The 57,671-nt window shown below is 43.1% G+C and carries 54 protein-coding genes and 1 other annotated feature (2 of these 55 running past the window's edge); of the genes, 10 read left to right on the top strand and 44 right to left on the bottom strand.

Annotated elements, in window-relative coordinates:
- On the top strand, positions 1 to 1,082 hold the 3' portion of the coding sequence (locus tag FB592_RS01490) for a methyl-accepting chemotaxis protein (RefSeq protein WP_038829369.1). Its footprint begins 619 nt before the window's first position; 1,082 of the gene's 1,701 nt are visible here — the last part of the coding sequence; its start codon lies off the left edge, out of view; it ends in the stop codon at positions 1,080 to 1,082.
- A gap of 30 nt (positions 1,083 to 1,112) precedes the next feature.
- On the opposite strand, the gene FB592_RS01495 is transcribed toward FB592_RS01490, so the two are convergent.
- From FB592_RS01495 to opuBA, 14 genes are all read right to left on the bottom strand, one after another.
- The gene (locus FB592_RS01495; RefSeq protein WP_032726857.1) at positions 1,113 to 2,495 is read right to left on the bottom strand and encodes a HAMP domain-containing histidine kinase; all 1,383 of its coding nucleotides are present in this window, start codon (positions 2,493 to 2,495) and stop codon (positions 1,113 to 1,115) included.
- Positions 2,486 to 3,148, bottom strand: coding sequence for a response regulator transcription factor (locus FB592_RS01500; protein WP_032726858.1), 663 nt, complete (start codon positions 3,146 to 3,148; stop codon positions 2,486 to 2,488). The genes FB592_RS01495 and FB592_RS01500 overlap by 10 nt, the downstream gene beginning before the upstream one ends.
- A 17-nt stretch (positions 3,149 to 3,165) precedes the next feature.
- On the bottom strand, positions 3,166 to 3,930 hold the full coding sequence (locus tag FB592_RS01505; protein ID WP_038829371.1) for a lantibiotic immunity ABC transporter MutG family permease subunit: 765 nt from the start codon (positions 3,928 to 3,930) through the stop codon (positions 3,166 to 3,168).
- Position 3,931: 1 nt separating this feature from the next.
- Positions 3,932 to 4,687: a lantibiotic immunity ABC transporter MutE/EpiE family permease subunit gene (locus FB592_RS01510; protein WP_041850531.1), complete on the bottom strand. Its 756-nt coding sequence runs from the start codon at positions 4,685 to 4,687 to the stop codon at positions 3,932 to 3,934.
- Complete coding sequence (locus tag FB592_RS01515; RefSeq protein ID WP_038829373.1) at positions 4,684 to 5,400, bottom strand: lantibiotic protection ABC transporter ATP-binding protein; 717 nt, start codon at positions 5,398 to 5,400, stop codon at positions 4,684 to 4,686. The genes FB592_RS01510 and FB592_RS01515 overlap by 4 nt, the downstream gene beginning before the upstream one ends.
- A 13-nt stretch (positions 5,401 to 5,413) precedes the next feature.
- On the bottom strand, positions 5,414 to 5,905 hold the full coding sequence (locus tag FB592_RS01520) for a NisI/SpaI family lantibiotic immunity lipoprotein (protein WP_032727099.1): 492 nt from the start codon (positions 5,903 to 5,905) through the stop codon (positions 5,414 to 5,416).
- 517 nt (positions 5,906 to 6,422) lie between these two features.
- Entirely contained in the window at positions 6,423 to 6,593 is a 171-nt protein-coding gene (locus FB592_RS01525; RefSeq protein ID WP_032726862.1) for a gallidermin/nisin family lantibiotic, read from the bottom strand.
- 73 nt (positions 6,594 to 6,666) lie between these two features.
- Positions 6,667 to 7,992, bottom strand: a complete 1,326-nt coding sequence (locus FB592_RS01530; RefSeq protein WP_141949174.1) for a lanthionine synthetase C family protein — start codon at positions 7,990 to 7,992, stop codon at positions 6,667 to 6,669.
- Positions 7,965 to 9,809: an ABC transporter ATP-binding protein gene (locus FB592_RS01535; RefSeq protein ID WP_041850530.1), complete on the bottom strand. Its 1,845-nt coding sequence runs from the start codon at positions 9,807 to 9,809 to the stop codon at positions 7,965 to 7,967. The genes FB592_RS01530 and FB592_RS01535 overlap by 28 nt, the downstream gene beginning before the upstream one ends.
- The gene (locus tag FB592_RS01540) at positions 9,800 to 12,892 is read right to left on the bottom strand and encodes a lantibiotic dehydratase (protein WP_141949175.1); all 3,093 of its coding nucleotides are present in this window, start codon (positions 12,890 to 12,892) and stop codon (positions 9,800 to 9,802) included. The genes FB592_RS01535 and FB592_RS01540 overlap by 10 nt, the downstream gene beginning before the upstream one ends.
- A 213-nt stretch (positions 12,893 to 13,105) precedes the next feature.
- Positions 13,106 to 13,783, bottom strand: coding sequence for a choline ABC transporter permease OpuBD (gene opuBD / locus FB592_RS01545; RefSeq protein WP_032726866.1), 678 nt, complete (start codon positions 13,781 to 13,783; stop codon positions 13,106 to 13,108).
- Positions 13,784 to 13,799: 16 nt separating this feature from the next.
- Positions 13,800 to 14,720, bottom strand: coding sequence for a choline ABC transporter substrate-binding lipoprotein OpuBC (gene opuBC / locus FB592_RS01550; protein ID WP_103804443.1), 921 nt, complete (start codon positions 14,718 to 14,720; stop codon positions 13,800 to 13,802).
- An 11-nt stretch (positions 14,721 to 14,731) separates the two neighbouring features.
- Entirely contained in the window at positions 14,732 to 15,385 is a 654-nt protein-coding gene (opuBB, locus tag FB592_RS01555) for a choline ABC transporter permease OpuBB (RefSeq protein WP_003228370.1), read from the bottom strand.
- 16 nt (positions 15,386 to 15,401) lie between these two features.
- The gene (opuBA, locus tag FB592_RS01560) at positions 15,402 to 16,547 is read right to left on the bottom strand and encodes a choline ABC transporter ATP-binding protein OpuBA (RefSeq protein ID WP_003228368.1); all 1,146 of its coding nucleotides are present in this window, start codon (positions 16,545 to 16,547) and stop codon (positions 15,402 to 15,404) included.
- A 283-nt stretch (positions 16,548 to 16,830) separates the two neighbouring features.
- Between opuBA and FB592_RS01565 the strand changes: the two genes are divergently transcribed.
- Positions 16,831 to 17,364 (top strand): GbsR/MarR family transcriptional regulator, encoded by a 534-nt coding sequence (locus FB592_RS01565; RefSeq protein WP_014478002.1) that lies wholly within the window; start codon positions 16,831 to 16,833, stop codon positions 17,362 to 17,364.
- Between the two features lie 31 nt (positions 17,365 to 17,395).
- On the opposite strand, the gene opuCD is transcribed toward FB592_RS01565, so the two are convergent.
- From opuCD to opuCA, 4 genes are read right to left on the bottom strand one after another with little or no spacing between them, the layout of a single operon-like run.
- Positions 17,396 to 18,070: a glycine betaine/carnitine/choline/choline sulfate ABC transporter permease OpuCD gene (gene opuCD / locus FB592_RS01570; RefSeq protein WP_015714713.1), complete on the bottom strand. Its 675-nt coding sequence runs from the start codon at positions 18,068 to 18,070 to the stop codon at positions 17,396 to 17,398.
- Between the two features lie 17 nt (positions 18,071 to 18,087).
- Positions 18,088 to 18,999: an osmoprotectant ABC transporter substrate-binding lipoprotein OpuCC gene (gene opuCC, locus FB592_RS01575; protein WP_080351427.1), complete on the bottom strand. Its 912-nt coding sequence runs from the start codon at positions 18,997 to 18,999 to the stop codon at positions 18,088 to 18,090.
- A gap of 19 nt (positions 19,000 to 19,018) precedes the next feature.
- Positions 19,019 to 19,672, bottom strand: a complete 654-nt coding sequence (gene opuCB / locus FB592_RS01580) for a glycine betaine/carnitine/choline/choline sulfate ABC transporter permease OpuCB (RefSeq protein WP_003228349.1) — start codon at positions 19,670 to 19,672, stop codon at positions 19,019 to 19,021.
- Positions 19,673 to 19,694: 22 nt separating this feature from the next.
- Entirely contained in the window at positions 19,695 to 20,837 is a 1,143-nt protein-coding gene (gene opuCA, locus FB592_RS01585) for an osmoprotectant ABC transporter ATP-binding protein OpuCA (RefSeq protein ID WP_003243370.1), read from the bottom strand.
- A gap of 263 nt (positions 20,838 to 21,100) precedes the next feature.
- On the opposite strand from opuCA, the gene opcR reads away from it, so the two are divergent.
- The gene (opcR, locus tag FB592_RS01590; RefSeq protein ID WP_069322908.1) at positions 21,101 to 21,658 is read left to right on the top strand and encodes an opuC operon transcriptional regulator OpcR; all 558 of its coding nucleotides are present in this window, start codon (positions 21,101 to 21,103) and stop codon (positions 21,656 to 21,658) included.
- Between the two features lie 17 nt (positions 21,659 to 21,675).
- Here the strand turns inward: opcR and FB592_RS01595 are convergent, their stop codons facing one another.
- Complete coding sequence (locus FB592_RS01595; RefSeq protein WP_141949176.1) at positions 21,676 to 22,311, bottom strand: NAAT family transporter; 636 nt, start codon at positions 22,309 to 22,311, stop codon at positions 21,676 to 21,678.
- A gap of 149 nt (positions 22,312 to 22,460) precedes the next feature.
- Here FB592_RS01595 and FB592_RS01600 point away from each other — a divergent pair, with 149 nt between their 5' ends.
- Both FB592_RS01600 and FB592_RS01605 read left to right on the top strand, forming a co-directional pair.
- On the top strand, positions 22,461 to 23,075 hold the full coding sequence (locus FB592_RS01600; RefSeq protein ID WP_003228342.1) for a PH domain-containing protein: 615 nt from the start codon (positions 22,461 to 22,463) through the stop codon (positions 23,073 to 23,075).
- 131 nt (positions 23,076 to 23,206) lie between these two features.
- Positions 23,207 to 23,905: a zinc ribbon domain-containing protein gene (locus FB592_RS01605; protein WP_038829386.1), complete on the top strand. Its 699-nt coding sequence runs from the start codon at positions 23,207 to 23,209 to the stop codon at positions 23,903 to 23,905.
- A 35-nt stretch (positions 23,906 to 23,940) separates the two neighbouring features.
- Here FB592_RS01605 and FB592_RS01610 read toward each other — a convergent pair whose 3' ends face one another.
- Complete coding sequence (locus FB592_RS01610; protein ID WP_141949177.1) at positions 23,941 to 25,749, bottom strand: zinc ribbon domain-containing protein; 1,809 nt, start codon at positions 25,747 to 25,749, stop codon at positions 23,941 to 23,943.
- Between the two features lie 126 nt (positions 25,750 to 25,875).
- On the opposite strand from FB592_RS01610, the gene FB592_RS01615 reads away from it, so the two are divergent.
- Positions 25,876 to 26,337, top strand: a complete 462-nt coding sequence (locus tag FB592_RS01615) for a GNAT family N-acetyltransferase (RefSeq protein ID WP_141949178.1) — start codon at positions 25,876 to 25,878, stop codon at positions 26,335 to 26,337.
- A 42-nt stretch (positions 26,338 to 26,379) separates the two neighbouring features.
- Here FB592_RS01615 and eno read toward each other — a convergent pair whose 3' ends face one another.
- The 7 genes from eno to araE form a co-directional block, all read right to left on the bottom strand.
- Positions 26,380 to 27,672, bottom strand: a complete 1,293-nt coding sequence (eno, locus tag FB592_RS01620; protein WP_003228333.1) for a phosphopyruvate hydratase — start codon at positions 27,670 to 27,672, stop codon at positions 26,380 to 26,382.
- A 29-nt stretch (positions 27,673 to 27,701) separates the two neighbouring features.
- Complete coding sequence (gene gpmI, locus FB592_RS01625; protein ID WP_003228330.1) at positions 27,702 to 29,237, bottom strand: 2,3-bisphosphoglycerate-independent phosphoglycerate mutase; 1,536 nt, start codon at positions 29,235 to 29,237, stop codon at positions 27,702 to 27,704.
- A complete protein-coding gene (gene tpiA, locus FB592_RS01630; protein ID WP_003243394.1) occupies positions 29,230 to 29,991 on the bottom strand; it encodes a triose-phosphate isomerase in 762 nt (253 codons plus the stop codon). The genes gpmI and tpiA overlap by 8 nt, the downstream gene beginning before the upstream one ends.
- 30 nt (positions 29,992 to 30,021) lie before the next feature.
- On the bottom strand, positions 30,022 to 31,206 hold the full coding sequence (locus FB592_RS01635; protein WP_003243051.1) for a phosphoglycerate kinase: 1,185 nt from the start codon (positions 31,204 to 31,206) through the stop codon (positions 30,022 to 30,024).
- Between the two features lie 316 nt (positions 31,207 to 31,522).
- On the bottom strand, positions 31,523 to 32,530 hold the full coding sequence (gene gap, locus FB592_RS01640) for a type I glyceraldehyde-3-phosphate dehydrogenase (protein WP_041054814.1): 1,008 nt from the start codon (positions 32,528 to 32,530) through the stop codon (positions 31,523 to 31,525).
- A gap of 46 nt (positions 32,531 to 32,576) precedes the next feature.
- Positions 32,577 to 33,599 carry a gapA transcriptional regulator CggR gene (gene cggR / locus FB592_RS01645; RefSeq protein WP_009968188.1) on the bottom strand — a complete coding sequence of 341 codons (1,023 nt, stop codon included), beginning with the start codon at positions 33,597 to 33,599 and terminating at the stop codon, positions 32,577 to 32,579.
- 297 nt (positions 33,600 to 33,896) lie between these two features.
- On the bottom strand, positions 33,897 to 35,291 hold the full coding sequence (gene araE, locus FB592_RS01650) for an arabinose-proton symporter AraE (protein WP_003243899.1): 1,395 nt from the start codon (positions 35,289 to 35,291) through the stop codon (positions 33,897 to 33,899).
- A gap of 203 nt (positions 35,292 to 35,494) precedes the next feature.
- Between araE and araR the strand changes: the two genes are divergently transcribed.
- Positions 35,495 to 36,583, top strand: a complete 1,089-nt coding sequence (araR, locus tag FB592_RS01655) for an arabinose utilization transcriptional regulator AraR (protein WP_003243070.1) — start codon at positions 35,495 to 35,497, stop codon at positions 36,581 to 36,583.
- A 48-nt stretch (positions 36,584 to 36,631) separates the two neighbouring features.
- Here the strand turns inward: araR and FB592_RS01660 are convergent, their stop codons facing one another.
- Positions 36,632 to 37,642, bottom strand: coding sequence for an LLM class flavin-dependent oxidoreductase (locus FB592_RS01660; protein WP_141949179.1), 1,011 nt, complete (start codon positions 37,640 to 37,642; stop codon positions 36,632 to 36,634).
- Positions 37,643 to 37,798: 156 nt separating this feature from the next.
- A complete protein-coding gene (locus tag FB592_RS01670) occupies positions 37,799 to 38,677 on the bottom strand; it encodes a LysR family transcriptional regulator (protein WP_141949180.1) in 879 nt (292 codons plus the stop codon).
- 99 nt (positions 38,678 to 38,776) lie between these two features.
- Between FB592_RS01670 and FB592_RS01675 the strand changes: the two genes are divergently transcribed.
- Entirely contained in the window at positions 38,777 to 39,694 is a 918-nt protein-coding gene (locus tag FB592_RS01675) for a DMT family transporter (protein ID WP_141949181.1), read from the top strand.
- A gap of 40 nt (positions 39,695 to 39,734) precedes the next feature.
- Here FB592_RS01675 and FB592_RS01680 read toward each other — a convergent pair whose 3' ends face one another.
- The 11 genes from FB592_RS01680 to FB592_RS01730 all read right to left on the bottom strand — a co-directional run bounded on the left by FB592_RS01680 (position 39,735) and on the right by FB592_RS01730 (position 50,149).
- The gene (locus FB592_RS01680) at positions 39,735 to 41,078 is read right to left on the bottom strand and encodes an amino acid permease (protein ID WP_003228313.1); all 1,344 of its coding nucleotides are present in this window, start codon (positions 41,076 to 41,078) and stop codon (positions 39,735 to 39,737) included.
- Positions 41,079 to 41,146: 68 nt separating this feature from the next.
- Positions 41,147 to 41,382: a binding site (T-box leader), on the bottom strand.
- 97 nt (positions 41,383 to 41,479) lie between these two features.
- Positions 41,480 to 42,514, bottom strand: a complete 1,035-nt coding sequence (locus FB592_RS01685; protein WP_141949182.1) for a glycosyl hydrolase family 18 protein — start codon at positions 42,512 to 42,514, stop codon at positions 41,480 to 41,482.
- 107 nt (positions 42,515 to 42,621) lie between these two features.
- Positions 42,622 to 43,344: a lactate utilization protein LutC gene (gene lutC / locus FB592_RS01690; RefSeq protein WP_024573285.1), complete on the bottom strand. Its 723-nt coding sequence runs from the start codon at positions 43,342 to 43,344 to the stop codon at positions 42,622 to 42,624.
- Positions 43,344 to 44,783, bottom strand: coding sequence for a lactate utilization iron-sulfur protein LutB (gene lutB, locus FB592_RS01695; RefSeq protein WP_014480926.1), 1,440 nt, complete (start codon positions 44,781 to 44,783; stop codon positions 43,344 to 43,346). The genes lutC and lutB overlap by 1 nt, the downstream gene beginning before the upstream one ends.
- A 26-nt stretch (positions 44,784 to 44,809) precedes the next feature.
- Complete coding sequence (lutA, locus tag FB592_RS01700; RefSeq protein WP_024573483.1) at positions 44,810 to 45,526, bottom strand: lactate utilization iron-sulfur protein LutA; 717 nt, start codon at positions 45,524 to 45,526, stop codon at positions 44,810 to 44,812.
- Positions 45,527 to 45,701: 175 nt separating this feature from the next.
- Positions 45,702 to 46,319, bottom strand: coding sequence for a DUF2812 domain-containing protein (locus FB592_RS01705; RefSeq protein ID WP_141949183.1), 618 nt, complete (start codon positions 46,317 to 46,319; stop codon positions 45,702 to 45,704).
- A complete protein-coding gene (locus tag FB592_RS01710) occupies positions 46,316 to 46,645 on the bottom strand; it encodes a PadR family transcriptional regulator (protein WP_041333190.1) in 330 nt (109 codons plus the stop codon). Before FB592_RS01710 ends, FB592_RS01705 begins: the two co-directional genes overlap by 4 nt.
- 122 nt (positions 46,646 to 46,767) lie before the next feature.
- A complete protein-coding gene (yvfU, locus tag FB592_RS01715; protein WP_141949184.1) occupies positions 46,768 to 47,370 on the bottom strand; it encodes a two-component system response regulator YvfU in 603 nt (200 codons plus the stop codon).
- Positions 47,371 to 47,386: 16 nt separating this feature from the next.
- A complete protein-coding gene (yvfT, locus tag FB592_RS01720) occupies positions 47,387 to 48,502 on the bottom strand; it encodes a two-component system sensor histidine kinase YvfT (protein ID WP_141949185.1) in 1,116 nt (371 codons plus the stop codon).
- Positions 48,503 to 48,505: 3 nt separating this feature from the next.
- A complete protein-coding gene (locus FB592_RS01725; protein ID WP_021480631.1) occupies positions 48,506 to 49,243 on the bottom strand; it encodes an ABC transporter permease in 738 nt (245 codons plus the stop codon).
- On the bottom strand, positions 49,244 to 50,149 hold the full coding sequence (locus FB592_RS01730; protein WP_141949186.1) for an ABC transporter ATP-binding protein: 906 nt from the start codon (positions 50,147 to 50,149) through the stop codon (positions 49,244 to 49,246).
- 285 nt (positions 50,150 to 50,434) lie between these two features.
- On the opposite strand from FB592_RS01730, the gene rsbQ reads away from it, so the two are divergent.
- Positions 50,435 to 51,244, top strand: a complete 810-nt coding sequence (rsbQ, locus tag FB592_RS01735) for a sigma factor SigB/phosphatase RsbP regulator RsbQ (RefSeq protein WP_122894724.1) — start codon at positions 50,435 to 50,437, stop codon at positions 51,242 to 51,244.
- 35 nt (positions 51,245 to 51,279) lie between these two features.
- The gene (gene rsbP, locus FB592_RS01740) at positions 51,280 to 52,491 is read left to right on the top strand and encodes a phosphoserine phosphatase RsbP (protein WP_141949187.1); all 1,212 of its coding nucleotides are present in this window, start codon (positions 51,280 to 51,282) and stop codon (positions 52,489 to 52,491) included.
- Positions 52,492 to 52,544: 53 nt separating this feature from the next.
- Here the strand turns inward: rsbP and ganB are convergent, their stop codons facing one another.
- The 4 genes from ganB to ganP form a co-directional block, all read right to left on the bottom strand.
- The gene (gene ganB, locus FB592_RS01745; protein WP_141949188.1) at positions 52,545 to 53,834 is read right to left on the bottom strand and encodes an arabinogalactan endo-beta-1,4-galactanase; all 1,290 of its coding nucleotides are present in this window, start codon (positions 53,832 to 53,834) and stop codon (positions 52,545 to 52,547) included.
- Between the two features lie 79 nt (positions 53,835 to 53,913).
- Positions 53,914 to 55,977 (bottom strand): beta-galactosidase GanA, encoded by a 2,064-nt coding sequence (ganA, locus tag FB592_RS01750; RefSeq protein WP_141949189.1) that lies wholly within the window; start codon positions 55,975 to 55,977, stop codon positions 53,914 to 53,916.
- Between the two features lie 18 nt (positions 55,978 to 55,995).
- The gene (gene ganQ / locus FB592_RS01755; protein ID WP_014478026.1) at positions 55,996 to 56,847 is read right to left on the bottom strand and encodes a galactooligosaccharide ABC transporter permease GanQ; all 852 of its coding nucleotides are present in this window, start codon (positions 56,845 to 56,847) and stop codon (positions 55,996 to 55,998) included.
- A gap of 3 nt (positions 56,848 to 56,850) precedes the next feature.
- Positions 56,851 to 57,671: the 3' portion of a galactooligosaccharide ABC transporter permease GanP gene (ganP, locus tag FB592_RS01760; RefSeq protein ID WP_141949190.1), read on the bottom strand. The gene runs 436 nt beyond the window's last position; only the last 821 of its 1,257 coding nucleotides appear in the window; its start codon lies off the right edge, out of view; it ends in the stop codon at positions 56,851 to 56,853.

Here is a 57,671-nt window from a genome sequence, read left to right on the forward strand (position 1 = left end):
CGCGAAACATTGTAAAGCCTATCATTCGCATGAAGGAATCTGCCAATCATATTGCCGAAGGCGATCTGTCGAACGATATGGAGCCGCTCAACTCAAAAGACGAGCTGGGTGATCTGAATGAAGCGCTGCAAAAAATGGTAGGGAATCTGAGAGATATTGTCGGATATTCTAAAGACATATCAAGCCGGGTTCTTTCTTCTTCACAGGTGCTTGCAACCGCAACGAATGAAACAAGATCCGGCAGCAAACATATTACCGAGACGATGAACGAAATGGCTGAGGGCTCTGAACAGCAGGCCCAAGACGCCGTGACGATTGCCGAATCGATGAATGAGTTCACTGAAAGCATTGATAAAGCCTATAATCACGGCATCACCATCAGCGATACGTCGCAAAACGTTCTCGAACTCGCGGTAAGCGGAAACGAAAATATGGCTACGTCATTACAGCAAATGAAAACCATCCATCATATTGTTGAAAAAGCCGTGCATAAAGTGAGATCACTTGAACAGCATTCTCAGGATATCAACAAGCTCGTTCAGGTCATCAACGGGATTGCCGAGCAGACGAATTTGCTGTCCCTTAACGCCGCGATTGAAGCTGCCCGCGCAGGAGAAAGCGGCAAAGGCTTCGCCGTTGTGGCAGAGGAGGTCAGAAAGCTGGCTGACGGCGTTTCTGATTCCGTGCAGGATATTACCCGGATTGTAGGCGGGACACAGCAGGAGATCCACACTGTCATTACGTACTTGGAAAGCAGCTTTACAGAAGTCGAAAAAGGAACGGAAAACCTGACAGACACCGGACAGGCTATGCGGCATATCAAGCAATCCGTCACTCATGTTGCAGACAGCATTAAGGAAGTAACGGATGGCCTGAAGCAGTTAACAAACCAATCGATTACTATCAATCAATCGATTGAAAATATCGCTTCTGTATCCGAAGAGTCGGCCGCCGGCATTGAAGAAACATTTTCAATAACCGAGCAATCCGCCCATTCGATGGATCAAGTGCTTCAAAATGCTGAAGAGCTTGAGCAGCTGGCGAAGGAGCTTAATGAGAAGATGGGGCAGTTTACGATTTAAAAATAACCCACGTCCAGATAGGGCGTGGGTTTAATGATTTCTATATAAGGGTATTTTCACTCGCACTTCTCCGCCACCCTCTATAGTGTTTCCAAGAGTAAGTTCTCCATTATGAAGATTCACAGCATTTTTTGCGAAGGTCAACCCCATTCCATAATGACCTTTAGACTGACGGGCCTTGTCATCCATGTAAAAAAGTTCTGTTGCTTTTTTTAGCCCGATTTCCGAAAATCCATTTCCTGTGTCTTTTACAAAAAAATAAAAAGTATCAGAATCGCATTCAGCATGCACCGAGACAGTACCATCCTCCGGTGTATAATCAACTGCATTTGTTAAAATATTCAATAACGCCCTATGTAACAGTTGCCAGTCTATTTCCGCCTCTTTCTTGAGATTTTCTTTTTTAAATGAAATATTTATTTTTTTATTTCCTTTATAGGCGGATATATCTTTCTGTAGAGTTTCTGTCAGCTTATCTACAAAAGCTTTCTCCAAATGAATAGTTAAGGAATCCTCCGTTCTCGAGAGATGAATCAGCTGAGAAATATATTGTTCAATTTGATTTCCTGCTCCAAGAATATATTTTGTATATTCAGCTTGTTCTTCGTTTTGAATAGACAAGCTGAGTAATTCAGCATTTCCCTTAATAATGGTAATCGGGATCTTGATATCATGTGCTAAAGCACCAATTTGCTCTTTCTTATTTTTTTCTAATCGCCACTGAGCTTCGAGTGATGACCGAAGAGCATCTCTCATTTCAATTAAGGAATCAATTACATCATCAAATTCCTTAATATGTGTAAATTCGGGAGTAAACTGCAAATTTTGCTCTTTTATATATCGAGTAATTACGTTCAGTGTCTCAAAATGTTTTCTTAATCTATTAGCAAAGTAAGTTGTTATAATAGAAATGACTACAATGAGTAAGACTATCAAAATACAAATACTCGTTAATTCATAATTAGGAAGGTATTTTCTTAATAAAGGTGAGCTAAAATCTGCACGTAATGAATATTGCAAAATACAATACTCTTCATTTCTATCTATAACCAAATATCCTTTCTGTTTATAATTGACATACGGTTTTTTTTCAATCTTCTTTTTAACCAGTTGCAGATCTTTTTCTTTAATGGTTCCAGCTGTTTTTTGTTTTGTTTCTTTATCAAGGATGGCATATGACATTGTATCTGGAATCATATCAGCAGTGACTTTATCTGTATTTTCCAGCTTTGGCGCAAGTTTTTCTGCTTCTCGTTCATTATAATTCGCGGGATGTGAGAAACCCGTATTCATTGCGATTGTATTTATAAATAAATATAGCAGAGCCAGTACAACTAAACTTATACATAACGTGACCATATACTTTATCAGTTCTCTAAGAAGTGTTTTCTGGCCCTTAAAACCTATTCCCATTTGTACCCAACACCCCATACCGTTTTGATAGGGTCTGTATTATGCTCTTTACATTTTTTTCGAATCGTTCTGATAAATTCAGTAATTGTTGAATACAAAGCATTCCCCTCTAATCCATATATCTCCTCGTAAATTTGTTCTCTTGAAAAAGTTCTCCCTTTATGTTGAGCTAAAAATTCACAGATTTTATATTCATTTTTTGTTAGGTTAAGTTTGTGGTTATTGATAAATACTTCTTTACTATCAAAATGAAATAAAAAACCGGAGATGACTCTTTTCGATTGATGTTTATCTCTCCGTTCCCTTCTTAAGTGAGCATTAACTCTAGCACTAAGCTCTCTAACACCAAATGGCTTTGTAATATAATCATCTCCGCCGGTAATAAGACCTTTTACTATCGCTTCCTCTTCTGTTTTAGCCGTGAGGAATAAAATTGGACAATCAACCAAAGGACGTATCTGTTTACATAGCTCAAAACCATCAATATCTGGCATCATAACATCCAGCAAAATTAAATCATATCCTTGAAATACGTCAGGCGGCTGTCCTTTAACACGATCTAAAATGTCAACTTGATGCTGGTCACGGCGCAAAATATTTTGTATCAGTACAAGAATATCTTTTTCATCATCGACAGCAAGGATTTTGGCCATTTCCTGTCCCCCTCATACTATTCAAACGTTTTTCTGCCTTCCCATTTACTAAACCATATTAGACTGGCAACGATTATACATATTATACCAAAAATCATAACCAATACCCCTGAATTTATTTCATGCATTAATAAAGGATTATCCCCTTTTTCTTTAAAGTGGAGTACCCCATTTAAACCTGACAATCTAATACCCCAAGCCCAAGGGTTATATTTCCATATAGCATCTCCTAATCCAGTATTCATTAGAGCGGTCATAAGCAGGCCAGCTCCGCCTATCAGGACAGAAGCACCCATTCCAAACATACAGCTGATAAAAAAGTAAATACAATATAGGGCTACACTACCCGCAACTAGCCAGGCACCACCTGTTATAAAAATATCGTAAGACAAATCCGGCACATGTAAAATAAATTTTAATCCTATTATATAAATGAAAAGCGCTATACCAATAGAGCAAAGTTCCATGAAAAGCAGCATTAACATTTTGCTGGCATAAGCAATGACTTTTGGAGACGTACTCCCTAGTAACACTTGAAATTTCCCTGCCTGTTCTTCTAAGGATGCAGTCATTCCGCATAACACCCCTATAAGCAGCGGCAATGCAACTGCAATAGCTTCCATAAAAGACTTATACAAGTGAAATTGACTCTGATCTCTCTCATAAAAATACAGAATCAATACAGTTGAAAAAGCTATAGGAATAATTAAATGGAGCCACATAAAGGAGGTGTGTTTGCTTTTCTGGAAATCAGCTTTTAAACACCTCAAAAGTAATCTCACCTTATATCGCCCCCTGCTTTTTTGTTCTGTAATCGATTGAAGGGGCAAACGAACGGCTAGTCAAAAACGCTATTATTAAAAATAATAGAATAGAAATCAATATAGCAGGAGGGACGACCATCCAACTCAACAAAGGATCATTTTTTTCAAGCAACAGACCGTTAGGATGAATACCTATTGTGGGACACATCATTCGAATTGGCCAGCTCCAAGGAATAAACCACCAAAAGGAACGAGATGCCGGCATTATACCTAGAACAAGGGTTCCTATAAGATTTAACATTACCGCTATTGTAAGCCCCCACTTTTTTGCCACAAATAAACAAAGTGGAATTTGCCAAAGGCTTGTTACCCAAAGCAATAAACTTGCGGCAATTGCAGAAAGCGTAACAATAGCAAAATCAGCTATAACAAACCCCATTAGTAACATAAACACTAAAAATACAATTTGAGATAATAGCGAATAAATCATAATAATTACAATCTTAGAGTACCATAATCTTCCTAAATCAATAGGCAATGAATACGTACCATTATAATTAGAGGCCTTTTTTTCTTTTTGATGAGATAAAGAACAAAATAAAGCTATCATCACCGGCATAAATATAATAGACCACCAGTTAAAAGTACCGGGAACAAAAAATTGAATGTTCATCAAAAAAGAAAAACCTATATTAAGCAGCGGCACTAAGATAATCATTTTTCTAGAAAAGGTCCTTTTAAACTTCAGGTTTTCGGCCTTCATATAATTCATCATCTTTTTACACCCTCTTTTTCACGGCTTGCCTTTACAACTTCCATAAACAAATGCTCTAAATCATCAGTCTTGTTTATTTCCCCCTGGTACCCAAGATGACCGCCGATGATAATCCCAATATGATCTGCTATTTGCTCGACTTCTGAAAGTATATGACTAGATAAAATCACGGTTATTCCTTCCTGAGGAAAAGAGCGAATAAGATCTCTGAGCTCCTGAATGCCGATTGGATCTAGCCCATTCGTAGGCTCATCAAGAATTAATAATTTAGGGTGATTTAATAAAGCAATAGCAATTCCCAGCCGCTGCCTCATCCCCATCGAAAACTGCCCTGCTCTTTTCTTTCCAGCATGCTGCATATCTACTGTCTTTAGCACGCTGTTTATGCGATCCTCAGATAGGCCCAGCAACGTTGCATGTACTTTTACATTTTCAAATGCTGTTAAATTATCGTAAAGGGGTGGAGCTTCTATTAAAGATCCGATATTTTGCAAATCAGAACGTTTCCATTTATGTCCGTCGAAGAAAACCTCACCAGAAGTTTTCCGTAAAATTCCTGTTAAAATTTTAAGTGTCGTCGATTTTCCAGCTCCATTTGGTCCAAGCAGACCGTAAATGCTGTTTTTTTGAACAGTTAATGAAACATCTGAAACAGCTGTTTCTTTGCCAAACTTTTTTGTAAGACTTTTGGTTTCTAATAGGACTGTACTCATGTCACACTCTCCCTTATCCCTTTTCATTCTTAATCAAAACCGCTCGATAATACTCGCGATTAAACTCCACAATGATTTCATCTTTGGCATCAGTATCCTCGTTCGCACTGTAAACCTTCCCATAGCGTAGAGGTTTTTTCTCTCTGGTTTCATCCGGATCATTAGAGATATACGGTTCTTTCAGTTCTTCTTCAGACCATCTCTTTCCCTCACTATCTACAAAGAAGGTTTGACCTATTGCCCCTATTACTTTTCCTTTTTTGTCTTCATCAACTTTATCTTTCATCTGATAAAGTTTTTCGTTATAGACCACTTGATCGAGCTTTCCCTTATCAATCAAGCTCTCCATTGTTTCAGATGTTTCGTTGTTATCCTCAGTAAAATGCACTGTTTTTTTTGTTTCTTCAACAGTTTTATCTTTAAACTTCGTTAATGCTTGACAAGCAGATAACATAAATAAAACAATAAAACAGCCTGAAATGTTTACACATCTTTTCAAAAACACGTACATCACCTCAATCTTATGAATTTTCCCCAATAGATGTTAAAGATAAAATGAATTCTTCCTCTGCGCGGTATCTATGTGGGATGTTGATCATTCTAGAATACTTTTATCAAAATTTAATCAAAATACTTTTTCTAACTGGAAACTTAAAGCATTTGGGCTTCTGGCAACACGATCAACTTGTCTAAATAAAAAAGCGTGATCAGGTCACACTGTTTACTCCAGATAGATCTATCTCATATTGATCTACCCATTAAAATATGAATTTCTGAGGAATTTCCTTAACTTGTCTGTACATGATAAAAAGACTGACTTGGGTATGTATTAGAGTGTTGTTTAAATCGACTTATCCATCATCCCCCTTGTTACTTTTTTCCACATGAAAAACGGGTGTGAAATTTAAACTCATTCACACCCGTTACTTTTTACATCATTTTTAGGCCCTAACTCTATGAAAATAGTATGTATAACGCTCAGGAATGCAAGGAGTCAGAGCAAAGTGATTCAATGGTTTTACTTATTTAGAGATTTTGCAGTTACAAGTTATTGTTTGAAGGAAGCAAGTTTGCAATACACCAGTTACACACCCAGGTGTACAAAGTGATTCACTTTTCCATTGAGGAGTGATTTTAGAGTCTTGTTTAGAGACTTTTACTACATCCAAATCGAAATCATCGAACTTTGACATATTGGTCACCTCCTTTCAATACCTATATAGTAACAGACAAATATCAAGATTTTATCATTTTTTCCTTTTTTTATTAAATAAGTAATGCTTTTGTCCAATCTGTTTTTGAGCCTAATTCCATGTTTAATAGCCCTAATCCTACACCTACAGCTCCATCCAATAGACCGACGTACTGCAAAGGTACTACTTCATTCCCTTCAATTGATTCATAATTGTGGAACCCAAAGATATAATCCTTGTCATAGTAGCTCATAATTTTTTGTTTGATCTTTTGAAGCTCTTCGTTAAAAAATTCTTGTCCAGTGAGTTGATTTACTGCAAGCAAAATCTGACTTATTCCACAATAGCCATGGCATATCGTAGGCGAAAAAATCCCCTGTATATCAGATGCTGTGCACCTTAAAATCTGTACACCTATATTCAAAAATCTAGTATTTTGAAGTGCTTTTCCCGCTTTAACAATCGCAAGACATACTCCAGGTCTCCCATAGCACCAAGCATCTCTACTAAAATTTAGAGCCTTAGGTGGAGATCCGTATTGATACTCCTCAAAGCTTATATTTCCTTTCCAAAACAAGTTGCCTTGATCTTTTTCAGAAAATTCCAGTAAGAAATCTACCATTTTTTCAATTGCACGTTCTTGCCCCTTTACTTTAATTCCCTGCATGAGTGCTGAAGATAGAATGCAAATAGGACCAGGTATCCCATGTGCTAATCCCATATTAAAGTTTCCGTTTGGATAAGCTTTTTTTTCGATATCTGTAAACTGATGTTCAGATGGAATATGCCATCCAGGAACTTTTTCTCCATTCATGGTAATGTCTTCAGTTAATCTAACCAGATACCTTAAAATATCAATTAACAAATCCTTCATTGCCTTATCTTCTTGAAATAGAAGGAGGTAACTTGCTATTCCACTGACACCTTCTATTACATCGTAGTCACTCATATACACTTCCCGCTGAGAAAATTCAGTTAACAATTGAGGTACTACTTCAGCTAAATATTCGTTAATACGGGAAATGAAACCTTTGTAATAGGTGAAATGTTGCGATAAACAGACAGCTGCCAGTCCAATGCCAGCTGCTCCGGAAAACATTGATGGAGTATGCAGCCCTTTTTCTTTTATTTCATTTACTAAAATCGATAAATATTTGTGTCCTAAATCGTCCCATCCTTCCTCAGGAAAATGAGCGTGCAATTCGCCATACAGCATACATATGCCTGGTATACCATGACTCAATGCGGTCGGCTTCCAAGGTATAAGAGGAACTTCCCCAATACTGAGGAAGTTATCTTTTTTATTCACTATTTCAAGTACTTTATCGTAATTAGAAACTTGTCGAGCGATTTCCTTCACCAGTTCAACTTCTATCCCTGATACAGCGCCTCTTCCCATTTAGTACCGTCCTCCTCTAGCGGATTCATATAGTTCTCGGATTCATCCATCTTTTTATACAGTGGACATGTTTTTAATAACTCTTCATGTGTTCCTATTCCTACTATTTCCCCTTTATCCATAACAATGATCCGATCTGCAAGTTTAGCAGCAACCAATCGATGGGAAATAAATATTCCTATTTTATCTTTTGACAAACTGAAAAAAGTATCGAAGGTTTCTTTTTCTGCAATTGGATCCAGCGCAGAACTTGGCTCATCCAAAATATACAAAGAAGCTTCCCTAAAATAAGCCCTAGCCAAAGCAATCTTTTGCCATTGTCCGCCGGATAATTGCCTTCCTTCATCAAACCATAATCCAAGCTGTGTATCGAATTGATAGGATGAATGACCTTTTAAAAAATCAGCTTTTACAATATCGAGGACCTCATGCATTTTATTTGTCTGATGTAGTTTATCAATTTGTCCAAATCCTATATTTTCCTTTAAGGTCATTTCATATTTCATGAAGTCTTGAAAGAGTGCCGCAATTTGTTCCATATAACTGTCCATATCCAATTCTTTAATATTTACTCCATTAACCAAAATGTCACCTTGCTGAACTTCATATAATCCGGTAAGGAGCTTAATGAATGTACTTTTCCCTGACCCGTTTGGCCCAACAATGGCTATTCGTTCTCCTTTATTCAATGAAACATTAATATGATTCAGTGTCTGTTCTCCTTGATTAGGATAGATAAAGCTGACATTCTGAAAGATAACAGAATGAATAGGCTCAACAATTTGCTTCTTATGACCTTGATTTTTCTCTTCTCTTAATTCCAGAAATTCATACAATTGATTCATATAGAGATTGCTGTTATAGATGGAATAAATGCTAGTCATGATAGACTGTGAGTGACTTTGCACCAGCGAAACAGATCTGATATAACTCATCACATTACCGACCATTATTTTTCCCGCAAAAGCAGACATAATAGCAATAAATATAATTACAGCTCCAACTAATTGCACTGCAATCTCATATATTAGGTTCAAATAAGTTTTCTTTCTCAATATTTTTGTATCTTGATCAATAAAGGATTTTTTAATATCCCAGTATTTGTTTAATAAATAATCTTTAAGGTTATACAATTTTAATTCTTTAAAAGAAAAATCGTGTGTAAGTATATAACTGATATACCACGATTTCCTTTCCTGTCCTGCTCGTTTCCAATGTATAAAAAATTCTTGCTGTCCAATCTTCAAAAAATAGAATAGAGAAATCACTGGAATAACCAACAAGAGCAGCGAAACTTTAGGGTTCCATGACATCAAAAATGCAATTGATGAGAGCAGAGTCACAAATGATGTGGTCATTGTAATGATGGCTTGAATGATTTGGTAAGGTTTATAGCTGATTTCCTTAGTTACCCTTTCTAATTTGTCGTATATTTCAGGATTTTCGAAATCCTTCAATGCTAGATTACTGCTCTTTTTCATGACTTTATAGTTCAGTTTATAACCAATATTTAATTGGAATTTACCATTATAATATTCAGAAACCTGAGAGATCAGCTCCGAACAAAATGATACGCCAAGATATGTTAAGAAAATGGAGATAACAACTGAAACATCTTTGCGTATAGTCACAAGGGAATTAATCAATTCTTGGGAAATATAGAGTGAAACAATTGGCAGAATACCGGTAATAATACTGAATAAAATTAACTTTAAAAACAGTGATCTTTCTAAGGTGAAAATTAATTTGATAGTCTTAGGCATTTGTTTCATGATAAACAGCAGCTCTTTTAGCTTTAGTTGTTCCTTTACTTCCATGCTAAACTACCATTCTTCTTTTGATATCTCTGCGCATATAAAGAGTGCCTGCAAAGTGTAAGTATTTTATTTTCCATTTCTCTATCAGTTCCGAATAAACGATTGCAATGTAGGTGAATTACACTACCTATGCGTGAATATACTGCTTCTTTGTTATCAAATGCCTTGTTTATTAAGCATGCATAATTAGCTGCAGCTATTTTTCTAGTTTTCAATATTTCATATAATATTCTGCCATCACTTGTTTTTCTGAGATTATCCCAATCTCTATCAGAGTTGCATATTTCAATATACATTTCTCTATCCTTCTTAAATTCAGTACGATACTCATTCTGCAGGCAATTTTTTTCTAAAAACGCTAACTGCTCTTCGAACGTAAGCTCGAACTGTTCTAAAAAAAGTATGACAGAAACCATACCTGCGATTTCCTTGCTTATCGCAATATCCTTCATGCGATGCATTCTGATCATCGTTTCAACAACCTTGCTATCTTCACAGAAAACCTGTTCTGCAGCATCCATTAGGTCTAGCCCGCCATATCGTTCTATTTCCCGCTCATATTGGGTGATAACAAACTCAGTAACCAGTCCTTTTTCTCTTAAGCTTTTCAGCCAATTCAATAATTGTGGAAATAAACTGTACAGCACCTCTGCTTTTCCATTCAATCTAAGTCTTATATGAGGCTTCGGATCTCGATACCTCATAAAGAAATGTCTGACTGGATATTGATCAGAAATCTGGTTATAAATATCCGCTATTTCAAAAGCAATTAGCTCTTCTTCTCTAGTTTGTTTACAATAAAGTTTAATAAACAGCCAATCTTCAAATGGCATTTTAATTCTTTCGGATCCATTTTCCTCTACTGAGTTAAGGACCGGTAATTTCAATGGTTTTTCTGGTTTTTTCCTGATCAGCGGAACAACGATTTCCCCCGAATAGACATTTTGGTTTCTATCCTTTAAAGCATTTGCATCAAGCTCAGCAGCCACAAGTTGTAACGGATGGTTATGATTCGTTTTTTTAAGTTCCCAGAAAAAAACATCTAAAGTACGATCATCTTCTATATCAATTAATAATCGATTGTCTGCGTTAACGATATAAAATCTTTGCGGAAGATCATAAGTACGATGAAATTCAAAAAATGCAGATTTCACCTCGTCTATCGATGAATTCGAATGAATGCTTAAATCACTTTTGTGTATCAGCCATTGTTCACATGATAAGATTATTTCTTTATATTTGATTTCAGGAATATACTTAAAATCACTATAGATGCCCATCCACGGGAAATCATTCCACTTCCTTTTGCCATCTCTTGAAATTTCCAATAAAAATCGTAAGACATTTGGCATTAATAAAGGATTAAACATATGATTTGATTCAAAAGACAGAATTTCGCCAGTACATTTATGTTTGGCATAAAAGATATGTTTTTTATCGATTCCAATTAGAACATCTTCAGCTTTAACAGAATCATTGTGATGCAAGACACTGTTTGTAAAAAGGTTCATTTCTTTTTCCCGATAACTTACATTTCTTGTTACATTTCCAGACCTGACCTGATTAGGCACAATACTCAGCTCACAAATTTTCTTATTTTTGCCCGTTAACTCTTTTTCCTTATTATGTATTTTTTTTACAACGGCATTGATTGAATCAGATAAGTGAGTAAACCTTCCAAATGTTTTCCCTGCGCGTGTAGATCCGACATTTGGCCCTAAATAAAGCATGACTCTGCCATTGCGCAATTTAACAAAGAAATTGAGTTCAAATGATACTGGAATTTCTTCATCTGCAATTTCATAATTGCAGATTCTATGGAATGTTTCGTCATGTAATTGAATGGGAGCTTTCTTTCTAACTGATTCAAAGTATTTTTTCATAAAAAATTGTTTCATTTCAGGTGAAAATTGATCCTCAAATGATATTTCTTCGAAGAATTCATTAACAGGATTCGTGTAAGTAGCAGGGGCACCAATGCCAGCGTTGGAACAAAGCATTTCTAAAAGAGGAACTTCTCTTTCATACCCATAACGCTCCAAAAACACATTTTTGTACTTTTCTAAGTGGTCTAGTCTTTCTGCGGAGGGAGCAGCCATATAAGTAAACATACTAGCCAATTCACTTATCGCAAGAGATGTTTCATTATCTAGTTGAATGGAGGAGTCACCTAAACCCGTATCCACCTGCAGAGGAGATGAAGTCTTTATGAGTTCGTTCATTGTTTCAATCAGATTTAAATACTGGTCCTCTCCCTCTCCGATAGTGATCCGGTTATATTCATCTATTTGATATTGTATTTTCCTGCAAGCCTGAAGAAGCTCATTTGGAATTCGGCTGCTTTCCGCTTGAGCAATTAAATACTGAAATTGATCTGAAACAGTCATTGGTGGCCGTAAATTTGATATCAGGAACTCTTTGTCAATAAGATCTGCTACGTACTGATTAATTTTGCTTATTGGAGTATTTTCATAGTTCTCTGTCAAACTACGAATAATATCATGATAAGCAACACATTCACCACAAAGTTCATTGATTAGATGGAAAACCGATGTTGCACGAACACTAACCTCTTCAGATTTTCCATCTGTGCTATACAACAAGTAAGCACGATCACCTTTGATGTAACAAGCGGGATTTAATGTAAAAGAAAGCCGGTCGATGTATTCGTTTTCTAGTTTTCTCGTCAATTGATAGAGCCACTCAAAATCAACACGTGCTTTTTTGTAAAATGAATGCTGATTAAAAGATAATTGATTTTTATCGGAGAATGCCCCTATACCCACTGAAGAAAAAAGGCCAAAAGGCGTTGTTCTAGTTGCTCTTCTTGTTGCATACTTCAAAATAGCTTGCTGGAAGTTCCGCTTTTTTTTTCCTTTTAATTTATCAGGCGTTTGAAGGAAAATATTCATTGTGTCATATAGTGTCCTGCTAGATACCAGTATTTGTTCACGAAATAATGAATCATTACAAAGGTCATGCAATAACTGATCTGTATCCTGAGAGTTCTCATTTTTCAAGGCCTGATGTACCAAAGGAACCCGAATCATATAATAATCTGTAGGTGTATATAAGGATTTCATCTTAGTCTTTAACCTCCCATATTTATCCACTTCAATAACAACAAGAATTCAACATCCCTTCGTAAAGTCCTCCATTTTATTCATTCCATTCTAAAATTTTCATAATATTCTATTTAAACTATACATTTGAAAAATCAAAAAAAAATCAAGATTCACCCAATAAATCCCATAAAAAAAGGACTCTTTTCCCTTTTAGAAAAGAATCCTTTTTGCTTAACTCGATACACGAATTAACTTTCTTCTATTTTTTTGTTTAACTGGGTTCAACAATCTTTCAATCCAGGCCATGAGCAAATCCGCCCCTACCGCCATCACCGCAGTTGGTATCGCTCCAGCTAGAATAATCGCAGTTCCGTTTGTCGCGTTTGAGCCGCGGACGATCATGTCCCCAAGGCCTCCGGCACCGACAAATGTGCCGATCGCAGTAATTCCAATGGCAATGACGAGAGCTGTGCGAAGGCCCGCCATAATGACAGAAAGTGCGAGCGGGAGCTCAACCATTCTGAGCACTTGGAATTTCGTCATGCCCATTGCTTTTCCCGATTCTAAGTAGGCATGCTCAATACTGATAATGCCTGTGTACGTGTTTCGAATAATCGGCAGCAGGGAATACAGAAATAATGATAGAATCACGGTATTTGCGCCGAGCCCCATAACAAGCATTAAGACGGCCAGCATAGCGAGCGCCGGGATTGTTTGAATAACGTTTGTTACTGCAAACACCCAGGCTGACAAACGGCGAAAATGCGCGATGAGGATTCCGGCCGGAACCCCGACGACAGCGGCAAATAAAACGCCGTAAGCCGACATGAGAAAGTGGCGGCCGAATTCATCCATGACGTAACTGCCATTCTGCGCGTAATACGTCATTAACTGTTCAAGCACGTTCATTGACCTCTTCCCCCTTTCACGATTCGAAGTAGTGATGTTTTTCTAAATATTCCTTGGCAACGACAGACGGTTCTTTGAGATTGCCGTCGACTTCATAGTTAAGCTCCTGCATCGTGGCTGTGTCGATTTTTCCGAGCATTTTCTTGATGATGCCTTCAAGCTCAGGATGTTCTTTGAGCACCTTTTCCGGAACAACCGGAGAACAGTCGTACGGCGGGAAAAATTGTTTATCATCCTTTAGCATTTTGAGACCATAGGACTTGATTCTTCCATCGGTTGAATACGCAAGCACAATGTCCATTTTTCCGCTTTTCACCGCGTCGTACACAAGGCCGATCTGCATCGGATACGTGCCGCCGAATGTCATGCCGTAGGTTTTCGTAAAATCCTGATAGCCGTTTCCTTTGAGCTTCATCCAATAGTTATCAACGCCCAGCTTTAATTGCGACGCCCATTTTTTAACGTCTGATACGGTCTCTAAATGGTATTGGTCGGCCAACTCCTTGCTGACTGTAAAGGCATATGTATTATCAAACCCGTAGGAGTCATACCACTTTAAATCATATCTTTTTTTAAACTCCCGCTGAGTAAGCGCCAGCGCTTTGTCCGGATCTTTTTCAGGTTCCATTCTCAGCGTGCCTGTCAGCGCGTCTCCCGTATATCTTGTGGCCGCAATGTCGATTTCCCCGTTCATTAAAGCCTGCTGCTGCACCGCGTTGGAGCCAAGGTTTTTAATCGTTGTTGTTTTGAGATCAGTATGGTGTTCGATCAACTGGCCAAGCATGCTGGCGATGATTTCTGATTCGCTCATGCTTTGCGCGCCGATTTTAATGGTCTGGTCTGCAGCAGCGCTGAGACCAGGAAGCGAACAGCCGCTCAGTGTCAGCGTTGCCGCAAGTGCTAAACCTATCATTAATTTGAGATATTTTCTTTTCATGAGCCGCCTCCTTATGACAATTCCTTCAATCTCTGCATGCCGGCAGGTGTCAGTTTTCGTTCAGCAACTGCCAGCACATAATCAATCACAATTGCCAATATCGTGACAGGTACCGCGCCCCCGATGATATATTCCGGCTGATACAAATTCAGTCCGATAAAAATGTAATCACCCAATCCGCCGCCTCCGATAAAGGAAGCAAGCGTGGCCCAGCCGATTAAGTAAATCGTCGATGTTCTGATTCCCGCCATGATCACTGGCGCGGCAAGCGGCAGCTCCACCAAGCGGACTTGTTCAGCCGGCGTCATTCCGATTCCTTTACCAGACTCGAGCAGATTTTTGTTGACGCCGCGAATGCCGGTATACGTGTTGCGAAGAATCGGCAATACGGAATAGAAAAACAAAGCCACAATGGCCGGAACCTTCCCTACACCAAGGAGCGGAATAAAAAAAGCGAGGATGGCCAGACTCGGCAGCGTCTGAATGATATTGACAATGCCGATAATGGTGCCGGCTCCTTTTTTCATTCTGGTAAGCACAACCCCGAGGGGGACGGCAACCAGCACGCCTAAGATCACAGCAATGAGCGATATCGTAATATGCTCGTATGTTTTATAAAGAAGCTCGCCCCCATTGGTTTGCAAAAATTGAACAATATGATGCATGACTTATCGCCCCTCCCTATGACAATGCTGCGAGCTGCTTTTCTTCTCCCCAGAGGGAGTCATACACGATGTCGACCAGACTTGCCCTCGTCACAATTCCGATCAGGCGTCGGTCTTCATCCACAACGGGAACATATTTGACACCCCGTTTTAAAATTTTGCGGACCGTGTCGCGCAGCAGTGTGCCGCCCAGTACTGTATATATATCTTCATGTAAAACTTCACTGACAAGATTGGCCTTTTTCCGGCATTGATCAATGATTTCAACATCGACATAGCCTTGCAGAACGCGCTCGTCATCGACGACCAGCAATGAATCGACCCGTTCCTGCCTCATCAGCTGAATGGCCTCAGAAAGCGTTTTATCCGCGGTGATCGTTACAGGCTGTGTGTTCATAATCTGGTCAACCCGTTCAACATCCGGGCTGGATGACTGAATCAGCCGCTCCTTGCCGATAAATTCCTCAACAAATTCGTCTGCCGGATTTCTTAAAATGTCATCGGGCGTTCCAACTTGAACGATTTCTCCCGCTTTTAAAATCACAATCCGGTCTGCCAGCTTAATCGCTTCATCCATATCGTGGGTAACAAATACGATGGTTTTATGTAAGGTTTTTTGCAGTTTTTTAAATTCTTCCTGGAGGGAATCCCTCGTAATCGGGTCGAGTGCCCCAAACGGTTCATCCATTAAGATAAGCGGCGGCTCCGCGGCAAGTGCCCGTAATACACCAATTCGCTGCTGCTGTCCCCCGCTTAATTCATGAGGGTAACGGTCTACATATTCTGGCCCCATATCGACCAATTTTAAAAGCTCACGCGCCCGCTCTTTCCGCTGCTGCTCCGGCCATTTCAGCAGTTTTGGGACGAGTGAGATATTCTGCTGAATGGTCATATGGGGAAACAGGCCGATCTGCTGAATCACATAGCCAATTTTGCGCCTGAGCTCTACAGGATCCTGGTCCATGATGTTTTCGCCGTCAATGAAAATCTTTCCGGCGGAAGGCTCAATTAATCGGTTAATCATTTTCATTGTTGTCGTTTTTCCGCAGCCGCTCGGCCCGATAAAGCAGATAAATTCGCCTTTTGCAATCTTAAGATTTACGTTGTTCACGGCTTTTTTGCCGCCCTTGTATGTTTTCGAGACATTTTCTAATGTCAGCAAACATCGCACCTCCAAAATTAAGTTTATTCAATTTGTTCAGTTTGAATTTAATTTTTCAGACAATTGAATGCTTTCCATTATAGAATAAAGTTTATAAAATAAAAAGTTTACAATTTGTTCATATTATTTATAAAGTATGTGTAAACGCTGATTTACCCGCATTGACGTGTATTGATCTCCTTATTGCTCCAATTTCCTGCCAAATTCTCTTTTGACAGCATTTTCGCCGTATCAAAAATGTGGTATATTGACATCGGAATTGTTAGCTGAAAGGATGAAACCGTTGGAGAAAGATCCGTTAACGATCATTGAACAAGCCGAGGACCATTTTATAGAAAGAATCGCGGAAAACATGCATGCATTTGGAATGCCCTCTACCGTCGGACGAGTGCTGGGCATTATTTATATGAATCGAAAACCGATGACGCTTACGGAATTATCTGAGGCCACCGGCATGAGCAAAACACGCATGAGCCAGGTAGTGCGGGAAATGCTTGATGCCAACATTGCCGAGAAGGTGTTCGAAAAAGGCGTGCGAAAAGATTTATATGAGGTTGAGCAGGACTACTATCAAACATTTATCACGCTGTTTTCAGCCACCTGGAGCAAAGTCGTCAGCAAAAACAAAATGATGCATAAAAAACTCAATCGGGAGCTGCTTAGCGTGTTGGATGAAGAGCTTACTCCTGAAGCGGAAGAAAAAGTGAATGAACTGCTGAAAGAATTAAAGGAATGGCTTGATTATTATAATTGGCTCAGCCGTTTGATTGAGTTTTTTGAGAGCGAAGAAATTTTTAAATATGTGCCGAAGCCGTAAAAAACGCCCTGTCATTACAAGGCGTTTTTTCTTATGCGGCACCTGCCAAGTTTTTCTTCTTTCTCTTTTTAATCGGGCTTAATGCTCGTTCAAGCCAGCCCATCACCAAATCGGCAATCACCGCCATCAGAGCTGTGGGGATCGCTCCCGCTAATATAATCGCGGTTCCGTTTGTGGCGTTTGATCCTCTGACGATGATGTCCCCGAGACCGCCAGCACCGACAAATGTCCCGATGGCCGTAATGCCGATGGCAATGACAAGTGCGGTGCGCAGGCCGGCCATTATGACAGAAAGCGCAAGCGGAAGCTCGACCATCCGCAGCACTTGAAATTTTGTCATCCCCATTGCTTTTCCGGATTCAAGATAGGCGTGCTCAATACTGATAATTCCAGTATACGTATTTCTGATAATCGGCAGAAGAGAATACAGAAATAATGACAATATCACCGTATTAGCGCCCAGCCCCATGACAAGCATCAGCACGGCGAGCATGGCGAGAGCCGGGATGGTCTGAATGACGTTCGTGACCGCAAAAACCCATCCGCTTAATCTTCTGTATCTGGCTATCAGGATGCCAAGCGGAATTCCAACAATGGCGGCAAATAAAACGCCGTACACCGACATCAGAAAATGGCGGTAAAATTCCTGCATCACGTAACCGCCGTTTTGCGAATAGTATGTGCCAAGCTGCTGTAGTACTTCCATATGATCCACCTCTTTTCTTAGTCAAAATAATGATGTTTCTCTAAAAATTCCTTTGCTACGACAGACGGCTCCTTCAGCTTGCCATCCACCTCATAATTAAGTTCCTGCATCGTTTCCGTGTCGATTTGCCCAATCAGCTTATTGATCACACCCTCAAGTTCCGGATGCGCCTTAAGCACCTTTTCCGGAATCACCGGTGAACAGTCATACGGCGGGAAGAAACGCTTATCATCTTTTAAGATTTTCAGATTATATGCTTTAATCCGTCCATCCGTTGAATAAGCCAAAACGGCGTCCATTTTCCCATTTTTGACTGCGTCATAGACAAGCCCGATCTGCATCGGATAAGTGGTGCCGAACTCAAAGCCATATGTGCTGACAAAGCCTTTATACCCGTCGCCTTTTCGTTTCAGCCAAGCATTGTCGACGCCTAATTTATATTGGGAGGCATTTTTTTTCAGGTCGGACACGGTGTTAATATGCTCCTTTTCCGCAAACTTTTTTGTTACGGTGAAGGCATATGTGTTATCAAAGCCGTAGGAATCAAACCATTTATAGGAAAAGCGTTTTTGAAACTCGTTCTGCACAATGTTCAGCGCTTTTTTCGGATCTTTCTCCGCTTCCTTGCCGAGGGTGCTTGTTAAATCTGTTCCGGAATAGCGCGTGGCTGAAATATCAATGTCACCGCCCAGCATCGCTTGGTGCTGAACATAGTTTGAGCCGAGGTTTTTCACTAAAGCAGTATTCAAATCTGTATCATGTTCAATAAGCTGCGCGATCATATTCGCTAAAATTTCTGATTCTGTCATGCTCTGCGCCCCGATTTTGATCGTATCGTCAGAAGCGCCGCCTAGACCCGGCAGAGAGCAGCCGCCTAGCAGCATGACAAAGACGAGAGCAAACGCGCCAAGCCATTTGATTTTTGTCATTTTCAACAGAGCCAACTCCTTACGAAACTTCCTTCATCCCTTGCAAGCCTTTCGGCGTCACTTTTCGTTCTGTCACGGCCAGCACATAATCAATGATAATAGCCAGAATTGTGACAGGCACGGCACCGCCAATGATATATTCAGGCTGGTATAGGTTCAGGCCGATAAAAATATAGTCCCCGAGGCCGCCTCCCCCGATAAACGACGCAAGTGTCGCCCAGCCAATTAGGTAGATCGTTGATGTGCGGATCCCCGCCATGATGATGGGAATCGCCAGCGGGATTTCAACGAGCCGAATCTGCTCCCAGCCGGTCATGCCAATTCCTTTCCCCGATTCCAGGAGGTTTTTATTTACACCTTTAATGCCGGTATACGTATTGCGCAGGATCGGCAGCACCGAATAGAAAAATAAAGCGACAATCGCAGGCACTTTTCCTACGCCGAGAAGCGGAATAAAAAAGGCTAAAATCGCCAGACTCGGCAGGGTTTGCACAATGTTTACGAAACCGATAACCGCACCTGCGCCTTTTTTCATTCTGGTAAGAGCAACGCCGAGCGGTACTGCAACGATAATGCCCAATACAACGGCTATGAGTGAAATATATAAATGCTCTCCTGTTTTATACAGCAGCTCTCCGCCGTTCGTTTGCAAAAAAGTCATCATTTGATTCATCTTAAAAGAGCTCCTCCCCTGGTCAGATCGTCATGAGCTGGTTTTCCTCGTCGCCCCAAATGGAATCGTATACGATATCAACGAGGCTCGCTCTTGTCACAATCCCTGCTAAATGGTTCTGTTCATCGACCACCGGAACATACTTGATCCCCTGCTTCAAAATTTTTCGGACTGTATCGCGAAGAAGCGCCCCTTTTTGAACGGTATATATATCTGAACGGTATACATCGCCAACGATGCTCGCTTTTTTGCGGTTTTGATCAATCATTTCCACATCAACATAGCCCTTCAGCACGTTTTGCCGGTCCACAACGAGCAGCGAGTCAACACGTTTTTCTCTCATCAGCTGAATCGCCTGAGAAAGCGTTTTGTCCGCAGATACCGTCACCGGCGTTCTGTTCATCATTTGCTCTACCCGCTCGATATCCGGTCTTGACTGAATCAGGCGCTCTTTCCCGATAAATTCTTCAACAAACTCATTTGCCGGGTTTCGAAGAATCTCATCAGGTGTGCCGACTTGAACGATTTCTCCCGCTTTTAATATCACAATCCTGTCAGCAAGCTTAATCGCTTCATCCATATCGTGGGTTACAAACACAATCGTTTTGTTTAAGGTTCTCTGCAGTTTTTTGAATTCTTCCTGAAGGGAATCACGCGTAATCGGATCAAGCGCTCCGAACGGTTCATCCATTAAAATGAGAGGGGGTTCCGCTGCCAGGGCGCGCAGCACGCCGATTCTCTGCTGCTGTCCGCCGCTGAGCTCATGCGGATAACGGTCTAAATACTCTGGGCCCATATCCACAAGCTTTAACAGCTCGCGCGCCCGTTCTTTCCGTTTTTCCTCAGGCCATTTCAGCAGCTTTGGTACGAGTGAGATGTTCTGCTGGATGGTCATATGGGGGAACAAACCAATCTGCTGAATCACATAGCCGATTTTTCTTCTCAGCTCAACCGGGTCCTGTTCCATAATATTTTCTCCGTCGATAAAAATCCTTCCAGACGATGGTTCTATCAGTCTGTTGATCATCTTCATCGTCGTCGTTTTTCCACAGCCGCTCGGGCCGATAAAACAGATAAATTCACCTTTGGCAATATCTAAATCAATGCTGTTCACAGCTTTTTTGCCGCCTTTATATACTTTTGACACTTGTTCCAATTTCAGCAATCCGTGCACCTCCGCAGGTTTCCTTTAAATTTTCTGAAAAGTATAATCCTTATTATAGTTTGAACTTTGTAAAATAAAAAGTTTACAATGTGTTGAAATTATATGTTATTTATAGATTATTTATTGTTATGACCGAGACGGAAAGGGTGTTCTTACAATTACGCCGGATACCTCCCACTTCCTCTGCATTCAGCTATTTTCAACACCAGGAAGAAATATGATATATTGACACCATCAATTTCCATTTGAAGGGATGATCAGCTGTGAAAAAAACCGCTCTCGACATCATTGAACATGCTGAAGAGCATCTCATTGAGAAGATTGCCGAAAATATGCATACGTTTGGAATGCCTTCAACTGTCGGACGTGTGCTCGGAATTATTTATATGAATCGAAAACCGATGACCTTAAGCGAGCTCTCTGAGGCAACCGGCATGAGCAAAACACGGATGAGCCAGGTTGTCCGGGAAATGATCGATGCCAATATCGCCGAAAAGGTGTTTGAAAAAGGCGTACGAAAAGACCTTTATGACGTCGAGCAGGATTATTATCAAACCTTCATTTCTTTATTTGCTGCGAATTGGACAAAGGTCGTGAGCAAAAACAAAGTGCTGTATAAAAAATTAAACCGGGAGCTGAGTGATCTTTTACAAAGGGACGGGCTTACCCCGGAAGCGGAAGAGAAAGTCAATCAGCTGCTGAGTGAATTAAAAGAATGGCTTCATTACTATGATTGGCTGAGCAGGTTGATTGAATTTTTTGAGAGTGAGGAAGTCTTTCGGTATGTGCCGAAAACAAAAGAAAGCAGCTCTCTAAAATAAGAGAGCTGCTTTTTTCATCATGAGGTTAAGACCGGAAACAGGCCTTTCAGCCCGGCACCAATCATCCCGACCGCAACCACGGCTAAGATTAATCCCATCAGTCTGGTAATCACATTCATCTCGGTTTTTCCGAGTTTGCTGCTGATAAAAGCAGAATAGTGGAAAAAGAGAAAGGTCAGGGCAATAACGGCGGCTATGCCGATTATGACAGCCACATAATGACCAATACCGCTATGCCCAGCGGAAAGGCTCATTACTGTTGCAATCGTTCCAGGCCCAGCAATGATCGGAATGGATAAAGGTGTGACAGATATATCCGCTTTTTCCTTGCTTTCCTTATGTTCATCATGGTGAAGAGATTGCACGTGTGATTCTTTCGCGTTCAATAGATTATAGGCAATGCCGAAAATGAATATGCCGCCCGCCACTCGGAGCGCGTGAATGTTGATATCAAACAGTTTAAAGATAAGATGGCCGAAAATCAAAAAAGCCGCGAGAATAAAAAAGGATAAAATAGCTGCCTTCCGGGCAATCGCTTTTCTTTCCGCTGCAGTATAGCCTTCTGTCAGCGTCAGAAATATCGGTACGTTTCCGATCGGATTCGATACTGCGAATAAAGAAATGAAGACGTGAACGATGAATGAGAACATCATATACCTCCTTGTTGATAGTCTCTGCACAGGAAATAGAATTATTCTCCACCCTTTTACCCGGAGGCGATTTCCCGGTAAACCTTTATAGCCTGTCAGAAACGCGCCATGCTACAATGAAGTGACAAATTGAATAGGAAGGACGTATGCAGATGTTCAAAAAAATTGCGGCAGATGCCTTGGGCTTATCTGATATCGGAAAAATTATCGAACCTCAGGACTATGACAAAACAGACGCAGATGATTATGTCATGCATGAAGATAATGAGAAAATTTATTTCTTGATTAAAACAAAAGCAGACGAGTATTGCTTTACGAACCTGGCCCTGATCCATGTAGACGGCGAACGCGCCACTTCCTCGAAACGAACGTTGAAACGCTATCCTTATTCGCAATATAAAATCTCTGACGTTTTTCTTGAAACTGCCGGAAAAGTGGATTTGGATGTTGAAATTAAGTTCAAGCTGGGCGGAGAACAATTCGACATTGATGTCCACAAAGATCAGATTGAAAAATTAAAAGACCTTTATAAAGCTCTTCTCCGCATCGCTGAAACAACCTATGAAAATGACATTTTAATCAATCAAGCGGAGCAAAGCTTAGATAAAGCAGTGACGATTCTTCACCATACCCGCCCTGAGCACGTCAATATTGAAACGCAATATAAAGAACTGACCGAATTCGGATTCACTTGGCTGACATCCGTTCGCTCGCAGTATCATATCAAGGATTTTGGGGATGTATTTGAGAAATATATGAATAACTAGATAAAAAAGACACAGCTGCTATCGGGCTCGTGTCTTTTTTTTGTATGAATATTGATTACTTTACAACTTTTTTCTTTTATAATAAAACTATTAGTCTATTTTCCCTATATTACAGGTAAAGGAGTTATTTTATGTATTGTCCTCAATGCGGCCATCAAACAGATGGCGGAAATTTTTGTGAGAAATGCGGATCACCGCTCCCCGGTCAATCAGGCCACCAGCATCCAGCTCAAACTGGAGCCGCTGCAAAGCAAGCAGCAAAACAGTTCGGTTCATTTGTCTTATCCGTCCTGAAACGCCCTTATCAGGAATGTAAAGCAACAGGCGGAGAGCAGTTGATCAGCGCGGTGATTACGCTGGTTCTTTTCAGTTTGCTGACCCCTTTGATGTTTTATATTCTTTTTTCAGACGGTCCCGGAAGCGTAAGCTTTACAGCAATCTTTTTAGAGCCAACCATTTATTTTATTTTATTTCTATTTGGCCTGCATGCATGCATCTTTTTCGCCCTGAAAATCGCGGGAAACCAAGTATCTTTCAAGGATTCATTCTCAAGATTCGGAGCGTTTCTCATACCGTTTACGGCTATTTTGATTCTTGCCCTTTTCTTCTTTTTATTACATACAGACATTTGCTTTACCATATTAGCCGTTGGTTTAATCGGTGCATTCTTCGCCATTCCTCCTGCGATGCTGGGCAGTTACCAGCATTCATATAAAGGGAAAATTGATGTCATTTACTCAACGATTGTGATTTATCTGATCATCTGCGTTACATTTCAGCTTATTATCGAACACTATGTCAAAGAAATTTTCCGTTATATGCTCTTTTAAAAACAACCCCATCACCTGCTGGTGATGGGGTTGTTTTATTGAATAGACGTTAAGTAAATTCTTCCGTTCTTCACTACGCCGGTGTAGGTCCAGTTATATGTTCTGAGCTTTGGACTGCCGCCTGATTTTGTGATTTCGAATTCTTCGTATGTTTTAATTGTGATATTCGAGCCGCTTTGACTAAAGCTTTTGACCTCTACATCAATAAATACTTCAGTCGTCCCCTCGCTATACAATTTCTTAACTAGTTTCTGCTGATCAGCATATAATGTGCTTCCTTTTTCCAAATTACCTTCCATCACTGCAAATTCATTTAAACTCACAGCGGTTGATTGATTTGTCAGGTAATCAACCATAAATGATGTCACTTGCTCTTTTGTAAGTGTGTCAGAATTAACTTTGGACTCATTTGATGACGCCCAAGCGGAAGTGTATATTTTAGGATTTTCATTTTTTAGAGTTTTTATATGGTCTCCTATGGAATCAGAAGTGGTCTCCGCACTCTCAAGCTTCCATTCTTTTTGTGTTTTATCATACGACAAATAATAACGATAAGCTGTATGTTCTTGTTTCATCTCAGGTTCTGTATAATCATCAAAATAAGCTGATTCGTGAAGTTCATTTCCGTTCACTGAAACAATCCATTGTCCCTTGTCACTTTGTGAAATAGCAAATGAATCAAGATCGTAATCTGTTTCTATATATTTATCCTTATAATACATATGATCGCTCTTCATCTCTGAAATTTGTTTTTTCGTTTGAGCTTTAACATCGGATACAGCTTTTGTCATCTGTTCGGTTTTCCCATTGGAAAAGGCAGCCGTGTATTGCTCAGTCGCCTTATTAATGGTTTCTATGATGTTTTCTTTTGTTTCTTTATCGGGAACTAATCTCATCTTCATGTCGCTACCTGTAATTGGCATTGCATCAGTCATTTGCTTTCCCCATGGAAAGTCAGTTTTCACAGTCGCCGTCATACTGCCATCAGTCAAAAGAGGGCCGTATGTAAAAGTTTTGAATGGATCTTTATGAATCGACTTGCCGTTAATCAGCAAATCTCCCTTCCCGCTCTTAATGTCATCCGCTAAGCTGAATGTCACATCGTCTGCTTCCAATGAGAGATCAACACGAAAGCTGCTATCGCCAACCGCCTGAATGTCTTCCTTTTTCACAAGATCGACGACATCGTTTTTCAGTTTGGCTGAGACTGTATATTCGCCGGGAATGTACGGACCGAGGGTTTGTGCTTGATCTGCTTTCTTTACAGATCCGGCTTCCTCTTTATTGACATATAGATCGGTATTTTTATAATTGCTGCTCACTTCAAAATAAACAGGTGCTACTTTTAAGTCGTAATGGTCAAATACCAGCAGGCTTTTCCCGTCTTTTTCCGCATATACGATATCCTTCTGGGCTGTTTCATTACGCAGCGATGCAAAAAGTTCATCTTTTTTGTCTGGATGATCCTTCAAATATGTAAGAAACGGTTTTACATTATTTTTAGTGAGCTTAAGCTTGTCATTTACCGGTGTAAGCAGAGTCGCGATTTGGTCCTGATCCTCATCATTTACGGCCTGTTCAAACTTGTCGACTAACCTATCCTTTGAAGTAAAATACGCTCCGGTTTTATATGCGGCGAATAATATAACGCACGCCGCGGCAATGCTGCTCCATAAAATGATGGTTTTCTTAGGGATCCGTTTTCGCGGAGCCTGTCTCGTTTCAGCAGTGCTTGCTGTTTCTTGATTCGCCTGTTTGCTGCCCTCTCCGATCGGGGTGCCGCATTGTTTACAAAACTTGGCTCCATCATTATTCTGGGAGCCGCAATTCTTACAAAAAAACATGACTTTCCTCCTATTCTACTAATTTGATAACATTTACTGCTTTTCATATTTTATAATAAAACAGAATGAAATTGGGAACGAATGAAAAAATTAAATGTCTTTCAGACTAAAAAAGGTGGTACGAATATGCAAAAGCTCAGGATTGAATTAGGAGAAGAAACAAATGACGAATTATATGATCTATTGCTGCTCGCCGATCCATCGAAAGACATTGTAGATGAATATCTTGAGAGGGGAGAATGTTACACAGCTTGGGCCGATGATGAGCTTGCAGGTGTTTATGTATTGCTAAAAACAAGGCCGCAAACAGTTGAAATTGTAAATATTGCGGTAAAAGAATCTCTTCAGAAGAAAGGCTTTGGCAAACAGCTTGTACTTGACGCCATCGAAAAAGCGAAGGAGCTAGGGGCGGACACGATTGAAATCGGCACGGGGAATTCCAGCATTCATCAGCTTTCCCTCTATCAAAAATGCGGATTCCGCATTCAGGCGATCGACCACGATTTCTTTGTCAGACATTATGATGAGGACATTTTTGAAAACGGGATTCAATGCCGCGATATGGTGAGGCTTTATTTGGATCTTTGAAAGCATAAAAAAGCCGCCGAGAAAATCTCGGCGGTCTTTTTATTACTTGTTTAAGTTGTAGAAAGAGTTGATACCGTGGTATTGAGCAGTTTCAGCCAGCTGATCTTCGATGCGAAGAAGCTGGTTGTATTTCGCAACACGGTCCGTACGAGACGGAGCACCTGTTTTGATTTGTCCTGCGTTTGTTGCCACAGCGATGTCAGCGATTGTGCTGTCTTCAGTTTCACCAGAACGGTGAGAGATAACAGCTGTGTAGCCTGCGCGTTTCGCCATTTCGATCGCATCGAATGTTTCAGTCAATGTACCGATTTGGTTTACTTTGATCAGGATAGAGTTGCCTACGCCGTTTTTAATACCTTCAGAAAGTTTTTTCGTGTTTGTAACGAAGAGGTCGTCACCAACAAGCTGAACTTTTTTGCCAAGACGCTCAGTAAGAAGCTTGTGGCCTTCCCAGTCGTTTTCGTCAAGACCGTCTTCGATAGAGATGATTGGGTATTTAGAAACAAGCTCTTCATACCAGTCAACCATTTCAGCAGATGTTTTCACAACGCCTTCGCCAGACAGATGGTATTTGCCGTCTTCTTTGTTGTAGAACTCAGAAGATGCAGCATCCATAGCAAGTTTAACTTCTTCGCCAGGTTTGAAGCCGGCTTTTTCGATTGCTTCAACGATTGTTTGAAGCGCTTCTTCGTTAGAACCAAGGTTTGGAGCGAATCCGCCTTCGTCACCTACAGCAGTGTTTAAGCCTTTTGCGCTTAATACTGATTTCAGGCTGTGGAAGATTTGAGCGCCCATGCGAAGTGCTTCACGGAAGTTAGGAGCACCTACAGGCATGATCATGAATTCTTGAATATCCACGTTGTTATCAGCATGCTCTCCGCCGTTTACGATGTTCATCATCGGTACAGGAAGCGTTTTTGAGTTGAATCCTCCAAGGTATTGGTAAAGAGGAATCTGTAAGAAATCAGCAGCAGCACGCGCACAAGCCATAGATACGCCAAGGATTGCGTTCGCACCAAGTTTGCCTTTGTTTTCAGTACCGTCAAGCTCGATTAAAAGCTGATCGATTGCGTTTTGTTCAGTTACATCAAAGCCAAGAAGCTCTGGAGCAATGATTTCGTTTACGTTGTTAACAGCTGTTAACACGCCTTTTCCAAGGTAACGGTCTTTGTCGCCGTCACGCAGCTCAACCGCTTCGTATTCACCTGTAGAAGCTCCGCTTGGCACTAATGCGCGTCCGAAAGCTCCTGTTTCTGTATATACTTCAACTTCAACTGTTGGGTTGCCGCGGGAGTCTAATACTTCGCGTGCATAAACATCAACAATGTATGGCATGAGTTTTGTCTCTCCTTTTGATTTTCAAATTATTTTTGAATTAAAGATGTTCCTGTCATTTCTTTCGGTTTTTCAACACCAAGAAGGTCTAATAACGTTGGTGCAAGGTCGCCTAGGATTCCGCCTTCACGCAGCGTAATGCCTTCTTTCGTTACAATCACAGGGACTGGGTTTGTTGTATGCGCAGTGTGCGGTTCGCCTGATTCTGTAATCAGAATGTCAGCATTACCGTGATCAGCGGTAATGATGGCATGTCCGCCTTTAGCAAGAATCGCGTCAACGACTTCGCCCAAGCATTCGTCCACTGCTTCAATTGCTTTAATTGTTGGTTCAACCATTCCGGAGTGGCCGACCATATCAGGGTTTGCGAAGTTAAGAATGATCGCGTCATGCTTGTCAGCTTCAATTTCTTTGACAAGCGCGTCTTTCACTTCATACGCACTCATCTCAGGCTTCAAGTCATACGTTGCAACTTTAGGCGAGTTGATGAGAATACGCTCTTCACCCGGGAATTCAGCTTCACGGCCGCCGCTCATAAAGAACGTGACGTGCGGATACTTTTCAGTTTCTGCAATTCGAAGCTGTTTTAACCCGTGCTGAGATAATACTTCTCCGACTGTGTTATCAAGATTTATCGGTTTAAACGCTACATAGCCGTCAACTGTTTCACTGAAGTGAGTCAGGCAGACGAAATACAGGTTCTTTGGATAATTCTCGCCGCGGTCGAAGTCACGGAAGTCTTTGTTTGTGAACGTGTTGGAAATCTGGATGGCGCGGTCCGGTCTGAAATTATAGAAAATCACAGAATCGCCATCTTGGATTTTCGCAACAGGCTCACCGTTTTCTTTTGTGATGACAGATGGAATCACGAATTCATCGTAGATACCATTTGCATATGAATCATCAACAACATCCAGGGCGCTACGGTAAGATGGGCCTTCGCCGTACGCCATTGCGCGGTACGCTTTTTCTACACGGTCCCAGCGTTTGTCGCGGTCCATAGAGTAGTAACGTCCGGAAATGCTGGCGATTTCACCTACACCGATTTCCTTGATTTGATCGTTCAACTGGTTGATGTACGTTTTCGCTGTCTGCGGACCTACATCACGGCCGTCAAGGAAGCCATGGATATAAACCTTTGTCAGCCCTTCTTTTTTCGCAAGCTTTAACAGTGCGAATAAATGATTGATATGGCTATGCACGCCTCCGTCAGATAAAAGACCGAACAGGTGCAAGGCTTTGTTGTTTTCTTTCGCGTTGCTGATCGCGTCAAGGAATGTTTGATTGCGTTCGAACTCTCCTTCGCGAATGGCAACATTTACGCGTGTTAAGCTTTGGTACACAATACGTCCCGCACCGATATTTAAGTGACCTACCTCGGAGTTCCCCATTTGCCCTTCAGGAAGACCTACAGCCTCGCCTGAAGCAGTCAATGTTTGATGAGGATACTGGTTCCAATAGCGGTCAAAATTCGGTTTTTTCGCTAAAGCGACTGCGTTCCCTACTGTTTCGTTACGTAATCCGAACCCATCAAGAATGATGAGTGCAGCTGGTTTTTTACTCATATTGACCTTCCTCCAATAATTGAACGAATGACTGTGGCTCAAGGCTCGCGCCGCCGACCAAAGCACCGTCAATATCGGACTCTGCCATATATTCTTTAATGTTTGCAGGCTTTACGCTTCCGCCATATTGGATGCGAAGCTTGTCTGCAGCTTCTTGGCTGAAGCTTTCAGCGACGGTTTTACGGATATGCGCACACACGTCATTCGCATCTTTCGCTGTAGAAGATTTGCCTGTTCCGATTGCCCAGATTGGCTCATACGCAATAACAGAAGCAGCAACTTGTTCTTCAGAAAGACCAGCAAGGCCTTTTTTCACTTGGTCAGCAACAAGATCATTTGTTTTGCCGGCTTCACGCTCTTCAAGCGTTTCACCTACACAGATGATCGGCACAATGCCGTGTTTGAAAGCTGCGTGTGCTTTTTTGTTAACTGTTTCATCAGTTTCAGCGAACATTTCACGGCGCTCAGAGTGGCCGATGACGCAGTAGTCAACGCCAAGATCTTTCAGAGCAACCGGGCTGATTTCGCCTGTGAACGCGCCGCTTTCTTCGAAGTGCATGTTTTGAGCGCCGACTTTTAGGTCAGTGCCTTTCACAGCAGAAGCAAGCTTTTCTAAGAAAAGTGCTGGCGCGCAAACAACAGCTTCAGCTTTGTCTGCTGCTGGAATGGAAGATTTCACTTCTTCAACGAAGCTGACAGCTTCGCCAAGTGTTTTGTTCATTTTCCAGTTACCGGCGATAATTGGTTTTCTCATCTGTTCCACTTCCTTATAGCAGTTTTGAGATTATTTATCGTTCAGTGCAGCTACCCCTGGAAGCTCTTTGCCTTCCATAAACTCAAGGGATGCGCCGCCGCCTGTTGAGATGTGGCTCATTTTGTCAGCAAGGCCGAATTTTTCAACCGCTGCCGCAGAGTCTCCTCCGCCGATGACAGAGTATGTATCTTTCGCCTCTGCCAATGCTTCCGCAACCGCTTTTGTTCCTTGAGCGAACAAGTCGATTTCGAATACGCCCATTGGTCCGTTCCACACGACAAGTTTGCTGTTTTTGATGACGTCAGCATACGTTTCGCGTGTTTTCGTACCAATGTCGATTGCTTCTAAATCACTAGGGATTTCAGAGATCGGCACAATTTTTACGTTTGCATCGTTAGAGAAATCATCTGCAACGAGTACATCTTCAGGCATGTAGAAGTTAACGCCTTTTTCTTTAGCGCGGTCCATAAATGATTTCGCAAGCTCGATTTTATCCTCTTCAAGAAGAGATTTACCGACTTCATAGCCAAGCGCTTTTACGAAAGTATAAGCAAGACCTCCGCCGATGATCAGGTTGTCTACTTTATCAAGAAGACTTTCGATTACACCGATTTTGTCTTTTACTTTCGCTCCTCCGATGATCGCTGTGAATGGGCGGTCAGGATTGGAAACCGCTTTTCCAAGTACATCAAGCTCTTTTTCCATTAAGAAACCTGCAACTGCTGGCAGATGCTCGGCAATTCCAGCTGTAGATGCGTGAGCACGGTGGGCAGCACCGAATGCGTCATTTACATATACATCTGCAAGCTCAGCAAATGCTTTTGCAAGCTCAGGATCATTTTTCTCTTCACCAGGATAGAAACGTACGTTTTCCAATACAAGAACGTCTCCGTCCTTCATCTCGGAAATTTGTGCTTTTACAGCATCGCCGTATGCTTCATCCGCTTTTTTCACTTCTTTGCCAAGCAGTTCGCCGAGACGTGCAGCGACAGGAGTTAAACGAAGCTCCTCAACCACTTCGCCTTTCGGGCGGCCTAAGTGGCTCGCAAGAAGGACTTTTGCGCCTTGGTCTGCAAGGTGTTTGATTGTTGGAAGCGCAGCACGGATACGTGTATCGTCTGTTACTTCCCCGTCTTTCATTGGAACGTTAAAGTCAACGCGGCAGAATACAACTTTGCCTTTTACGTCGATGTCTTTGAGAGTTTTTTTATTCATGCCTAGGAGATCCTCCTTCAAAATGGTTTGCATACAGCACGAAAAACGTGAAACCGTCTGTTCAAGCGATAACTCCGCTAGGGCAGATCGCAGTCTTTTTCGGCACAGGGCAGTTCGTCTAAAAGCCAGGGCAGCGGCCTTAGGCGAAAGCGCCGGCAAAGCTGCTTAAAACGCGGTCGTTTCTCTATCACAGAGCGTTTTCTGAAAGCCGGTCTTCATGGAAAAAGGGAAAGGGAGTCCGTCCCCTTCCCTTGTCCGCTTTCATTATAGCGCTTCTATTCAAAAGAACCAAGTCAGGTCCTTTTTCAGCTATAAATTAAAGACCTTTTTTTGCGATGTAAGCTGCAAGGTCAACAACGCGGTTAGAGTAGCCGCTTTCGTTATCGTACCAAGAGATTACTTTTACCATGCTGCCTTCCATAACCATTGTAGAAAGAGCATCGATTGTAGAAGAGTTTTTGTTTCCGTTGTAGTCGCCAGAAACTAATGGCTCTTCGCTGTAGCCAAGGATTCCTTTAAGGTCGCCTTCAGCCGCTTCTTTAAGAGCTGCGTTTACTTCTTCAACTGTTACTTCTTGGTTCAGTTCAGCAACCAAGTCAACTAGAGAAACGTTTGGAGTTGGAACACGCATTGCTCCACCGTTCAGTTTGCCTTTTAGTTCAGGAAGAACTAGAGAAACTGCTTTAGCAGCACCAGTTGATGTAGGGATGATGTTTTCAGCTGCTGCACGCGCACGACGGTAGTCTTTGTGCGGAAGATCAAGGATTTGCTGATCGTTTGTGTAAGAGTGAACAGTTGTCATCATACCGCGTTTGATGCCGAATTTATCGTTAAGTACTTTTGCAAACGGCGCAAGGCAGTTTGTTGTGCAAGATGCGTTAGAGATAACATCGTGGTTAGCCGCATCGTATTTATCTTCGTTAACACCCATAACGATTGTGATATCTTCTTCGTTAGCAGGAGCAGAGATGATTACTTTTTTCGCGCCAGCTTCTAAGTGTTTCGCAGCGTCTGCGCGTTTTGTGAAGAAACCAGTAGATTCAACTACGATTTCAACGCCTTGTTTGCCCCAGCTAAGTTTAGCAGGATCGCGTTCTGCAGAAACTTCAATTGTTTTGCCGTTAACAACAAGGTTGTTACCGTCAACTGAAACTTCAGCGTCTAATTTTCCGTGTACAGAATCATATTGTAAAAGGTGAGCTAGCATGTTAGCATCTGTTAAATCGTTAACCGCTACTACCTCAACTTCAGGATTGTTTAATGCTGCGCGGAATACGTTACGTCCAATACGACCAAAACCGTTAATACCGACTTTTACTGCCATGATTGTTTCCTCCTTTAAATAAGTGAGAGATATTTATATTGAGGGATTATTCATCCCTTAATAACTTCTTTGCGGCTCCTTCGTCTGTGACGAGAACCGTGTTGCGTGGCTTTTTAAAGTAAGCCTCGATCGCTTCGGCTTTTGATGATCCGCCCGCTACCGCAATAATATCGGGGATGGCGTCTATGTCATCCAGCTGCATTCCGACAGAATGCACTTTGTGGACCACTTCGCCGTCCGCGTTAAAATAGTAGCCGAACGCTTCTGTCACCGCGTCGTTATCATCTATTTTCTTTAAGTCTTCTAAAGGCGTGTTTCTGCGCTGAGCCATAGTTTTAGCTTCGCCGATTCCGTGAACCAGCATACTCGCTGATTTAATGGTGTTCAGCACCTCTTTGACAGAAGGCTCTTCAATAATAGATGAATAGGCGCCCTGTGACAGCTGTCCCGGAACAAACAAAAGCCGGTAAGTGCCTGAAGCCTTCTCCGCCATATGCGCGCATATGGTGTTCGCCTGGTTTTTCACGTCTTCGCCTAAACCGCCTCTTGCAGGCACAAACAAAAGCTCGCGGTTTTTAGAATCCGGCGTCATCATTTCGGCGACAGCTTCAATTGTCGTACCGCCAGTTACAGCGACGATATTTTTGCCTGAAAATCTTTTTTTCATACATGCGACAGCCGCTCTTCCCATTTCTTTTTTGACCCATGGGGATTGATCGCTGTCACCTGATACGATAATGGCATCCTTCAGATTTAAACGTTCTTTTAATGTCTTTTCCAAAAGAGTCAAACCTAAAACATCTTTCATCGTATCTTCCAAAACAGAAAGCAGTTCATAGCCCTCTTCTGTCAATGTCATGCCGTTTGTCTTAATATCGACCAGGTTCTGTTCCTTTAAAAACTGAACCTCGCCCCTCAGCACACGCTCGCTGATTCCGAGACTGGCAGACAGGCTTCTTCGCCCGATGGGTTCTGTCAGCCTGATATACTGCAAGATTTCAAACCTCTTTTGCATAACGAGCAGAAGATCAGGCAATAATTTTTTTTGAGCTTGTATTAACTGGTTCATGACTCAAACGTTCCTTCCTTTTTTGCTGGACATTATATGTCCCGCTATGACAAAAAACGTCCCGTCATAGCCAAAAAAAATCATTTCTGCTTTCTTTAATTATTTTAACAGGGTGGAATTGTTTATTCAACTGTTAAGAGCCAATTCATCGACAATATTCGCAGAGTTTTCATGCCGCGTCGTTTTATCCAGCAATATTTTATCCTATATATCTTTATCTTATACAAAAAGCGCCAAATGGTGCATCCCAATATAAACAGCCCTTCCCGCAGAAAGGGCCGTTTCATTAAAGCGTTTTCATTTTATCCAAAGCTTTTCAATTTCCTCGAGCGATTTGTTCTTCGTTTCCGGACAGATCGTAACGACAAACAGGAAACAAAGGATGTTAATCACCGCAAAGATCCAAAATGTATAGGCGAGCCCGAAAGAATCGATCATCATTGGCACAAACTGTCCGATCGCCCAGTTTGCTCCCCATAAAAAGATGGTCGCAATGCCTGCGGCCCGCGCACGCAGATGGTTCGGGAAGATTTCAGAAATCATAATCCATGTGATCGGTCCGACCGAGACACAGAAAGCAGCGACAAAACCTAATATAAGGACGATCATCATGATCCCGCTTGTTAACTCAAAATAAAACGACGTCCCGATTAAAATCATAAAAATAGCCATAAAAGCAGAACCGATGGACATCAGTTTTTTTCGTCCGACTTTATCAATCAGCAACACCGCAATAACGGTAAAGATGACTTCTACAACCCCGACGATACAAGTCGTCACAAATCCGGCGTTTTGCCCGAATCCCATCATTTTAAAGATTTCCGGCCCGTAGTAAGTAATCGCGTTCATGCCGATGACTTGGTTAAACAGCGCCAGCAGGATTCCAATGACAAGCGCCTTTCTGAGACCCGGCTTAAACAGCTGGGAGAGCGACCCCATTTGTTCTATTTTTAAAGAGTTCTCAATGTTCTTTAATTCTTCTTTTGCAACAGTTTCTCCATTAATACGTGTCAGGATCTTTAAAGCTTCATTTGTTTTGCCCGCTTTCGCCAGCCATCTCGGACTTTCCGGGACGACGAGCAGGACAAGGAAAAAGATGACGGACGGCACCATTCCATAAGCAAGCATCCATCTCCAGCCGGTGTGCACGCCCCATTCGTATGTTCCGGACCGCTGCACAGCTAGATTAATAAAGTATGTTGCGGAAATACCCAGTATCGTAAAAAGCTGATATAAGGAAGATAAACTTCCGCGTATGGCGGGCGGTGCCGCTTCTGTAATATACGTAACAGAGAGCGATGAGCCCATCCCGATTCCCAGCCCCCCGATAATCCTTGCAATGATTAAGGTGGACACATCTTGAGAAAGCGCTGAAACGATTGCTGATATCGCAAATAACAAAGCGGCTGTCATTAAAATTTTTCTCCGGCCGAATCTGTCACTTAAAAATCCGGATATCCCGACGCCAACAACTCCTCCAATCATAATGCTTGAAATGACAAGTCCCTCCATAAACGGACTCAGGCTGTATAAATCTTTCAGAAAACCGATGGCGCCAGAAATCACTGCCGTGTCATAGCCATACAATAAGCCGCCAAGCCCCGCCGCACATGAGATCAAAATGACAAATCCCATTGAATGGCTTCTTGTTACAGGAACATTTGGTTCTAATTGAGTTGGAGTATTCTTCATTTCCCTGCCCTCCCGAATGTTGAGTAAAGCGTTTACATTATACTTTTCAATTGTACGTACTTATATTAAAATTTAACGAAAATTACATTTAATTAGTACGTACAAATATAGAATAATCTTGTTTGCATTTTCTGTCAATGTTTTCTTACAAAGAACGCTGTGATATACTGAAATTTGTCCGTATACATTTTGGAGGAATGGATATGTTACCAAAATACGCGCAAGTAAAAGAAGAAATCAGTTCATGGATTAATCAAGGCAAAATACTGCCCGATCAAAAAATCCCAACCGAAAACGAATTAATGCAGCAATTCGGCGTCAGCCGGCATACCATCCGCAAAGCGATCGGAGACCTCGTATCACAAGGTCTGCTGTACAGCGTGCAAGGCGGAGGCACCTTTGTCGCTTCACGCTCTGCTAAGTCAGCGCTGCATTCCAATAAAACGATCGGTGTTTTGACAACCTACATATCAGACTATATTTTCCCGAGCATCATCAGAGGAATCGAGTCCTATTTAAGCGAGCAGGGGTATTCTATGCTTTTGACAAGCACAAACAACAACCCGGACAACGAAAGAAGAGGCTTAGAAAACCTGCTGTCCCAGCATATTGACGGACTCATCGTAGAACCGACAAAAAGCGCCCTTCAAACCCCAAACATCGGCTATTATCTGAACTTGGAAAAAAACGGCATTCCTTTTGCGATGATTAACGCGTCATATGCCGAGCTTGCCGCGCCGAGTTTTACCTTGGATGATGTGAAAGGCGGGATGATGGCGGCGGAGCATTTGCTTTCTCTCGGCCACACGCATATGATGGGTATTTTTAAAGCTGATGACACACAAGGCGTGAAACGGATGAACGGATTTATACAGGCGCACCGGGAGCGTGAGTTGTTTCCTTCTCCGGATATGATCGTGACATTTACAACGGAAGAAAAAGAATCAAAACTTCTGGAGAAAGTAAAAGCCACACTGGAGAAAAACAGCAAGCACATGCCTACAGCCATTCTTTGTTATAACGATGAAATTGCGCTGAAGGTGATTGATATGCTGAGGGAGATGGATCTTAAAGTGCCGGAGGATATGTCTATCGTCGGGTACGATGATTCACATTTCGCCCAAATCTCAGAAGTGAAACTAACCTCTGTTAAACATCCGAAATCAGTGCTTGGAAAAGCAGCCGCCAAATATGTCATTGACTGCTTAGAGCATAAAAAGCCGAAGCAAGAGGATGTCATATTTGAGCCTGAGTTGATCATTCGCCAGTCCGCACGAAAACTGAATGAATAAAAAAAGCAATGTATGGGTCTCCCCGCTACATTGCTTTTTTTATAGCTGTTATCTGTTTTTCCAAACGTCAGCGATGATTTCAAACGAACGCATTCTGTCTGCGTGTTCAAAGGTTTCTGAGTTAACCATAATTTCGTCAGCCTGTGTCGTTTTGACGAAATCTTCAAGCTTCGCCTTCACTTCTTCCGGACCTCCGACAATCGCGGAGCTCAGCTGCTCATTGACCATCGCTTTTTCATACGGGCTCCAGATTTGATCCATATCCTCAACTGGCGGTTTAAGCTGGTTCGGCGTACCGCGGACAAGATCAAGAAACCTTTGATAATGCGAAGTCGCAAGGTGCTGCGCTTTCTCGTTTGTATCTGCCGCGATAATGGTGACACCGACCATCGCATACGGTTCGTCGAGCACGTCTGACGGCGTGAAGGAATTGCGGTACAGCTCCAAAGCAGGAACCGTATTCGCCGGTGAGAAATGAGCGGCAAAGGCAAACGGAAGACCTAGTTCACCTGCCAGACGGGCGCTGAAGCCGCTTGAGCCCAGCAGCCAAATCGGCACATCTATGCCCTCTCCGGGAATGGCGCGAACTTGATTGCGCACATTTCCTGACGGTTTAAAATAATTGCGCAGTTCCTCTAATTGTTCTGGAAAATCCTCACCGCTGTTGATGTTTCTGCGGAGCGCTCTGGCTGTCAATTGGTCTGTTCCCGGCGCACGTCCAAGCCCCAGATCAATCCGCCCGGGATACAGTGTTTCCAGTGTGCCGAATTGTTCAGCAATGACTAATGAAGAGTGGTTCGGGAGCATAATGCCGCCGGAACCGACGCGGATTTTCTTCGTGCCTCCGGCAATATGGCCAATCAAAACTGCAGTGGCAGAGCTTGCCACACCTTCTATATTATGATGCTCAGCAAGCCAGTAACGGTGATAGCCCCATTCCTCTGCCCGGCGCGCCAAGTCCATGCTGTTTCGGAATGATTCTGCAATCGTTCCTCCCTGAACAACCGGAGATAAATTCAAGACAGAAAGCAAGGTATCTTTGCGTTGGTTGTTAGACATATTGTTCTCCTTTGCAAATGTGTTATCAGTAAACAGCCCAAAGCTGTCAGGTCATGATTGAAAGAACTTCTATCACACCATAACACAACTGCATTCAGGAATAAAAGAATTTGATTCGATGAAATTCGAACAATATAAAACGAACGGTTTGGAACATTATTCTGCTCCAAACAGCTCCTGCGCCATCTCAATAAAGAGCTTAGCCGCCAGAGAAGCCTCCTTTAGCGACGGAACAGCAAGCTGCACATCACGGTATACCTGCGGGTCCAATTCCCGGGTCACCACATGCTCCGGCAGCGGCATCCCCGACATGGACATTTCTGATAAAATGGCCAAGCCCAGTCCTTCTCTGATCATACTGATCGAGGTGTTGATGTTATAGACTGTGAAAGCTGGGTGCAGCGTAGCGCCCGCCTGCCTGAACATATCGACAAATGGTGATTCATAGCCTCCGTCACAGACGATCATCGGTTCATGGTCAAGATCTTTCAGCGTAATGGCCGAATGACTGGCAAGCGGGTGATCGTCCCTGAGCACGACAGCCATTTTGTCTTTTTTCAAATGAATGTACTCCATCTCCTCTGTTGGATACAGAAGAATGCCGACATCTATCATCCGCGTATGAAGCCACTCCTTGACTTCATTTACAGTTCCCTCGTGCAGCACGAGCTCCAGTTTCGGATATTTTTGTTTAAATGCACTGATCAGCTTCGGCATAAAATAAGCCGAAGCTGTTGAGAATGTGCCGATATGGATCGTTCCCAGTTCAAGCCCTTTTTCGGCTGCTGCTACCTGCTCAACTTTTTCAATGCCTTTTAAGACTTCTCTGATGTGTACTAAGATCTGTTTTCCCGTATCTGTCAGCATCAGGCCATTGCGGCGGTCACGAATGATCAGCTTTACATCAAGCTCAGCTTCGATGGCAGAAATCGCATGGCTGACAGCCGGCTGTGTCATGTTCAGCGCCTGACCCGCTTTTGTAAAGCTTCCCGTTTCAGCTATTTTCACAAAAACCTTTAATTGTGTAATAGTCATAACAATTCACTTATGCTCCTTATAAAAAAGATTCATTTTATTTATCTTATGTTCTACCGTATCATATGATGGAAAAGTTCTACAAGGAGTGAATGAACAATGAAGCAGCTCTCAAAAACGCGGACAGCTCTCCTGCTCGCATTTCTCGTCATCATGTGGGGCGTCAATTGGCCGCTGTCCAAAGCCGCGCTCGCCTATTCTCCGCCATTATTGTTCGCGGGCATCCGAACGCTGATCGGCGGGCTTTTATTAGTCATTGTCGCACTGCCGCGTATTCATAAATTACGCTTAAAAGAAACGTGGCCGATTTATCTTGTTTCTGCTCTTTTAAATATTGCGTTATTCTACGGCCTGCAAACAATCGGGCTGAATTATCTTCCGGCCGGCCTGTTTTCTGCAATCGTCTTCTTCCAGCCTGTTCTGATGGGTGTATTTTCTTGGCTGTGGCTCGGCGAATCCATGTTTGTAATGAAAGTGATCGGGCTCATCCTCGGTTTTGCGGGAGTAGCCGTCATTAGTGCTGCGGGCTTTGGCGGGCATATTTCTGTCATTGGAGTTCTGCTGGCTCTCGGCTCCGCAATCAGCTGGGCGCTCGGGACGGTATATATGAAAAAAACAGGCAGCCGCGTCGATTCCATCTGGATGGTCGCTCTGCAGCTGACGATCGGAAGCGTGTTTCTGCTTATATCCGGCTTTTGGACAGAAAGCTTTTCGGCGATCCAATGGACAGCTCCGTTTATTACGAGCCTGCTGTTCATCTCCGTATTCGTTATCGCACTCGGCTGGCTTGTCTTTTTTACGCTTGTCGGTTCAGGAGAAGCAAGCAAGGTCGCATCTTATACTTTTTTGATTCCGCTCATATCAATCGTGGCCAGCTCCATTTTCCTGCATGAACCGCTCACCCTTAGCCTCTTGGCAGGGCTGCTGCTGATTGTCACGAGCATCTGTCTCGTGAATACAAAATCAAAAGCGCAGAAAGCTGCGGCGATTGGTATAAACGAGAAAGCTGCACAATAATAAAAACCCTCTTGCCCGATGCGGCAAGAGGGTTTCTTATTTACTGATGCTTGCGTCCTTTGACCAAATATGCAACTGTAATCAAAAGGTAGATCGCCGCAGTAATGCCAGTAATGACAATTGATGTTGTCATGATGACCCCGATCAGAATGGCGAGTAATGCCACAATCGCAAACCATGTCGTGTACGGGAACCATTTTACATAATAGGCCGGTGTTTCCGTTTGCTGTTTTCTCGATTTCAAATGGGCGAATCCGATGATCAGCCAAATGAATAAAACGGTATATCCCAATGATCCCATTAAATAATTAAATGTTTGGCTTCCTGCGAACAGAGAAATCAATACGCCAATATAGAGAGAAGAAGTGCACATCAGAATCGCAAACATCGGTACGTTTTTCGATGAAAGCTTAGAGAAGACCTTTGGAAGCCTTCCGTCACTTGCCTGTGTATACAAAATGCGTGATGATCCGTATAAACCTGAATTCATAGAAGAAATGATCGCCAGCAGGATGACTGCATTCATGATATGATCCGCGCCCGGAATGCCTACCATTTTAAAGACCATCACGAAAGGGCTTTCCGGAACGGAATTGACTTGATTCCATGGAATCAGGCTGACGATGATGAAAAACGGCAGCAGGTAAAACGCGACAATCCGTGTCAGTGTGCTGCGGACAGCTTTCGGGACAACCTTTTCCGGATTTTTTGTCTCTGCAAGCGTTACACCGATAATTTCTGTACCGCCGTAAGAGTAGATGACGACAAGCATCGCCGTGATCAGCCCTGTGCCGCCGTGCGGGAAAAATCCGCCGTGGTCTGTCAGGTTGGAAAATCCGGATGCTGTATGATCACCGAATGATACAAATAAGAGCAGCAATCCCAGAATAATAAAGATAATAATAACGGTAATCTTGATCATTGCCAGCCAATATTCAGTTTCGGCGAAGATTTTAACAGAAAGCAAGTTTACAATCGTGACGATAAGAGAAATTCCTAATGCCAACACCCAGATCGGGCAGCCTGGCAGCCAATATTGAATGAAAATCGCAGCTACAACAGCTTCAGCCGCAATGTTAAGCACCCACATTTTCCAGTAGATCCAGTCCAAAAAGTAAGCGGCGTAATTTCCCAATACCTGCTGGACAAGATCACGGAAGGTTCTGGCGTTACGGTTTCGAACAGCCATTTCCGCCAGCCCCTGCATAATAAACAGCAAAATAATCCCGCCGAGCAGGTATGCGATAATGACAGATGGCCCTGCCACATCGATCGCTGAGCTGCTCCCCTTAAATAAACCTGCGCCGATTGCTCCGCCCAGCGCCATCATCATAATATGGCGGGACGTCATCGTGCGTTTTAACGTTTGATTGTCGTTTTTCATCCTCTTCTACCTCTCCTTCTCGTTTTCAAAAACAAAAAAGCCCGCCGTCTCCTACCTAATCTAATAGATAAAGAGACGACGAGCCTTCGGCTGACCGCGGTACCACTCTTGTTGATTCTTCATGAAGAATCCTGCTTTTGACCTGTAACGAAGGTTAGCCGTTAAAACATAGGGAATATTCAATCTATTCCGTTCCGTCTTACCACTCCCGGGCGAGTTCAAAGAAGAATCAGGCTGCGTCGCACCACCCCGCAGCTCTCTGTTCTGATCACTTTCTTTTACTGCTCCCAATCTATGTGTTTTAGTTTTCTGAAAAACTCAAATTTTATGATCTGAATATATTAACATAATATACGTGCTTCTCTTTTAACTGTCAATAACTTCAGAGAAAAAAGAAACTGTTATTTTGTCCCTTTTCGAATGGCTTTCCAAAAGGATTCTGACTCGTTTCCTAATGCGTAAACTGAAACACCTGCTATTTTATATTGCTTTACCAGATGGCTTTTCGTTTGAATGGTTTTTTCGTTTTCATACCACACGACATGTTTATGCTTCTTTTTGTCAACATAAGAAAACGTCATCGAACCTGATTTTTTGTTGAATGCCGGCTTTGCTTTTTGTTTTTTGATGAGGGATTTGAGCTCATTCCATTCCCTTATTGTGCTGGTACTTCCGTCTTTTACATCCCAGTCATAGCCGTACGCAGGGATTCCCATGATGACTTTATTGGCTTTGATCTTTTTGACTGAAAACTGCAGAGAGCTTTTGATCCAGTTTGTGCTTGCCACTGACCCTGGCTCACCCCAAATGCCATGTTCGTCGTAGGTCATGACTTGTACGAAGTCGGCAGATTTGCCGATTTTCGCATAATCATACGGCCAGCTCCAGTCATCATTTTTATCATCGGCGCTTTTGGCCGGAACGGATACCATTGTTTTAATATGTTTCTTGTTCAAAGCCTGTGAGACATATTGAATGAAGTTCGAGTACACAGCGCGGTCTTCTGGATTTACTGCTTCAAAATCGATATTAATTCCGTAATATGAGTGCTTTTTGGCCAGTGTTATTAACTGATCTGTGAATCGTTTTTTCGCTGTTTTATTACTCATGACTCGACTCGCTAAATCTCCGTCAAAATCATAAATGGCATCATTATAGTTTGAAATGACAGCCCATGTCTTGATTTTTTTCTTTTTCGCATATGTCAGCTGCTTAGTTGGGGCATCGCCAATCACATGTCCGTTTTTTTCAAACGCAAATGTATCGGTTGCGATGGCATTCATGTATGTATGATATTTTGTAAGAGAATTGTATGAAGCCGTATCCCCAGTCGTGTAGCCTAGTGTCATTCCGGCTGCCTTCGCTTCTCCTTTTGTATACATAAACAGAACAATCGCAATCGCCAGTGAAACCGCTATGATCAGCCATTTTTTCATCGCATTTCCTCCTGTATCAAGTCATACTCTTCTCATCGGCCAAAAAATTGGAAGTTGAAGTTTTTTCAAGCAAAAAGCCCGGCATATGCCTGCCGGGCTTCCTGAGTTCAGCGGTCAGAGACGAGAATATATGCTGCCTTTACAGGTCCGTGCACTCCCACAACTAAATCCATTTCAATGTCTGCTGAGTTGCTCGGTCCGGTAATGTAGTTGATACATGAAGGAACAGTGACACCGTCCGCAATGTTTTGGCGGATGATATCACTGGCTTGTGTCATTCTCGGTACAATGCTTGATTTCGGCACGATCGCAATATAAGTCGTCGGCAAAAGGCTGACAGATCGGCCGATGTCTTTTGAGGAGAAGAGGACAACCGTCCCCGACTCAGCCAATGTAATTTCGCTGAATGTAATCCCTACATTGGCTTGCTCAGCTTTTTTGATATTTTCCTCGCCTTTGTCAGCATCCCACTCCCAGACCGGCGTTCCTTCACTCGGCCAGTCCTTGGTGAGCAGGCTTTTCAGTCCGTATTCTTCAAAGCGGGGGTCCTTCGGAATGATGACAGGGCCTCCGGAAAAGCGGCTGACTTGCTCACGCAGGGCATCGTAAAGGCCGGTTGAATCCGTTTCAATCAGCTCTGTATGGATTTTGACACAATGGTTTTTGAGCACTGTGACTAAGTCATCCGCTGAATAACCTTCAAGTGTTTTATATTGCGGCTGATGCGCCCATTCAGGGACTGCCACGCCTCCTGTTCTTCTTTCACGGCCCAAGCTGGATGCGATTCGGTTTAAAAAGCTCTCTTGATTCTGAATGGTTCCCTTCGTCATCACTGCTCCTCCTTCGTGCGTTCACTTGTTTCTCTGTCCGCAAACCAGTCTCTGAATCTCGATTTATGCGGTGCCGGGAAGTCGCGGATCTGGGTCCAATTTTTAAGCGGGCCGGGCCCTTTCGAAATTTTTTCGTCCTCTGTAAAAGGCGTCATGGCGGCCGGCGCCCATTTTGAGCCCATTTTGTAAAGCGATAAGGAGGATGCGCCAAGTCCGAATGCTTTCATTGCAAGCTTTTCACTGATCGGCGCCCTGCCTTCTTTTTCGACGATATTCTGACGATGCTTGAGTAGCAGCTCATGAAGCGGGATTTTGACCGGGCAGGCTTCTGAACAAGCAGCGCACAGTGAAGATGCGTACGGCAGCTCCTTATAATCGTCATAACCGCCGAGCAACGGTGATAAAACCGCTCCGATCGGCCCCGAGTAGATTGAGCCGTATGAATGTCCGCCGACATGGCGGTATACAGGACAGACATTGATACAGGCGGCACAGCGGATACATTGCAGCACAGACTGGAATTCAGTTCCAAGGATATTGGATCGTCCATTGTCAACGATGACAAGATGGAATTCTTCCGGACCGTCCACTTCACCTTCCAGCTTCGGACCCGTCAAAGCTGTAATATAGCTTGTCAGCCGCTGTCCGACAGCACTTCTTGTCAGCATGCTGACTAGCACTTCAAATTCAGAAAATGACGGGACAATCCGCTCCATTCCCATGACGGTAATTTGTGTTTTCGGCAAGGTGCTCACAAGCCGTCCATTTCCTTCATTTGTCACAAGGCTGACGGAACCCGTGTCAGCGATGGCGAAGTTACAGCCGGTAATGCCGATATCCGCTTCCAGAAACTTTTTTCGGAGAATGGCGCGCGCATGCATCACCAGCTCTTCCGGTTTTTCTGTATGTTGATAGTCCAGTCTTTCTTTAAACACATCGCGTATCTGCTCTTTATTTTTATGAAGGGCGGGCGCTACGATATGTGACGGCGGATCGTGATCATCAATCTGCAAAATGTACTCGCCGAGATCGGTTTCTACGACTTCACAGCCTTCCTTCTCCAGCACCTCATTCAGATTGATTTCCTCTGTGACCATTGATTTAGATTTCACAATTTTCTTCCCGTTCTTCTTTTGAATGACATCGCGAATATAGGAAGACGCCTCTTCCGCTGTTTCCGCGAAATAGACATGTCCGCCTCTTTTCGCCACATTTTCGGCAAGCTGTCCAAGATAGAAATCAAGGTTTTCAAGGACATGCTGCCTGATTTCCTCTGATAATGAGCGCCACTCCTCCCAGTTTCCCAGTTCTTCTGCTGCCTCTAGGCGCCGCGTCCGCAGACGCTCCTGTGCACCTGAAACAGCGCCTCTCATAAATTCATTATCAATCCCCTGTGATACCCGCTCTTTAAAAGCGTCAGTACCGATTTTCATCGCCATGATCCTTTCCCCCTCTGTATCCAGTTTTATCTGCTGTTGAGCACTTCGGCGATGTGCATCACTTTGACATTCTTATCTTTTCGGCCAAGCCGTCCCCCGATATTCATCAAACAGCCGCAGTCAGCACCGATCAGCACCTCTGCTCCCGTTTCCTCCACACATTCGACTTTTTCATCGACCATCTGCTCAGAAATCTGCGCCATCTTGACTGAGAACGTTCCTCCAAATCCGCAGCAGTTATGTTTGCCCGGAAGCTCCGTAAACTGCAGGCCCTTCACATGACTCAACAGCTTCATCGGTTCCTCCCGAACACCCAGCAGCCTAGTCATATGGCACGACGTATGTAAGGTCGCTTTTGTATGAAGGGTCGCGCCGACATCCTCTACTCCAAGGACGTTCACAATAAAATCTGTCAGTTCATACGTTTTATCCGCCAGCTTTTGCGCTTTATCGGCCCATTTCGGATCATCCTGAAACAGATGCGGATACTCCCGGAACATCGTTGTGCAGGAACCGGAAGGACTGACAACATATTCGGAATCCTGAAACGTTTCGATCATCCGTTTCATTGCTTTTTTGGCGTCATTTACATAGCCGCTGTTGTAAGCCGGCTGCCCGCAGCAAATCTGCCCTTCCGGAAAATCAACCTCACACCCAAGCCGCTCCAGCAGCTCAACCGTTGCTTTTCCGACATTTGTTTGAAACATATCAACAAGACAAGTGACAAAAAGTGAGACTTTCATGATGAACCCCTCTCTCATCCCCAATATATGATCAGGTCATCTGATGACCTGAGTTAAAATAACTATATGAATATCGTACACTATTCTGACAATGGAAGGAAAGGGTTTTCTAAACATCTCGGTAAATAAAAAACGCCTGTTCCACTGGACAGACGTTCATAGCACTACACACTTTTTAATGGCCATACAGGCACTTTCTGTATTTTTTAAATGTTTTTATAAATGAATAAAAGAAGCTAAGAGCGCTAAGGAGAACAATCCATCCCGCTCCCCCTCTCATCAGTGCAAAAGGTGTTTCAAACAAAAAGGCTCTGATAAAAGCTGCTCCCGTCTTATCCCACAGGCCCGGCGTATAATACAAACTCTGGGGACGGATAAATAAATCAGCAGTCAAACCATTGGTAGTAAAGAGGATCATGATGAAGGATAAGAATATAAAAGAAAGTGCAAAGTACGATTGCAATAGGCGTTTATATCTTCCGGCTCTGGATTCTGTATCCGAAAAAATATCGTCTGATGCACTGGCTTTCTCTTTTCTAAAATAATGCAGGCCTTGTGAACTGAAAAGATGCTTCCATCCGCTGTCTTCAAAGAGAGTTCGATAATCAGTAAAATCTCCCGGATGTTTAAAGGTGCGATAGTCTATTTTGACGGTAGAATTGTCAGTCGATGTTTCATCTGAAAAACAATAGGATAAAAAAACTTTCCCTTTTAATTCGCACCCCTTATCTGCCATCTTATTCAGCCATTGTTCCTCACTGTCTATGTCCATAAAATATCTGTATTTCTTCATATGGTCTCCCCCTTTTTATTTACTTCCTGCCTCGTTATGTCAACCAGCCGCTCCATTCTCTCCATATCCTTCCACAACACATTTCTTCCGAGTTCAGTGATGATATATGTTTTTCTGCGGCGATCTTCACTTGGATAAGGCTCTATCAATTGATGCTTCAATAAGTTTTCAATTGCGCCATAAAGAGTTCCAGGCGCCATTTTAACTCTTCCGCCGCTTAGATCTTCAATATTTTTCATAATGATGTAGCCGTGAGCAGGATGTAACAAAGATAAAAGAACATAGTAAACAGTCTCAGTCAGCGGCAAATGCTTATTTTCATTCATATAACAGCCTCCAATATTCAGTATAACTGTATAATCCCATCATATACAGTTATACTGAATATTACAACCATAAATGACCAGCTAAACACAAAAAAACCTGGCTATAAATAACCAGGTTTCCATTAAATCCAGCCCTTTTCCTCAGCAATGCTGGCGGCTTCTGTCCGATTTTTCGCATTAAGCTTTTGGATGATTTCTGAGATATAGTTTCGAACTGTGCCTTGAGATAAATAGAGCTCCAGCGTAATGTCTTTTGTTGTCTTGCCTAAAGCCGCAAGCCTCAGAATTTCTTGCTCTCTAACGGTTAGCGGATTTTCGTCTCGCATCATATTAAACGTCAGCTCGGGGCTGAAGACACGTTTTCCCTTTACACATTTTCGAATGGCATCGGCCAGATCGTCAATTTCGCCGTCTTTCAGCAGATAGCCATGTGCACCGGCCTTTACGGCGCGTTCAAAATATCCGGGGCGGGCAAAGGTGGTTAATATAATGACCTTGCTGCCGCAGCCTTTTTTCATTAATTCCTCTGCCACATCCAGCCCGCTTCGAACCGGCATTTCAATGTCCATGATGCATACGTCCGGCTCCAGCTTCAAAATAGCATGTAGCGCCTCTTCCCCGTTTAATGCTTGTCCGATGACTGTCATATCCTCTTCTAAATCAAGCAAAGATCCCAAAGCGCCTAAAAGCATTCGCTGGTCCTCAGCAATAAACAGACGAATCATTCTTTTCGTCCTCCAATCATTCTGCTTTTTTAATAAGCGGAATCGTCAGTGCCACAACCGTTCCGTTATGATCTGAAACCGTTAATCCCCCTTCAATGAGCATGAGCCGTTCTTCCATTCCCCGCAGGCCATTCCCAAACATTTTCTCCTTCGCCGCTCCCTTTCCGTCATCCCGTATCACGATCCTCATTTTGTCAGCAAACTGAGAAATGGTGATGGCACAGTGGGTTGCTTTGCTGTGCTTGATAATGTTAGTCACGGCTTCCCGCATACACATACTGATAATATTTTGAGTGACGGGAGATATCACTGAAAAGTCGTCGGCTCCTTCGTATTGAAAGGTAATGTTCCCCGCTCTTAATATGTGCTGAATGTTTACGAGCTCCTCTGTTATCGTGACCGTTCTCATATCAGAAACCAGCTCTCGAACTTGCTTGAGTGCGGAGCGTGAACTGGTTTCCATTTCTTTTGCCTCAAGCTTGGCCCGTTCTGGATCAGATGCAGCCAGCCGCTGAATGAGCTGGCTTTTTAATGTAAGCAGCGACAGGGTGTGGCCAAGAGTATCGTGAAGATCACGGGCGATTCGAACACGCTCCTCTCTTTTAGAGAGTTCTTTTATCTGTTCGTTGGCTTGTGCAAGCTTATTTTCAAGCTCAATCCTCCGAAACATAGAACGAATGCCGAATGGAGAAATGAGCATAATGACGAGAAACGGGAGAACAGAAAAAAGCTCCCGAAGCGAGACCGAATTCGCGATAAATTGGTATAGGCATGGAAAAAGCAGTATAAAGATTAAAGCGCAGAACGCACGGTTAAAATTCGTTTTCTCTTTGTAATAACCAACAAAGTTTGCCGGGAAAAAACCTAAGTATATATAGGTGATATTGTAAAACACACTATATATCAAAATAACCGCCATTTGCACGATAAGCCAATATGTAAACGGTCCTTTGCCCACGCTGCAGAATAACTGGCGATATGCCGCTACAAAAAGGAGCAGCATGCCATATCCGATCCCCTGTTTGACCCCTGATTCTTTCAATAAAGAGAGGAACGGCATAATCGTATACACCAGAAAGATATAAGGGAAAAACCCGAATTCCTTCGGGAAAATAGATATTGCCTTTTTCATGTATTACACCGCTTCTTGTTTTCTTCTTATATATTTAGATAGTAGCATGAAGAGCATCATATAAGCGATTAATATCAGAATATTTTTCCAAGTCGGACTCCCACCCCGGACAAGTTCCCACGCTCCGCTCCCGAAATGATAAGACGGAAGCCACTGGCCAATGCTCTGCATCATGTCAGGCATGACCTCAAACGGCATCCACATCCCTCCGCCTAAAGCCAGCAGCATATAAAGCACATTACTGATTCCGGCCGCTGTTTCTACTTTTCTCATGAGGCCGATTAGTGTGCCTAATGCTAAAAAAGGCAATGCGCCAAACAAAATCCACAGTCCGCTCATCATCCATTCAAACGGTGACAAGGCAATATCATTGATGATTGCGCCGAACAGAAATATGACGGTAATCGATAAAACGTGAATGACACTTTGGCCGATCATCTGAGCTGATAAATAGATATGATCCGGAAGAGGCGTAAGGCGGATAAAGGCGGTCCAGCCTTGTGACCGTTCTTGTACCATTCGGATGCCAAGCGTCATGATAGAGGAACCCATCACGCTGAAGACTGTCATCGACATCAGGTAATGGGCTTCCCATGCACGTTGATCAGGGACGTTGGTATTCACTACATTTGTAAAGAAATAATAAAAGGCAATCGGCATGATCAGAGACCAAAGCACAAAGTACTTGTTCCTAAGCACCCTTTTCATTTCAGCGATGCTTTGCTTTTGCAGCATGTTCACTCACATCGCCTCCCTGTTGCCGTCAGCCAGCTGGCGAAATGCCTCATCGAGCGTCGCTTGCTCAATTCGAATATCTCGTGCTGGGATGTTTTCTTGAAAGATCAGCGCCAACACTTTGTCTGTATTTGATGTCTGGATGATGGTTCTCTCATGCTCATGGATCACTCTCTCGACTTCCGGGTGACAAGACAGCCTTTCCAATGATTCACTTGAATGAAGCGTAAAGGAAACAGACTGTTTTTGAATTCTTGAGCGGATTTGCATTGGTGAGTCGTCTGCAACAAGCCGTCCTTCATTAAAAAATAGGATTCGCTGTGCGGCATCGTCTGCTTCCTGTAAATAATGAGTTGAAAAAATAATTGTTTTTCCTTGGTCCGACAGTCCGTGAATGGTCTGCCAGAATCGGTGTCTTGATGAAGTGTCCATGCCGACTGTCGGTTCATCAAGTATAAGCAGCTCCGGGTTCCCGGCAAGAGCCAAAGCAAAGCTCAAACGGCGTTTTTGTCCGCCGGATAATTTTTCTGCTCTTGTTTTCAAATCTTCTTTGGTGAGTGCTGTTAACGAAACGAGTTCTTTCATGGACAATGGATTCGGATAATAACTCCGAAAGAGTTCAAGGATTTCATCCACCTTCAGGCCCGGCATGACACTCACTTCCTGAAGCATTACACCTATTTTTTCACGAACCAGTTGATCATCGGGAACCCGGTTAAATAGTTTGATTTCTCCCTCACTCGGTTTCAGCAATCCTAATATCATAGAGATGACGGTCGTCTTCCCTGCCCCATTTGGCCCGAGAATGGCTGCAATTTCTCCTTTTTCAATACTGAAGCTGATGTGGTTTACAGCGGTTTTTCGCTGGAAATGTTTTGTCACGTTGCTTACTGTTACGGCTTCTTTCATCACATGAGCACCTCCTGATCGTTTACATTGATTGTAAAATGACGGAGAAGACGATGTTAGTATGGGGTGTCATGATGATGGAGTGACAAATGTCATTTTCTTTCTCACCGCCGGTGTCTAGGCAATCCTCCTCCTGCATATTCCAATTCATCCATCTTTTCTATCTCCCATGTCCTCTTTCTTTTAAACTGCTGTGACATTCATAGAAAGATACACTCTTCAAACCATCCGAGTGTTATGATAGACATATTGAACTTTATATTACTTTCCGGCTGAAAGGAGCCAATCATGAACGAAGCGATTTTGTCTAGAAATCATGTGAAGGTGAAAGGCAGCGGCAAAGCATCTATCATGTTCGCACCTGGTTTTGGATGCGATCAAAGTGTGTGGAATGCCGTGGCACCTGCCTTTGAAGAAGATCATCGGGTGATTTTATTTGATTACGTCGGTTCGGGACATTCAGATTTGCGCGCATATGACCTGAATCGTTACCAGGCACTTGACGGCTATGCCCAGGATGTTCTTGAGGTTTGTGAAGCTTTAGATCTAAAGGAAACCGTGTTTGTGGGGCACTCCGTCGGGGCCTTGATTGGGATGCTTGCATCCATCCGCCGCCCCGAGCTTTTTTCCCATCTGGTGATGGTGGGGCCTTCTCCTTGCTATTTGAATGATCCGCCTGAGTATTACGGAGGATTTGAAGAGGAGCAGCTCCTTGGCTTGCTGGAGATGATGGAGAAAAATTATATCGGCTGGGCAACTGTATTTGCGGCAACCGTGCTGAATCAGCCAGATCGGCCTGAAATTAAGGAAGAGCTTGAAAGCCGTTTTTGTTCTACTGATCCTGTCATTGCCCGCCAATTCGCGAAAGCGGCGTTTTTTTCTGATCACCGAGAGGATCTTTCGAAGGTAACGGTTCCCTCTCTTATTCTCCAATGTGCAGATGATATCATCGCACCTGCAACAGTAGGTAAGTATATGCACCAGCATCTGCCTTATAGCAGTCTGAAACAAATGGAGGCTCGCGGACATTGCCCTCATATGAGCCATCCAGATGAGACGATACAGCTGATCGGCGATTATTTAAAAGCATACGTGTGATATAGGCACGAAAGGGATAGAGGTGACCCTCTTAGATGGACAAACAATTGAATGATGCACCATGCGGTTTCCTCGCTTTGTCAGAAGAGGGGTCGATCATAGCTGCCAACCATACCCTTATCAAGATTCTGGATTATGAACCGGAGCAGGTTATCGGCCAGCACATGAATATGATGTTGACCATTCCCGCACAGCTTTTCTGCCAGCTTTATTTTTTTCCGCTTTTGAAATTGGAGCATCACATCGAAGAAATATACATTTCCCTGAAAGCAAGAGATGGAGAAGAAATTCCCGTCCTTATCAATGCTACTGCGAGACACGATAGCGGGGCTTCTGTCTTTGATTGTGTTCTGATTCCAATGCGAAAGCGAAATGAATATGAAAATGAGCTGCTGATAGCCAGAAATGAGGCTCAGGAAGCTTTGCTTGCCAAACAGAAAGCCAATGCGGAGTTAGAAATTGCCTTGGAAACGCTGAAAGCAAAACAAGAAGAACTTCTTGAGATCAATAAACAAAATCAACAATTTAAATTAAACACCAAAAGAGAGCTTGAACTCGCCAGAAAGATCCAGAAAAACTCGTTGACTGAACCGATTGTAAACGATCAGGTTCAGATTGACTCTTATTACAATGCATCGAGTGAATTGTCAGGTGATCTTTACGGATATTATCAAATCGATGAACACCGTTACGGCATTATTATCCTTGATGTGATGGGGCACGGAATTTCATCTGCATTGATTACGATGTCTCTTCATCCTTTGTTCCAGCGCCAGATCACACAAGGTCTCAGCCCCGTAAAAGTTATGAAGGAATTGGACCGGCACCTTCACAGCTTGTTTCAAAATGATGAGGAAGCAAGACATTATTGCACTGCTATTTATCTCGAGATTGACATAGCACGGCAAAGAATTGATTATGTCAACGCAGGGCATCCGCCGGCACTTTGGCAGGACGATAGCGGAACTCAACATCTGCTTCACGCGACTTCGCCTCCGATCGGGATGTTTGAAGACTTAGCGTTTCAGTCAAGCAGCCTTTCATACACGGAGGGCGGAAGATTGCTTCTGTATACGGATGGCGTGATGGATCCTGCGGCTTCATGTTATTTATTTGATTTACTAAAAGAACATCCTGATTCGCCGATCACTGACCTGAAGGAGAAAATCCTAACATCACTCCAGCATCAAAAGGAAGCTCATCATAAGAGTGATGACGAATGTTTTATATTAGTTGATGTAAAATAAAATGATCCATGAGACATAACAATGATTTGTTACATCTCATGGATTTTTTTGTTTCAGCGTTTCTTTGGAATATGTCCTGACTCCGCATATTGAAACACCTGCAAGGAAGGCAGCGGGTGTCCATGAAAATCAAATAAAGCTTGATTATCTACAGCACTTCCCCCATACCACTTCCCGGCGTCTTCAGGGTCGTATTCAGCAGCATAGCTGGAGGCCCACCCTGACCCGTATGTTTCCCATAACACTTTGTTTTTCTCTATCTGTGTCTTCGGCCCGACTGGAATCCACGCCGGCTCCCAGTAGAAAACACCAAGTCCTGCTTTGCCCGTATTCGCCACTGCCTCCACTACATCTCTTACTGCAGTTGCCTGGCCTTGAACAGAAATTGGATATGGCAGCGTCTGCCCGCTTTTTGGTGCTGTATTTCCATGCCCATCGCCATCCTCAGCGGTATAGGTGTACGATGTCTCCGCCACCATGACTTTTTTGCCGTACGTGTTGGCAACAGCCTTCAGCACGGAGGTCAAATTTTGTAATGTGCCATGCCAGAAAGGATAATAGGAGCTCGCAAACACATCATAATCCACTTTGTTTTTGCTGAGTGTTTCCGCAATAAATGAATACCTTCCAGCCGTTTCAGGATTGGTAAAATGCAGGGCGACCAAAATATTTGAATTTGTCTCCCTGACCGCTCGGCTTCCTTCATTAAATAATTGGCACATCTTCGTCCAATCAGTCTCACCGGCAAATCCTCCTGTTGTTTCATTTCCGACCTGAACCATGCCGATGTCAACGCCTTCCTTGATCATCTTTTGCAGGCTTTGTTTCGTATACTCATAGAGCTTTGCTTTTTTTGCTTCAAAGCTAAGATTCGCCCAGGCTTTGGGCACCTTTTGTTTCGCTGGATCGGCCCAGAAATCAGAGTAGTGAAAGTCGGCCAGCACCCTCATTCCGTTCGCTGTCGCTCTTTTTCCGATTTCGATGGCTTTTTGAACATCATTGTTCCCCCCGCCATACCCATTGCCATTTGAATCATACGGGTTATTCCAGATGCGGACGCGAACATAGTTGACCCCAGCCTGTTTTAAGGTTGTAAAGATGTCCTGGCGTTTTCCGCTTGTATTGTAAAAGGTGACACCGCTGTTTTCCAAAGCAATAACGCTGGATACATCTGCCCCTTTGATAAAGTCCTTGTTCATTCCCTCTACTTTTTTAACAAAAAGATCCTCTGCCCGAAGGTCTGACACGTGCTTCTCCTTCTCAATGGCAGCGGCATATCCTGTTGAACTACATGCACTCCACACGATGGCAGCCGCAAAGAACATTTTCACTTTGCTTTTCATGATTTCATCCCCCCAAGACTTAGTGAGCGTTTTCATTCTATAGAAAAAAGAATCCGCCCATACCGAGCGGAGCATCAGCCTAATGTGTGTTTACGACAATTCTCACTTCATACTTTTCCATCGTCAGGTCGCCTGACAATATGTCTCCTGTCATTATGTCCTTCACACTCTGGTCAAACGTGACCAGCTGTTTTTCTTCCGTAAAGTTCATCACAAAAATATAATCATTGTCCTGATCCTGCCTCGCTTGTACGGAGACGCCTTTTCCGTGCCGAACCGGAAAAACTGGAGAAAGAGACAGGTCTGTGATCAGACCCTCATAGAAATCACGCTGAAATTGATCCTCCAAACGCGCACCGATAAAATACGCCTTGCCCTGCTGATACTCATGGCTTGTGACCGCTGGCGTGCGCGCATAAAAATCTTCTTGATACACCGCTTCCACTGAAGCTGTCTTTACATCAATCACGGTTGCATAATCCTTCATTTCGTATGTTTTGCCGCGGTAGCTGACAGCGTTTCGATCCTTCGGATACAGGGTGTCCGTTTCAAGAGGCTCAACTCCAAATATAGCTTGAAGGTCCGGATGCCATCCGCCTGTGTATGTTAAGTCATGCTCATTCACAACCCCGCTGATATACGTCATGACTAAGGTGCCGCCGTCAGCCGTAAACGCTTTTAAACGGGAAATGGTGTCCTCGCTGATTAAATACAGCATCGGGACGATCAGCAGTTTATATGGTGAAAAGTCTTGTTCTTTCGTGATGACGTCGACAGGGATATCGTGTTCCCAGAATGTGCGGTAATGCTGCTGAAGCGTTTGCGGATAACGTTTTGTCGCCTTCGCAAACCCCTGAGCATCCTCGAGCGCCCAATGATTTTCCCAGTCATATAAAATCGCGGTTTGAGCCGGCCTCTTCGTTCCGACAACTTCGGACAGCCGTTCCAATGTCTCGCCTACCTTGGCTACTTCTTGAAAGACGCGGTTCTTCGGGCTATTGTCATGATCCACAACCGCTCCGTGTAATTTTTCTGATGACCCCCGTGATTTGCGGTATTGGAAATAGAGAACGCTGTCCGAGCCGTGGGCAATCATTTGCATGGATGACAGCAGATTCATGCCCGGGCGCTTTGCCTTGTTGACGTTATGCCAATTGACCGCGCTTGGCGTACACTCCATTAATAAGAAAGGCTGCTGCTTCAAGCTTCGGTACAGATCGTTGATAAAACCGACCTTCATCGCCAAATCAGCTGTGCTTTCCCAGTCATTGTGCCAGACAGGATAAGCGTCCCAGCTGATGACATCGACATGCTTTGCAAATTTGCTGTAGTCGAGGCCCTGATACGGGATCAAATCCGGTGTGTCAGCCATAAAATTCGTTGTGATAGGGATATCAGGCGTCAGTTCTTTCAGCGGAATGATTTCATTTTTATAAAACGAAATCGTTTGATCGGTGACGAACCGGCGCCAATCTAAATTCAGGCCATGCAAGCCATTTTCACCGATCGGCGAAGGGCTTTCAATTTGTGACCAGTCATTGAACGTATGGCTCCAAAAAGGAGTCCACCACGCATGGTTCAATGCCTTGAGGCTGTTGTCATATTTCGATTTCAGCCACTCCCGGAAAGCATGCTGGCATAGATCACAGTGGCAATCTCCCCCGTATTCGTTTGAAATGTGCCACATTAACAGCGCCGGGTGATGTCCGTATCGTTCTGCTAATAAGCGGTTGATGTGCCGTGTTTTTTCTCGGTAGACTTTAGATGTGAGGCAGTGGTTGTGCCTTCCGCCGTGCAGCTGTTTGACGCGGGAGGCATTGACGCGCAAAACTTCCGGATAGGTTTGCGACAGCCAGGCCGGACGGGCTCCGCTCGGTGTTGCTAATATGACCCGGCCGCCTATACTGTGAATCCGCTCAAAAATATCATCCAGCCATTCAAATTGATATACGCCCTCCTCCGGCTCAAGTGCGCTCCATGCAAAAATGCCGACAGAAAACGTATTCGTATGAGAAAGCTTCATCAGTTTGATATCGTCAGCTAAAATATCGGGGCGATCCAGCCACTGATCGGGGTTGTAGTCTCCCCCATGAAGCATAAATTCCGCTTCGGTTACGTGCGTTTTTTCAAGCTTTGACATCACATTCTCCTCCTTGTTCTCTTAACCCTTCGTTCCGCCTGCGGTTAATCCGGACACAAAATTCTTTTGCAGCATGATAAAGATGACGGCAACCGGTATGCTGATAAGCAGGGCTCCGGCCGCAAATGTCGTATAGCTGGCCCCCATGACATCATTCACTAAATTGAATAGACCGACGGGCAATGTATATGATTCAGGCGTTCTCAATATGGTTGAGGACAGCACAAAATCTCCGAGCGGACCTGTAAAGCCGTTCATGGCCACGACTGCCGCCATCGGTTTTGATAATGGCAGAATGATCTGGAAGAAGATTCTGGTGCTGCTGGCTCCGTCAATCTTGGCGCTTTCGTCTAAATCCATCGGAATGGAATCCATGTACCCTTTCATCAAATACGTATTCATCGGGATCAGGCCGCCGATATAAAGCAAGATTAGCAGCCAGTGGCTATTGATCATTCCCAAGATTTGCGCCAGCACAAACAAGGCAATTAAAGCTGAAAACTGAGGAATCATCTGCAGCAATAAAAAGAGCGTTAAAGCGTATTTCCTGCCTTTGAAGCGAAAGCGCGAAAACGCATAGGCTGTAAACGTCACACAGAGCAAAGACCCTGCCATTGTAAACAGGCTGATCTTCATAGAGTTGACATACCACTGCACATATTGAAGGCTTTCCTTGCCCGCAAATAATTCTTTGTAATGGTCGAATGTCGGATGCTTCGGAATGATGGATGTACTGATTAAGCTGTTGCCAGGGTTAAAGCTTGCGCCTGCCGTCCAAAGGAGAGGATAAACAATGATGACCGCCATAAAGGCTAGCAACAAGTAAGAGAAAAGGAGACGGATATATTTCCTGACTTTCATATCTGCCAGCATACCTTATGCCCCCTCTTTAAAAGACTTTGTCTGTCTGAATTGCCACAATGCGATGGAGATAACAAATACAGATAATAAAATGGTTAAAGCCGCAGCAAGAGAATATTGGCTTGACTGCATTGTCAATTTATAAATCCATGAAACGAGGATATCTGTCCCGCCGGCTGTTGATCCGGTTACAGCCGGACCTCCGCCATTGAATAGATAGATAATATTAAAGTTATTAAAATTAAACGTAAACTGGGTAATGATAATCGGAGCCATTGCAATGAACACCATTGGAAGCGTAATGTATCTCAGCTTTGAAAAGACAGAAGCGCCATCAATCGTAGCTGCTTCATACAGATCGTCCGGGATGGATTGCAATACGCCTGTTGAGACGAGAAAGATGTACGGAAATCCAAGCCAGCCCTGCATAAGAATCAACGCAAGCCTCGACCAATTGGCATCTGTCATCCACGGAAGCGGATCTATCCCGAAGAAAGCCAGGATGTCATGATTCATCGCACCGAAGCTATCATTAAACAGCCCCGCAAAAATTAAAATCGTCACAAAACCGGGAACGGCCCATGGCAAAATCAGAATCGTCCGAAAAAAACGTTTAAACCGAAGGTCTTTCTGGTTCACAATGATCGCGAGAAAAATCCCCAAGCTGACTTGCAGTGTGGATGCAGCAAGTGTCCAAACCACCGTCCAAGCCAGTACATCAAAAAAAGTCGACCTCCAAATATCAACTGTGAAAATATTCGCGAACGTTTGAAAACCGACCCAATCAATTAATTTTGCAGGAGGAGAATGATACAAATCATAGTTTGTAAACGCTA

The sequence above is a fragment of the Bacillus sp. SJZ110 genome, assembly GCF_006715455.1.
GTDB classification, from domain to species: domain Bacteria; phylum Bacillota; class Bacilli; order Bacillales; family Bacillaceae; genus Bacillus; species Bacillus subtilis.

What these genes read in the sequence shown, in the direction of transcription:
- FB592_RS01500 (WP_032726858.1), bottom strand. Translation starts at nt 3,148, where the DNA reads ATGGCCAAAATCCTTGCTGTCGATGATGAAAAAGATATTCTTGTACTG.
- FB592_RS01615 (WP_141949178.1), top strand. Translation starts at nt 25,876, where the DNA reads ATGCAAAAGCTCAGGATTGAATTAGGAGAAGAAACAAATGACGAATTA.
- FB592_RS01605 (WP_038829386.1), top strand. Translation starts at nt 23,207, where the DNA reads ATGTATTGTCCTCAATGCGGCCATCAAACAGATGGCGGAAATTTTTGT.
- eno (WP_003228333.1), bottom strand. Translation starts at nt 27,672, where the DNA reads ATGCCATACATTGTTGATGTTTATGCACGCGAAGTATTAGACTCCCGC.
- FB592_RS01680 (WP_003228313.1), bottom strand. Translation starts at nt 41,078, where the DNA reads ATGAAAAACGACAATCAAACGTTAAAACGCACGATGACGTCCCGCCAT.
- rsbQ (WP_122894724.1), top strand. Translation starts at nt 50,435, where the DNA reads ATGAACGAAGCGATTTTGTCTAGAAATCATGTGAAGGTGAAAGGCAGC.
- araE (WP_003243899.1), bottom strand. Translation starts at nt 35,291, where the DNA reads ATGAAGAATACTCCAACTCAATTAGAACCAAATGTTCCTGTAACAAGA.
- FB592_RS01610 (WP_141949177.1), bottom strand. Translation starts at nt 25,749, where the DNA reads ATGTTTTTTTGTAAGAATTGCGGCTCCCAGAATAATGATGGAGCCAAG.
- opuCC (WP_080351427.1), bottom strand. Translation starts at nt 18,999, where the DNA reads ATGACAAAAATCAAATGGCTTGGCGCGTTTGCTCTCGTCTTTGTCATG.
- FB592_RS01510 (WP_041850531.1), bottom strand. Translation starts at nt 4,687, where the DNA reads ATGATGAATTATATGAAGGCCGAAAACCTGAAGTTTAAAAGGACCTTT.
- FB592_RS01670 (WP_141949180.1), bottom strand. Translation starts at nt 38,677, where the DNA reads ATGACTATTACACAATTAAAGGTTTTTGTGAAAATAGCTGAAACGGGA.
- FB592_RS01710 (WP_041333190.1), bottom strand. Translation starts at nt 46,645, where the DNA reads ATGAATGAAAATAAGCATTTGCCGCTGACTGAGACTGTTTACTATGTT.
- cggR (WP_009968188.1), bottom strand. Translation starts at nt 33,599, where the DNA reads ATGAACCAGTTAATACAAGCTCAAAAAAAATTATTGCCTGATCTTCTG.
- FB592_RS01495 (WP_032726857.1), bottom strand. Translation starts at nt 2,495, where the DNA reads ATGGGAATAGGTTTTAAGGGCCAGAAAACACTTCTTAGAGAACTGATA.
- FB592_RS01685 (WP_141949182.1), bottom strand. Translation starts at nt 42,514, where the DNA reads ATGAAAAAATGGCTGATCATAGCGGTTTCACTGGCGATTGCGATTGTT.
- FB592_RS01635 (WP_003243051.1), bottom strand. Translation starts at nt 31,206, where the DNA reads ATGAATAAAAAAACTCTCAAAGACATCGACGTAAAAGGCAAAGTTGTA.
- rsbP (WP_141949187.1), top strand. Translation starts at nt 51,280, where the DNA reads ATGGACAAACAATTGAATGATGCACCATGCGGTTTCCTCGCTTTGTCA.
- opuBC (WP_103804443.1), bottom strand. Translation starts at nt 14,720, where the DNA reads ATGAAAAGAAAATATCTCAAATTAATGATAGGTTTAGCACTTGCGGCA.
- FB592_RS01540 (WP_141949175.1), bottom strand. Translation starts at nt 12,892, where the DNA reads ATGAAATCCTTATATACACCTACAGATTATTATATGATTCGGGTTCCT.
- araR (WP_003243070.1), top strand. Translation starts at nt 35,495, where the DNA reads ATGTTACCAAAATACGCGCAAGTAAAAGAAGAAATCAGTTCATGGATT.
- FB592_RS01515 (WP_038829373.1), bottom strand. Translation starts at nt 5,400, where the DNA reads ATGAGTACAGTCCTATTAGAAACCAAAAGTCTTACAAAAAAGTTTGGC.
- FB592_RS01535 (WP_041850530.1), bottom strand. Translation starts at nt 9,809, where the DNA reads ATGGAAGTAAAGGAACAACTAAAGCTAAAAGAGCTGCTGTTTATCATG.
- opuCD (WP_015714713.1), bottom strand. Translation starts at nt 18,070, where the DNA reads ATGGAAGTACTACAGCAGCTTGGCACATACTATTCGCAAAACGGCGGT.
- FB592_RS01530 (WP_141949174.1), bottom strand. Translation starts at nt 7,992, where the DNA reads ATGGGAAGAGGCGCTGTATCAGGGATAGAAGTTGAACTGGTGAAGGAA.
- ganB (WP_141949188.1), bottom strand. Translation starts at nt 53,834, where the DNA reads ATGAAAAGCAAAGTGAAAATGTTCTTTGCGGCTGCCATCGTGTGGAGT.
- lutA (WP_024573483.1), bottom strand. Translation starts at nt 45,526, where the DNA reads ATGAAAGTCTCACTTTTTGTCACTTGTCTTGTTGATATGTTTCAAACA.
- FB592_RS01525 (WP_032726862.1), bottom strand. Translation starts at nt 6,593, where the DNA reads ATGTCAAAGTTCGATGATTTCGATTTGGATGTAGTAAAAGTCTCTAAA.
- FB592_RS01595 (WP_141949176.1), bottom strand. Translation starts at nt 22,311, where the DNA reads ATGATGTTCTCATTCATCGTTCACGTCTTCATTTCTTTATTCGCAGTA.
- FB592_RS01705 (WP_141949183.1), bottom strand. Translation starts at nt 46,319, where the DNA reads ATGAAGAAATACAGATATTTTATGGACATAGACAGTGAGGAACAATGG.
- gpmI (WP_003228330.1), bottom strand. Translation starts at nt 29,237, where the DNA reads ATGAGTAAAAAACCAGCTGCACTCATCATTCTTGATGGGTTCGGATTA.
- lutB (WP_014480926.1), bottom strand. Translation starts at nt 44,783, where the DNA reads ATGGCGATGAAAATCGGTACTGACGCTTTTAAAGAGCGGGTATCACAG.
- yvfT (WP_141949185.1), bottom strand. Translation starts at nt 48,502, where the DNA reads ATGAAAAAGGCAATATCTATTTTCCCGAAGGAATTCGGGTTTTTCCCT.
- gap (WP_041054814.1), bottom strand. Translation starts at nt 32,530, where the DNA reads ATGGCAGTAAAAGTCGGTATTAACGGTTTTGGTCGTATTGGACGTAAC.
- opuCB (WP_003228349.1), bottom strand. Translation starts at nt 19,672, where the DNA reads ATGAATCAAATGATGACTTTTTTGCAAACGAACGGCGGAGAGCTGCTG.
- opuBB (WP_003228370.1), bottom strand. Translation starts at nt 15,385, where the DNA reads ATGCATCATATTGTTCAATTTTTGCAAACCAATGGGGGCGAGCTTCTT.
- yvfU (WP_141949184.1), bottom strand. Translation starts at nt 47,370, where the DNA reads ATGATTCGTCTGTTTATTGCTGAGGACCAGCGAATGCTTTTAGGCGCT.
- opuBD (WP_032726866.1), bottom strand. Translation starts at nt 13,783, where the DNA reads ATGAACGTGCTTGAACAGTTAATGACGTATTACGCGCAGAATGGCAGT.
- FB592_RS01600 (WP_003228342.1), top strand. Translation starts at nt 22,461, where the DNA reads ATGTTCAAAAAAATTGCGGCAGATGCCTTGGGCTTATCTGATATCGGA.
- tpiA (WP_003243394.1), bottom strand. Translation starts at nt 29,991, where the DNA reads ATGAGAAAACCAATTATCGCCGGTAACTGGAAAATGAACAAAACACTT.
- ganQ (WP_014478026.1), bottom strand. Translation starts at nt 56,847, where the DNA reads ATGCTGGCAGATATGAAAGTCAGGAAATATATCCGTCTCCTTTTCTCT.
- lutC (WP_024573285.1), bottom strand. Translation starts at nt 43,344, where the DNA reads ATGACGAAGGGAACCATTCAGAATCAAGAGAGCTTTTTAAACCGAATC.
- FB592_RS01660 (WP_141949179.1), bottom strand. Translation starts at nt 37,642, where the DNA reads ATGTCTAACAACCAACGCAAAGATACCTTGCTTTCTGTCTTGAATTTA.
- FB592_RS01675 (WP_141949181.1), top strand. Translation starts at nt 38,777, where the DNA reads ATGAAGCAGCTCTCAAAAACGCGGACAGCTCTCCTGCTCGCATTTCTC.